Here is a 57,671-nt window from a genome sequence, read left to right as displayed (position 1 = left end):
ATAAAACTTATTATTGCTTTACAAAAATCGAGCATCTTATTTTCTTCTATAAAGTTTTTTGTGTACTCAAAAAGAAAGTTAAACAAAATAAATTCTGAAACAAAAGCTGAAAAACCTAAAAAAGTTGCTACATCTCCTTTTATGATGTTAGACAAATTTTTTAAGACAGACTTGTTATAGGATACATTAGATACTTTCCAGCAGTAGAGAGAAAATATAAAAATTACTAAAGAAACTAAAAAGTTATAAATTAACTTATTACTATCTACGAAATATAAATTAAGTAAAAAAGAAAAGAAGACTATAATTAGTAAAATTTCTTCTTTGTATTTACTCATTATTTTCATCTTAACACACCATAACCTATTCCTTTCTAAAATTTACTTCTTACCTCATTTAAGTTAATTGGGATTTTTATGTAAGTTGTATTTTTACTATCGTAATGGTATAGGGTTATATCTTTAAAGTGTGCTATTGCCATTCCCAAGCTTAGGGATATGGGAACCGGAATTGAATAAAAAAGGTGAATTTTGTCTTTAATCGTATTTATGTAAGTATAAAGCTCTCTACTAATGGTTAAAAACTCTTCTAATGGTATGTTTCCACCATAAATTGTGTTTATAACACAGGTAGATTTAACGTGTGGAAGATTTTTCTCAATGTAGGATTTGGCAGAATTTACAGGGTTGTGAGATGCTATATTTAAAATTAATGCTATCTCTTGGTCTGTATTGCAACTTTCAGGCTGTATTATACTGTACTCTTTAACATTTTCTTTTATTACTCTTGGGTCTTTTGACATATCTATGGCTTTACGATATTCACCTTGATAGTGCAGTATAACTACTTTTTTCCTCGCACCTATCAAAGATCCTACTAAAAATCCTAAAGATGCCACAGACAAAGATATGTATAAAATTGAATTTCTTACTGAAAATAGTTTTTCTAATCTTTCTTCAAATTGTTTTAATATGTTTAGAAGTTCTTCTCTGTTTGAAAAGTCTATGGATGGAGTGATTATATATAAATCTTCTTCTGAGAGGTTATAGAATTTTATAAGGTTTTTTATGGTAAAGTAAGGACAATCTTGTTTTATAAGTGTTTCTATTTGGTGTAAGCTTTCTTTTATGTTGTTGTCTGTGTTTCTATTTAGGAGTATTACAGGTATTTGGGAGCTGTTTAGCCAAAATTCTAATTCTTCTAAAGTTGAGATATCATCCGGAGTTATGAGGTTTTTTTCGTTTGCTTTAGTTATTTTTTCTTTTTCATTTACATGGTTTACAGGTAGTATTTTTCCTGAAGATGATACTTTTCCTGTAAATGCAAGATTTTTTAAGATATTTTTATCTTTTGCTATTAAGCCTGCTACTATTGAAAATTGATAACTATCTCCTGTAAAGTAATTGCTAAATATTACAAAAAAGTCTTTATTTGCAACTGCTTTTATTGTTTGTAAATCTACAAATTTATTAAATGTGAATGTTTTTGAAGTTCCTTCTACGATTAAGGCTTTGTAAAGATGGGCTTCTTCTTCGTCAGGAAGATAAACAGGGAAGTATACTTCAAAAGCTTGTTTTCCTTTTACAAATATTTCATAAATTTCGTCTTCTGATAGGTTTAGTTTTTCTGATAAAAGTTTATAATCTAAAAACTCTGGGTGGTGGACTAAAAGACTGTAAAGATGAAATTTTAAAGGTGTTATGTAAGGGCTGTCTTCCATATTAAATATGCTATATAAATCTGCTAACCATTCTTTTTTAATGTTTCCATCTTTAATTAGATTGAGGATAACCGGATAAAATCTTTCTAAATCTTCTAAAAACTGCTTGACCATTATTCCTCCACTACCACTTTTATACTTTTTGCTAACTTTTCTAAATCTATATTTTTAGGGTTTTCAAATTTTAAAGTTATTACCGTATCATCTAACACATTTTCAAAAATTTTTTCTCCTTCTAAAAATACGGAAACTTTTTTATTTATAAACTCTTGTGAAACTATGATGTTTATGTACTGTGGTTCTCTGTAGATTACAAAGTTTTCTCCCAGTGCTGTATTTTTCTCTGTAGAAGCTACGGCTGTATATCTGTAATTTTCTTCTCTTTCTGGTGATAAAGGAATGATGTTGTACTCTTCTTTTTCTAACTCGTCTATTATGTTAAAAATTCTAAGATGGTAGGGTTTTATGACCTCAAGTTCTTTTTCTTTAAACTTTTCTACCCACACATTTTCATAAATATAAAAAAGTCCTCTTTCAATGTTTGATTTTAATTTTTCCTCTGTTGATAATTCTCTATATTCTTTTATTTTTTCAACATTGTCTATTATATCGATTTTTTTAAACCTTTTTATTTCATCGTCTTTAAGGTAAAAATTCAAGTCTGTTTCTATAATAAATGTTCCTATCTCGTTTCTGTAAACGATATCCCTGATAGTTCCTAATTCCCAAAAATGCGAGATTTTAAGCACTTCAAAGTATTTATCTGTAATCTTATCAATAATAACAAACATTACACGTTTTTTATTGAGTAAACCAAGATAAACTCCCCCGATTATTGGTTCTTCTTCTCCTCTGAATTCTTCAAAAGGTTCTTCTTTTAAACTTTCCTCGTACAATCTGTAGATAATCTCTCTAATATCTTTTTTCATTATTATTACCCCTTGTAGTTCTTACATATCTGTGTGTAAAAAGTGTTAAAAGCTTCTTCAAAGCCTTCTTGTGAATAACCGTATTCTTGGGCTATAGAAGAAAGCTTCTTTTTTAATCTCTCAATCCTTTTATAAAAAGCATCTTCTGATATGTCTTTAAAAAAGTTTTCTTTTATGTAGCTTTGTAGTTGTTCTTCACTTATTAGGTAGCATAAAAGTTGTTTTTCCGTGTCTTTTAGTTCTTCTATTAACTTATTGTATATGTCTTCTGCTTCTATTTTTACTAACACGTCGTATTCCTTAGCTTGAGTAGTTTCTAAAACTCTTTCAAATGTGTCTTCTTTTTCATCTTCTTCTTGATTATAATAAACAGAATTTTGAAACATTTCTGACTTGTAAATTTTTTTTGTTATTTCTGTTTTTAAGAAGTTTTCTATTGCTATTGATATATAAGATACAAGTCCATCTGTAGATTGTGAAAATTTTTCGGCTATTTCTTTTCTTTTTGGTATTAGTTTGTATGTTATGAAGTCATTGAGTAAATCATCTTTGTCTTGGTATAAGATTTGATAAGATTGTTTTGATATTTGAGTGTAAAACATTTTTTTTATGTGATTTAGTCCTTCTTCGTCAAAGTTTATTAAAAAATTGTATATTTTATCTGCAGAATTCAATTTGTTTTCCCTCCAAAGTTTTCACATTTTCCACAAAGTTTAGCTTCACGATTACTTTTTAAATCTTTAAATATTTTTTCATTGATATAAAATCTGTCTCTATTATCTCTAACGAAAATATAAGCTTCTTTTTTTATCTTGATGTTAGCACAAAATCCATCTCCTTCAAACTTACAGTTTTCTAAGCTTATTCTCTTTCTATATTTTCCTGTTTTTAAATTATAAGAAGGAGTGGTTGAGAGTGCGATGAATTTTATTACATCTTGGTTTTTATCGATTATTATTATGGGTCTTGATTTTCGTTCAGAATCGTCTTGATTGTAAAGCTTGATATTGGTTTTTAAGTAGAATGCTTTTGTTTTTACTGCGTAAACTTGACCTTTTTTGATTTGTTCCCCTTGAACTGGCAAAGCTACTGCCAAAATTTCACCCAAATTAAAACCCATTTTTTTCCTCTTTTTGTCTTTCTTTAAAAGATTTTAGCACAGTTTAGACAAAAAAGAGAAACAGAGATGAAAATTCCCTCATAATCGGGAGAAAAACCAAATAAAGGATTTATTCACACAACAGATTTTAAATCACTTCAATTCCCTCATAGTCGGGAGAAAAACAGTGCTTTGGTTGGACTTATTGCAATCAGAAAAGCAATGTTTCAATTCCCTCATAGTCGGGAGAAAAACGAAGACAAATCTCTTTCTTCTGATAGTGCATCTGAGTTTCAATTCCCTCATAGTCGGGAGAAAAACCGGGTCTTTCTTTCATCTTTTTGCGTGATGCTGTCAAATTTCAATTCCCTCATAGTCGGGAGAAAAACTGGGGGACAATTCCCCCACTTCATCGTTTACAACCCTGTTTCAATTCCCTCATAGTCGGGAGAAAAACGGGAGTGTATATAGGAAAGCTAAATGGGAAAAATAGTTTCAATTCCCTCATAGTCGGGAGAAAAACTTTTGATTCTGGACTTGAAAAACTTTATTTAGAGTAGTTTCAATTCCCTCATAGTCGGGAGAAAAACGTCCCAAAAAAAATTTAAATAGGAGGTGTGTTATGGGTTTCAATTCCCTCATAGTCGGGAGAAAAACTCACTTTAGATTTGACAAATCTAAAAAAGTGATGTAGGTTTCAATTCCCTCATAGTCGGGAGAAAAACCCTTCTTTTAGCCTATTCGGTTGTCAAGGTTCAAATCCTTTATTATCAACTGTTAGATATTATAATACACTTTTCCAAAAAATGCAACCGGATGTATGAGTTCTATACATCGTGAACACCTTCACCTAAAAATTTTATCATACTCCATAAACAATGTCTGCTGGTCTTTTGTATCCTAAAGAATGATGTGGCCTTATAAAATTGTACTTCCTTACATACTTCCTTAACTTCTTATTCATCTCCTCTAATGTGTAATCTAATCCCTCTATCAACCATAACTCCTCTTCTATTGTCCTTATCAATCTTTCTACAACACCATTAGTCTTTGGACTCCTTGGATAGCTAAAGTAATGCTCCACTCCTATATCCGTTAAATACTTGTTAAACTCCCCTAAAAACTCACTCCCGTTATCTGTTTGTACCCTCTTTATCTCAAATTCAAAATACTCATTTAACTCAATATAAAATTCTTTTGTTTTCTTTGAATTTTTACTTTCATATACCCGTGCAAAACAAAATCTGCTATACTTATCTATAGCTGTGAATTGGTAATATGTTGCACCTGCGATGTTCAGGTGTTTTACGTCTATTTGTACTACATCCCCTGGGGCTTGTGCTTGCAAGCCTCTTTTTGTCCTTTTCTTCTTTATACTCTTTTTTCTTTTGTTTTGTATTTTAATTGATTTTGTTCTCTCTATTAATCCTTCTTCTTTTAATACTTTATACACTGTAGATGGTGATACTTTTATGTTTTTTTCTTCTTGTAGATATGCCGATATTTTTTCTTTGCTCCAAGTTGGGTTTTGTTTCCTGACTTTTATTATTTGTTCTCTGTACTGATTTCTTATAGTTGGTTTTCTTGTGTTTTTTGGTGTTTTAGGTCTATCAAGAAGTCCTTCAAGTCCGTCTTTTTTGTATCTTTCAAACCATTTATAGAAGGTAGTTCTTGATATTCCGAAGTATCTGCAGGTTTTGGATATATTTTTTGTATCTTGGTAGTGCTGTATCCATTTTAGTCTTTTTTTGGCTTCTTTTGTTAAAGGAATGTCTTTAATCTTGTTTGATAGTTTTTTAGGAAAGAGTGTTGTCATATACATAGGGGTTCCTATAATACCTTTCATATAACCTACCTCCTGTTTTTGTTGAAATTATTTTAAAGGGGTAGGTGTTCACTGTGTATTGAAACTTATACACCGGAATGTATTTTTTCCTGTCGACCTTTGATCCTGCAAAAATCACTGGAGATCGACAGTGATTATTTTTCAATTACTTAACTCGATTAATCTCAATCAACCTATTCTAATTGAGACTCAAAAACTGCCATTTTCGATAGGACGACGACTGCAATTCGATTGCATTTTCTACAACTATCTGAATAGAAAGCTTTGGGATTTTTACCTCAATTATTCCTTCTAAGTGATATTAGAGTTATAATATTCCTTATGGAAAAGATTGAGTTGTCAGTAAGACCAAAATTTTTAGATGATTTTATTGGGCAAGATGAGGTAAAAAGACAACTTAAAGTATTTATAGAAGCTGCAAAGTTAAAAAACAAACCTCTTGACCATGTTATTCTCTCTGGACCTCCCGGACTTGGTAAAACAACCCTTGCATCAGTAATAGCTAATGAGATGGGAAGTAATATAAAGATAACCTCAGCTCCTGTTTTAGAGAAAAAAGGCGATTTAATAGGACTTCTTACTTCTTTAAAAGATAATGATATTCTATTTATAGATGAGATTCATAGACTATCTCCAAGTCTGGAAGAGATACTTTACTCTGCTATGGAAGATTTTAAGGTTGATGTTATACTTGGAGGAGGGTCTGGAAGGAAAGGAAGGTCTGCAAAAGCAATTAGACTTGACCTTGCAAAATTTACACTTATAGGTGCAACTACAAGGGTTGGTATGCTTTCATCTCCTTTGATGTCAAGGTTTGGAATAGTTTTAAACCTTGATTTTTACGATGAAGACTCTCTATCAAAAATAATCTTAAGAACTGCCACTATCAACAATATCCCAATCACACAAGAAGGAGCTTTAGAGATTGCAAAACACTCAAAAGGAACTCCAAGAATTGCCAATAAACTTTTAAGCAGAGTTTACGATTACGCTGTTATCCATGGAAATAAAGTTATTGATAAAGAAGTTGCAAATCAGGCTTTGAGATTTTTATCAATTCAGGAGCTGGGAATAGACAGTTTAAGTCTAAAGTATTTAAAAACTCTTGTTATCCAGTTTAACGGTGGACCTGTAGGATTAAACACAATCTCTTTTGCCATATCAGAAGATAAAAGAACAATAGAAGAAGTTATAGAGCCCTACCTACTAAAAATAGGTTTTATCAAAAGAACAGCAAAAGGAAGAGTAGCACTAAAACCAGCCTTTGAGTTTTTAAATTTAGATGATAATACTTAACTCGTCAGAGATTGGCAAACCAGTTAGTGGAACATTTTTATACAGGAAAAACAGGTTTGTTGGTGTTTGTCTGTTAGATGGTAAAGAAGTTAGCTTTCATATATCTGATACAGGAAGATTAAAAGAGATCCTTACACAAGGAAGGGAAATTTTACTTTTAAAAAGTAAACAACATAATAAACTTCCCTATAAACTCCTTGCTGCAAAGATGGAAGAAGGTTTTGTTTTAATTAACACTTCTCTCCACTCAAAAATAGGTAAAAAAATTATACAGATGGGACTACTTGGCTTTAAACCAAGTAAAATAAAGTCTGAGATAGTTTATAAAGATAGTAGGTTAGATTTTTTAGTTGATGATAAATTGTACATAGAGCTAAAAGGATGTAATCTTTTGGTAGATAACCGTTGTCTTTTTCCAGATGCTCCTACAACAAGAGGTTTAAAACATTTAAAACATCTTATAGAGATAAAAAAAGAGGGTTTTGAAGCTGCCATTATGATTTTATCTTTAAGGGAGTGTGATACTTTCCTTCCTAACTATAACACAGACCCAAACTTTTCTAAAATTTTTGAAACTGCTTTAAAAGAAGGTGTAAAATTTTACGGTTTTAAAGTAAAGTTTGATAATAACTTTAACATAGTTTACAACGGAGAGTTAGAGGTTGATAAGCAGTTATGGAAATAACTAAAGAGATATTCTACATAATGAATATTATAGGTATAGTGGCCTTTGCTATGACAGGGTCGTTAAAGGCAATAAAGGAAGGCTTAGACTTACTTGGTATAACAGTTTTAGGTGTAATGACTGCACTTGGAGGTGGTATAACCAGAGATTTACTTATAAACACTGTTCCAAACGCTTTAAAGTCTTTAACAGATATGAGTGTAGCCCTGCTTGGGGTATGGCTTGCAATAATAATTTACAAAGTAGCAAAAGGAGATATAGGAAATAAATACTACATACTTATACCAGATGCCATAGGTTTGTCAGCTTTTACAACAACCGGAGCTCTCATAGCTTACAACGCAGACGTTTCATTTTTTGGTATCGTTATACTTGCAACCTTAACAGGAGTAGGAGGAGGAATAATAAGCGACCTTCTACTTGGAAAAGTCCCATCAGTTTTAAGAGATGACTTTTATGCAAGCTGTAGTATAATTGGCTCAATAGGTTTTTATATAACAATAACCCTAACCCAAGACCTTACAGTATCTGCAATAGTGTGTAGTTTAATGGTGTTAATGATAAGGATAGTAGCTATACTATACAACTGGAGACTTCCTAAGTTTCAATGAAGTTAAAAACTTTGTTTGAGATGGTAGTTAATATATTAAAAAAAGCAGATATTGAAAACCCTCAACTTGAAGCTCTTATAATACTCCAAGAAATCCTTAAAATTCCAAAACATAAAATCTTCACAGACCCAGATTTAGAAATAAAAGATTATCAAGAAGCTATTAATGTAGCATTACAAAGGTCAAAAAAAGTTCCCCTTGGGTATCTAATAAAAAAGAAAGAGTTTTTTGGACTTGAGTTTTACATAGAAGAAGGAGTTTTAATCCCTCGCCCGGAAACAGAAGTGTTAGTTGAGAAAGTGTTGCACCAGTTAGAAAACTTAAAAAATCCATTAGGTCTTGAGGTAGGAGTAGGGAGTGGTTGTATATCTGTATCTTTACTGTATAACAAAAAAGATTTAAAAATGTATGCTTTAGATATATCAGAAAAAGCCTTAAAAATAACAAAGATAAACGCAGAAAAGTACGATCTTTTAGACAGACTTACTTTGATAAAATTTGATGTTATGAAAGATGATGTAAAAGACTTAAACTTAGACAGACTTGATTTTGTAGTTTCAAACCCTCCTTACATATCAGAAGATGAGTATGAAAGTCTTCCAGAAGAGGTAAAAAAAGAACCAAAAGAAGCTCTAATATCAGGTAAAGTTGGGACAGAATTTTACGAAAAGATAGTAGAAAAATTTAAAAATTATTTAAAAGAATACGGATTTTTTGCCTTTGAGATAGGAATAAATCAAGCAGAAAAGGTAAAAAGCATCTTAGAAAGAAATGGCTTTAAAAATATAAAAATCTACAAAGACCTTGCAGGAATAGATAGAGTTTTAATTGCAAGTAAAATATAATATTTGAGGTAAGAAAGATGATAAAGGAAGAGATAAAGTTGAAAGAGGCTTTAATAGTTGAAGGAGGATGTAGGTTAGAAGGTGTTTTAGAGGTATCGGGAGCAAAAAATGCAGCTCTTCCAAACATGGCTGCAACGATACTAACAGATGAAGAAGTTATAATAGAAAACCTTCCAAATCTATTAGATATACAAACAATGGAAAAATTACTGACAAACATTGGAGTTGCAGTAAATCACATAAAAGATAAAACTTATAGTTTTAAAGCAAACAACATAACCTCCCTAACAGCTCCTTACGACCTTGTGAGTAAAATGAGAGCTTCTATACTTATTCTTGGACCTATGCTTACAAGGTTTGGATATGCTGAAGTTGCCCTTCCCGGAGGATGTTCTATAGGAACTCGCCCAGTTGACCTTCACTTAAAAGCCTTGGAGAAGATGGGAGCTGAAATTACCTTAGAGCACGGTTATATAAAAGCCTACGCACCAAGAGGATTAAAAGGTGCCCATATATTCTTTGACAAGATAACAGTTACAGGAACAGAAAATATAATGATGGCTGCAGTTTTAGCAGAAGGAAAGACCATTATAGAAAATGCTGCTTTAGAGCCAGAAGTGGTTGATTTGGCAGTGATGTTAAAAAAGATGGGAGCAAACATAAAAGGAGAAGGTACCCACAGAATAGAGATAGAAGGAGTTAAATCCTTAAAAGGAACTTACCACACTGTTATCCCAGATAGAATAGAAGCTGGAACTTTTGCAGTTTTATCCGCTTTAACTGATGGAAAGATAATTATAAAGAACTATCCAAGCTACTATCTTGAGTATGTTGATGAGATTTTAGAAAAAATAGGTGTATCTGTAGTTAAAATCTCAGATAACGAAGTTGTTATAAAAAGGAAAGATACACTTAAACCTGTAAATATAGAGACAAAAGAGTATCCACTTTTCCCTACAGACCTACAAGCCCAGTTTATGACTTTACTTTGCTTTGCTGATGGAGTATCAGAAATAACCGAAAATATCTTTGAAAATAGATTTATGCATGTACCAGAGTTAAACAGACTTGGAGCTAATATAGATATAAAAGGCAAAACAGCCATAGTAAAACCTGTTAAAAAATTCAGTGGAGCCCATGTGAAAGCCACAGACTTAAGAGCAAGTGCTGCAATGGTAATAGCCGGATTAGTTGCAGAAGGAGAGACAACTATCCACAGTATCTACCACTTAGACAGGGGATACGAACATATAGATGAAAAACTAAAATCAATAGGTGCAAAAATAAGAAGAGAGGTTATAGAAGAATAGGAAGAAAGAAGGTATTTTTTAAAATAACACTGATTTGTATATTAATAAGCCTTTCTCTTACAGCTGTTTATCTATTTTTAGATAAGTACTTTCCTTCTTCTGAGCTTGACCTTTCTTTTATTGGGCTTTTTGGACTTACGATTTTTTTACCTTTTTTTATCTTTAAACCTTCTTACATAAAAAACTGTTCTTCAACGATTTTCTTTATTGGGCTTTTAGTGTACCTACCTATGATAGTTATAAAATTTGATATAATTAATTTACTAATAATTTTACTTTACATTAACTTTATCAGTTATATTCTGTGTAGCAGGTTAAGGAGGCGACTTGAAGAAAGAAGTTAGAGAAAAAATAGTAGAAATCCTAAAAAAAGAAGAACTTTTTTACCCTGAGATAGAGGACAAGATAAAGGTTGAACCTCCAAAAGAAGAGAGTTTTGGAGATTTAGCAACAAACGTAGCATTTTTACTTACTAAACATCTAAAACAAAAACCCCAAGACATAGCAGAAAAGATTAAATCACTACTTGAAAAAGACCCAACATTTAGTAAAGTGGAAGTTTTAAACGGTTTTATTAACCTGTTTTTATCAGATAGTTATTACCACAGTGTTGTTAAAAAGGCAGTGGAAGAAGGAGATAGTTTCGGAGAAAATAAAGAAAAAAATAGAGGAAAGATAAACATAGAGTATGTAAGTGCAAATCCAACAGGTCCCCTTCACTTGGGACACGGTAGAGGAGCTGTAGTGGGAAACCTTCTGTCAAATATGTACTCTTACATAGGTTATAAAGTAGAAAGGGAGTTTTATATAAACGATGCAGGCAACCAGATAAAAAAGTTAGGTCAATCAGTTTACGCAAGGTTTAGACAGATAGAAGAACCAGACTTCCCATTCCCTGAAGACGGCTACCATGGAGAGTATATAAAAGATATTGCAAAGGAGATTTATCACTACGAAAGAGAAAAAATTTTAAGTATGTTATCAGAAGAAGATGCAGTAGAGTTTTGTGCAGAGTATGCAAAAAACTACCTTTTAGATAAAATAAAAGAAGACCTAAAACTGATAAATGTTGACTTTGATATATGGACAAGTGAAAAAAGTCTGTATCAACATGGTAAAGTAGACCAAGCCTTAAAATTTTTAGAAGAAAAAGGAATGATTTATGAAAAAGATGGAGCTTTATGGTTAAAAACATCACTTTACGGAGATGAGAAAGATAGAGTTATAAAAAAGTCTGATGGAAGTTATACCTATTTTGCAGCAGATATTGCATACCACTACGACAAGTATGAAAGAGGGTACGACTTTATTATAAACGTTTGGGGAGCTGACCACCACGGATACTTCCCAAGATTAAAAGCTGCAGTAATGGCTTTTGGAGTAAGAGAAGACTGGATAAACGTTGTTTTTATTCAACTTGTTAAACTGTTTAAAAACGGTGAAGAAGTTAAGATGTCAAAAAGGTCTGGAGATTTTATAACTTTAAGAGAGTTAGTTGAAGAAGTTGGAAAGGATGCTGTTATATACTTTTTTGCATCAAAAGACCCTAATACTCATCTAAACTTTGATATAGATGTTGCCCTTGCAAAATCCAACGAAAACCCCGTTTACTATGTTCAGTACGCCCACGCAAGAATATCAAGTGTATTTAGAGAGGCAAAAGAAAGATTTAACTTTGACCCTGAAAAAGATTTTGAAGCTGATTTATCTTTACTTACTCAAGAAGAAGAAAAAAGTATAATGAAGTTTTTGTCAAACCTACCTCAAGAGATAGAAGAGGCAACATTAAAAAAAGAACCTCACAAGATAACATCTCTTACTTACGAACTTGCTTCAAAGTTGCACAAGTACTACTATCAACATAAATTTTTAATAGAAACTGACGAAAAGTTAATGAAAGCAAGGTTATACCTTTTAAAAGCCATTAGAAATGCACTAAGAACTTTATTTAAACTTATGGGAATAACCCCTGTGGAGAGAATGTAATGGAAGACAGAGATTTAAAATCAGCTGTAAAACAGATAAAACAGAAAAAGAAAAAAGAAATATTAGAAAGACTTATAATCTTCCTATCTGGGCTGCTAATAACGTTAGTATTTATAGCCATAGGGTTAAACTTTTACTCCAAATCAAACCAAACCGTATCAGAACCTCAAGTAAAGGTAGCCACAGAGGCTGTAAAACCAACCACTCCACCCTCACCTCAAAATCTACAAACAACACCCCCCGTAGAACAACCTTCCCAGCCTATAGAACAACAAAATAAACCTTCTGAAACAGTCCAAACTCAACCAACCCAAGAGAAAAAACAAGTAGAAACACCACCTAAAAAAGAACAACCACCTCAACTAAAACAAGAGCCTACAGAACAAATTAAAGCAGTCCAAAAAGTAGAAAAAGAAAATAAAAAAGAAAATAAAGAAAATGTTAAACAGGAAGTAAAAACTTCTAACAAACCAACTGAGAATGTAGAAAAACAACCTAAAAAAGAAGAAAAACAAGTTGCAACATCAAAATCAGAAAGTCAAGTAAAACAAACTCCTAAAAAAGAAGAATCTACAGCCAAAGAAATAATAGATAAAATAAAATCTGGTTATTTCTCAATCCAAGTAGGAGCTTTCTCTACAAGGGAAAAAGCTGAAGTAGAAAAAGCAAAGTATACAAATGCTTACATAATAGAAGAAGGTGGATTACATAAAGTTTTAGTAGGTAAATTCCAAACAGAGAAAGAAGCAAGAGATTACCAAAAGGAAAGTGGTATAAAAGGGTTTATAAAAAGGTTAGGGTCTTGATAGAATACCTTATCCCTCCTCTTACAGGAGCTTTTATAGGTTATATAACCAACTGGCTTGCTATCAAAATGTTATTTAAACCTTACAACGAAGTAAGAATATTTGGAATAAAAATGCCATTTACTCCCGGATTAATTCCTAAAAGAAGAGACGAGATAGCAAAGTCTATAGCAAAAGTTATTCGCCAGCATCTTGTAAACCCTGAGAACCTCCATAGGCTCTTTATGGAAAGCTCATACAAAGAAGTTTTAGAAAACAAATTAAACACTGTAGTTGAAGAGATAGTAGATAAACTACTTATAAGCCTAAAAGAAGAGGTGGAAACAAAAGTAAAAATATCATTTTTGTCAGGCTACACAGATAAAATTCTTCAATCTCTATCTGATAAAGTAAAACCAATCATTATAGAAAAATCTCAACACTCAATAAAAGAAAACTTAGAAAAACATATAGAAGAAGAACTCCCCCAGCTTCTTGCATCGTTAGATGTTGAAAAAGTAATCTATGAAACTCTCTCTTCTATAGATATAAGACAACTTGAAGAGATAGTCTTAGGATTTTCCGAGAAACAGTTAAAACATATAACTTACTTAGGTGGAGTGATAGGCTTTTTTATAGGATTATTACAGATTTTTATTAATCATTGAAATTTTTTTTATTCACACTAAATTTAATAATTGCTTTATACTAAAAGGTGATTAGATGGCTATATCCCCAGATACGGTAGAAGAGGTAAACAGAGTAGCAAACGTTTACGATGTAATATCAGATTATTTAAATTTAAAAAGACAAGGTTCAGTTTACGTAGCACTCTGTCCTTTTCACAACGAAAAAACGCCATCATTTGTAGTATCTCCTACAAAGAACATCTTTAAATGTTTTGGATGTGGTATCAGTGGAAACGCTATAAAGTTTGTAATGGAGTATGAAAAAATCTCTTACTTTGATGCAGTTGTCAAACTAGCCCAAAAGTATAACATTCCTATTAAATACTTAGACAGTGAAAAAGAAAAGCTAAACAAAGGACTTTATCTTACAACAAGAATTATCACAGAGTTTTACAAAGAAAACCTTAAAAAATCACAAGTATGTAAAGACTACCTAAAAAATAGAGGAATACTATCAAGAACAATTGAAGAGTTTGAACTTGGTTATTCACCTGAAGACAATTCTATTTTGCAAAAGTACATCCAAGAGAAAAATGTACCTTTAGAAGATTTAGAGAAAATAGGTTTAATAACAAAAACAGACAGTTTATTTAAAGACAAATTTTCAGGAAGGCTTATTTTCCCAATAAAAGATGTAAAAGGAAACATAGTAGCCTTTGGAGGAAGATCTTTAGATAACACAAGACAACCTAAGTACTTAAACTCTCCAGAAACTGTTATCTATAAAAAAGGAAACACTTTATACGGTATATACCAATCCCTTGAACACTTAAAAGAAAAACAAAGTGTAGTGATAGTAGAAGGCTACATGGACTTAATTTCACTATATCAAATAGGAATAAAAAATGTTGTAGCAACGCTAGGAACAGCATTTACAAAAAATCAAGCAAAACTACTAAAAAAGTATGTAAAAGAAGCTGTGGTTATGTTCGACTCTGATGAAGCTGGAAAGAAGGCAGCAATAGAAGCTGCAAAGATACTACTTTCAGAAGGAATAACTGTAAGGTATGCATACTACAAAGAAGCAAAGGACCCTGATGAACTATCTAAACAAGGTCTATCCAAGGTTAAACAAGTTATTGAAAACTCAAAGGATATAATAATTTTCCTTTTAGAGAGACTAAAAAGTATTCAAGACTCAGATATAAAAACACAACTTAAAAGTTATCAAACAATTTACGACTATATAACAAAGATACTGGCTTATATAGAAGACCCTTCTCTTAGAAACAGTTATATAGAGATTGTAGCAAAGTATACAGGAAGAAGTTTTGCAAATGTTGAGTTAGATATAGAAAAAGTTAGAATACTAACCAAAAGAGAGAGAGGAAGTTTTAATTACAATTATACAGATGACGAAAGTACATCTATTAAACCTAAACTCAATATGAAAGAAGAGATAGTTTTAAAGTATATACTCGAGAATCCAGATTTTTTGCAAAAATATGACTTTTATGATATAATAAGTGTTTCTGAAAATTTAGGTTATTATGTACAACTTATTAACAGTGGGAATACGCAAGTTATTCAAGAATTATCTCAAATTTTAAATCAGCACAACATCTCAGCTACGGAAGAAACTGTTTTGAAAATACTAGAAGATTTTAGACAGGAGTGGATAAAAAAACAAAAATCCCTTGCTATATCAAACTTGTCAGAAAGAGATTTTATAGATATTTTCAACGAGATAAAAACTCTTAAAAGGAGGCGATGATATATGATTAACCTTCAAGAAAGAGATGACGTAAGAACTCTTATCAACCTCGCAAGGGAGAAAGGGTACGTCACCTACTCCGAGATAAGCACCTATGTAGATGAGGAGTTTTTCTCATCAGATGAACACATAGAAAGCCTCATTGAGTACCTAAACGAGTTAAACATAGACGTAAGAGACGATGAAAAAATTAAAGAAGAAGACGATGATATCTATCTTGGAATAGATTTTGATGATGATGTTTGGTCAAAAGCAGATGACCCAGTTAAGTTATACTTAAGAGAGATGGGAAAAATTCCATTGTTAAAGAGAGAAGAAGAGATTAAGTATGCAATGGAGATTGAAAGGGGAAGAAAAAAAGTATTTAGAGGTTTACTCAGAACATCCTTCCTTACAGAGAGATTGTTAGATGAGTGGGCAAAAGTTGTAGATGGAAAGTTAAGGGTACAAGATTTATTAAACGTAGAAGAAACGGAAGAAAAGGTAGATGAGCTATCAGATGGAGAAAGTTTAGAGCTTGAAAATAATGAAAACTACGACAAAATAACTTCTGACTTTATCAAAAAAGGTTTAGAACTTGCTAAACTCTACAGAGATTTACTTGAAAAAGAGAAAATTTACCTTGAAACAAAAACATTAGAAGCAAAAAGAGAGTTTGTATGGCAACATGCCAAGTTAAACAAGTTTATAAAAAGTTTAAACATAAAGTTTACTAAGTTAGACAAAATAGCAGATGAGCTAAAAGAGTTATACACAAAGTTAAGAAAAAATGAGAAAGATTACGAAAAGAGAATAAAGATAATCTCAAAAATTCATCCAGATTTAGACTTAATGCTATCAACTGAGTATGAAAAATACCCAGAAATCCTAAAAAAACTTGAAAGTAATGGATTTTCTTACGGTAGATACGAAATACTAAGAACAGAAACATTAAGACTTAAAAACGAGATAGAAGATATAAAAGCAAAAATAGGAACAATCCCAGAAGAGTTTGACCATGTACTAGATATAATACAGCAGGGAAGAAATGAAATAAACAACGTAAAACAGATACTTGTTAAAGCTAACTTAAGACTTGTTGTATCTATCGCTAAAAAGTACACAAACAGAGGATTACAGTTTTTAGACCTTATTCAAGAAGGAAATATAGGACTTATGAAAGCAGTTGATAAGTACGATTACAAAAGAGGATTTAAATTTTCTACTTACGCAACATGGTGGATTAGACAAGCCATCACAAGAGCAATAGCAGACCAAGCAAGAACAATCAGAATTCCAGTACACATGATAGAAACGATAAACAAACTAATAAGAGTAGCAAGGTCAATGGTACAAGAGCTTGGTAGAGAGCCTACCCCTGAAGAAATAGCAAAAAAAGTAGGAATGCCTGCAGAAAAAGTTAAGAAAATACTAAGGACATCACAAGAGCCTATATCTTTAGAAACACCTATCGGAACAGATGAGGAAACACACCTTGGAGACTTTATAGAAGACAAATCTGTCTTGTCCCCAGAAGCCCATATGCTTAAAAATGCCCTTAGAATGCAACTTGACGAAGTTTTATCTACACTCTCAGAAAGAGAAGAACAAGTTTTAAGATACAGATTTGGACTTGAAGACGATACAGAGCATACTTTAGAGCAAGTTGGTAAAAGATTTGGAGTAACAAGGGAAAGAATAAGACAGATAGAAGCAAAAGCACTTAGAAAACTAAGACACCCACACAGAGCAAAATACTTAAAACCATTTATAGAAGGAGATTAATAAATATCCCCCAGTTTTTGGGGGGTTATATAACAATGAAAAGCATAACAGTAAATAAAGCTGGTTTAGAAAAAATTAAACTAAAAAATCCTTGGATATACAACAAAGAGCTAAAGTCTATTCCATCTGATGTAAAAGAAGGAGACTTAGTCCGTATTTACTCACCTGACAAAAAGTTTTTAGGTATAGGATATGCAAATCTTAGGAGTAAGATTACCGTAAGGATACTTTCATTTGAAGATAGACCTATAGATAAAAACTTCTTTGTAGAAAAGGTAAACAAAGCCTTAGAAAAAAGAAAACAGCTACAAAATATTACAAACGCATACAGAGTTATTCACTCAGAAGCCGATGGACTGTCTGGTTTAATTGTAGATTACTACGATGGGTATCTTTCTCTTCAGATAAATACTGCAGGAATGGAAAGATTGAGAGATTTAATTGTCTCTACATTGATAGAAGTATTAAATCCAAAAGGTATATACGAAAAGTCAGATGAAAAGTCAAGGGAAAAAGAAGGACTGGAAACTGTAGAAAAATTAATCTACGGGAACATCCCAAATGAGATAGAGATATTTGAGTATGATGCAAAGTTTTTAGTAAACCTTACAGAGAGCCAGAAAACAGGTTTTTATTTAGACCAAAGAAAAAACAGAAAGGTAATTTACGATTACTGCCAAGAAGGATTTAAAGTTTTAGATTTGTTCTCTAACTCTGGTGGGTTTGGTATTCACTGTGGTATAAAAAAGGCAGATTTTGTAAAGTTTGTTGATATATCTTCAGCAGCTGTAAACCAAATAGAAAAGAATTTAAAAATAAACAACTTGAAAAATTATGAAATCATCAAAGAAGATGTTTTTGACTTTTTAAAACAAGAGGTAAAATCAGGAGATAAATACGACATTGTTATCTTAGACCCTCCACCTTTTGCAAAAACAAAAAACGAAGTAGAAGGAGCTCTAAGAGGTTTTAAATACCTTATACTAAACAGTTTAAAACTTTTAAATGAAAACGGGTATTTAGCTGTATTTAGCTGTTCTCACCATATTAGCCTACAAGATTTAATTGATACTACTATTCAAGCCTGTAAAGATACAGGTTCAGTTTTAGAGTTTAAAGAGTTTTTAATGCAAGATATAGACCATCCTTATATAATAAACATTCCAAACACTTTTTACTTAAAAGGCTTTTTAGCACAGAAGATTTAAGAAAAAACAAACTTAACCAGCTTGTAAAAAGTTCCTACTGTAAACCAGATATAAAAGATTCCGAGAATAGATGAAGAAATATCAAAAAGTTTAAAGTAATCAAGTCCAATAATAAAAATCAATAAAGGTATATAAAAGTATAGATTTACTAATACAAGCTTTTCATTAATAAGTTTATGAATAGGAGGAACTTCTTTTCCTTGTTTTGCTTTTTCTTGATAAAACCAGTTCCATAATATTCTTGGAAGAAGATGAATAATTGCTCCTGATAAAACCAAAAATCCAAAACCGTAAACCATTAAATCTACATGTAAAACAATTAAATCAAATCTATTGAAAAAGATTATTCCTAACATAGTCAATGTTCCAAGTAAAAACAAAAACCATCCTGATAAGAAATATTTAACTACCAAAGGCAAAACAATAACTTTTTTACCTTTAAATACAGAGTCATAAATAATGTAAAGATAAAACAAAACACAAAGAAGTAAAATAACTCCAGACAGTAGAATAAAATTGTAATTTAAAACAAAAAACGAGCTTAAAAATAGAAAAACAGCTACTTGATAAACATAGTAAAATTTATCTGCTAACTTTAGATTTAAAACTTGCATAGTTAGCATCGGAATCCAAGTAAATAAAACACCAATTATAAGGTTTGTCATAACCCCTAAAGTAAACGTATGAACAGAGAGCTGATAAGGTACAATTCCTTGAAAAATGCTTAAATTTAAAAAAATCACTGATAAAAACATATAAAAAATTCCTGTAAGAATAAATCTTATTGTAAGTGGTTTTACCATTTTTACACAGCTGATTATGTGAAAGATAAAAATTAAAAATGCTAAAAGTATAAAACCAGAAAAAGCTTTTAAGTTATCTACTAAAAAGAAAATATTTCCAAAAAGAGATAATAAAAAAACTATATAACTAACCCAAGGATATCTTAATTTTTGAGATTGAGAGTTAGGAACAATCTGATAAAGTCCACCTAAAACTGTATTAAAAATAAAACCAAAAACTAAAATAAAAGCTAAATTTTGAATATCATTTTTATAAAAAGTAGACAGAACAAGGTCTAAATAAGCAAGAATAAAAAAGAAAGGAGATATTTTTGATATGTGGAACATTCTACAGCCTTTTTATAGGTAATGGTGTTATTATGGCTTGAACTATCATATCTTCTACAGCTTCAAAACCATGAGGTTCGTTTGGGTCATATATCAGTGTCTCTCCTTCTGTTAAAATTTTTATGTTTTCTCTACTTCCGATATAAAATTTTCCACTTCCTTTTAAAACAGTTGTTATAACAGTAGATATAGATGTATGTAAGTCTATTATGCTACCAGATTTTAAATAAAATAAAACAACCCTAACTGTTTCATTTTCGTATATCTTCTCTACAACTGGTTTATCAGCAAATTTTGATTCTTCAATTTTAATCTCTAAAGCCATTTTATTACCTCACTAAAGTTTTATATTTTTTATTTTTCCTTGCTTTATATCGTTTACAATCTCGTAAAGCGTAGCATTAAATATTCCTTTTAAATGTTCTCTTTCAGGAACCCATTTATGATGTATAGCACACGGATTTAAATCAGAGCATTCTTCAAATCCTAAAACACACTTTTTAAAAAGATTGTCTCCATCTATAGCTACGATAATGTCTATTATTTTTATCTCGTTTATAGGTTTTTTAAAACTGATACCACCTTTAGGTCCTCTGTAAGATTCAAGGATACCTTCTTTTACCAATTTTTGAATGTTTTTTGCAAGGAAGAAAAAGGGAAGATTTAGAGCTTCTGATATTTCTTTTACAGATATATACTCTTTATCTTGATTTAAAGCTAAGTATATCAACGCTCTTATACAGTCTTTTACCGATTCAGATAACATACTAACCTCCAAATCTGAGTTTTGCAGCTAAAAATACAATTAAAATTCCTACTATAAGGTTAATAACACCTATAGCTCTTGTTAAGATTCTAAACTTTTCATTTAAGTGAGACCTTGGACCTAAATATAGATCGTGAATTAATGCCAAAATAAAAGTCAATAAAAATAGATGTACTTTATCGTGTAAAGTAGATGCGTAAGGAGAAGTTCTGTGAAACAAATCTGAAAAAGTTATTCCAAGGTTATGCATATTACCTATTCCAGTTATCAATAAAGCTGGCAGACCAATAAAAGTCCCAATAATAGAAAACCTTTTTCCCACTCTTTGAAAAGCCTCTACACTGTTTGGAAGAGACCTTACATAAGGAGATAAAACAAACATCATAAAAAGCATTCCACCTATCCATAACGTTGCTAAAAGAATGTGTATCGTTAAAATTATCTCTTTCATTTTCCTACCTCAATTTAAGATAATTTTATCTTAAATTTTCAAAAATTGCAACACAAGAGTAAAGTTAAAAGTTTTATAATATTAGATACTAAACTTGGAGGTTTAAAATGGACGTAAAACAGTATGCTGAAAGTATAGCAAAAAAAGCAAAAAAAACTACAAGACAGTTATCAAGTTTAACTACAGACATAAAAAATAAAGCACTTTTAAAAACAGCCCAGCTTTTAGACAAGAACAGACAACTTATTTTACAAGAAAACCAAAAAGATTTAGAAAACGCAGAAAAAAAAGGATACTCAAAAGCTCTTTTAGACAGGTTAGCCTTAAACGATAAAAGAATAGACCAAATGATACAAGTCTTAGAAGATGTGGCATCTCTTCCTGACCCAGTTGGAGAGATAATAAATATGTGGACTCGTCCAAACGGCTTAAAAGTTGGACAAATGAGAGTTCCTCTTGGAGTTATACTTATAATATACGAAGCAAGACCAAATGTAACAATAGAAGCTGCATCTTTATGTATGAAATCCTCAAACGCTGTAATACTCAAAGGTGGAAGCGAAACAATAAACTCAAACAGAATACTGGTAGACATTATAAAACAAGCTTGTAGAGAAACCTGTTTCCCTGAAGATGCTGTAATGTTTGTTGATACAACAGACAGGTCTGTAGTAAATGAACTACTAAAGTTAGAAGGTCTTATAGACGTTGCTATACCCAGAGGTGGAGAAAGTCTTATTAGAGCTGTTGCGGAAAATTCAAGGATTCCAGTTATAAAACATTACAAAGGTGTATGTAATCTTTATATAGATGATGAAGCTGACATGGAGAAAGCACTAAATATAGCATACAACGCAAAAGTTCAAAGACCTTCTGTGTGTAATGCAATAGAGAATTTAGTCGTAAACAAAAAGATAGCTGATAAGTTCCTACCTGAGATAGCTTACTACTATGGAAAAGCTGGAGTAGAGATGAGGTGTGATGAGTACAGCTACAACCTACTTATAAACCACCCAAAAGCAAAAGACACAGAGATAGTTCCAGCAAAAGAAGAAGATTACTACGAAGAGTTTTTAGACCTTATAATAGCTGTTAAAGTTGTTGAAGATTTAGACGAAGCTATAGACTTTATAGAAAAGTACGGCTCTCATCACTCTGATGCCATCGTTACAGAAAACTACACAAAAGGAATGAAGTTTATCCAGCAGGTTGATAGTGCTGCTGTCTATATAAACGCATCTACAAGGTTTACAGACGGAAACGAGTTTGGACTTGGAGCTGAGATGGGAATATCAACTGATAAAATCCATGCAAGAGGACCAATGGCATTAAAAGAACTAACTATACCAAAATTCATAGTCTTTGGAAATGGACAACTACGAGAAAACGTAGGCATACCAAAAGATGAAGAAGAGGTAAAAATAGATACTCAGGCTTGTAATCTTTAAAAATTGGACAATGTTATAATGTTTTGATAACAATATACGGAGGTAGCTTATGTTTGAGCTTTTAACAGAAAAGTTTTCTTCTGTTATTGATAAATTAAGAAAGGCTAAGAAGATAGATGAAAAAACTTTAGATGAAGCACTTAAAGATATAAGGACAGCATTACTGGAAGCAGACGTAAACGTTGACGTTGTAAAAAAGTTTATAGCAGATATAAAACAGAAAGTCTTAGGTCAAGAACTTATAAAAGGTCTATCAGCTGGAGAAACAGTAATAAAACTAATCTACGATGAAACGATAAACATATTAGGTGGAGAAGAACCACCTACCTTAGCCAAGCCAGATAAACCACCTGCAATAATAATGCTTGTAGGTCTTCAAGGTACAGGTAAAACAACAACAGCTGGTAAACTTGCAAAATACCTAAAATCAAAAGGCTACAGAGTAGGTGTAGCATCTACAGACGTAAGAAGACCGGCAGCTGCAAAACAACTCTGCACTTTAGCCCAGTCTATAGATGTACCTTGTTTTGTTGACGAACAAGAAAAAGATGCTTTAAAACTTACAGAAAAAGTTATAGAAGATGCAAAAAAGCAAGGTTTCTCTTACATAATCTTAGATACAGCTGGAAGATTACACATAGACCAAGAGTTAATGGAAGAGCTAAAACAGATTAAAGAAAAAGTTAAACCTGCAGAAGTCCTTTACGTTGCAGATGCTATGCAAGGTCAAGAGGCAATTACAACGGCAGAAGAGTTTCACAAAGCAGTTGGCTTAACAGGAGTGATACTTACTAAACTTGATGGTGATGCAAAAGGTGGTATTGCCCTCTCTGTAAGACAAGTCCTTGGTATACCTATAAAGTTTGTAGGAACTGGTGAGAAGATAGAGGACTTAGACCTATTTTATCCAGATAGAATAGCCCAAAGAATACTTGGACTTGGAGATATTCAAACACTTATAGAAAAAATGCAAGCTGCTATAGATGAAGACAAAGCAAAACAGATGGCAGAAAAAGTTATGAACGCAGAGTTTACCTTAGAGGACTTGAGGGAACAGATAAGAATGATTAGAAATCTTGGACCAATGGAACAGATACTAAAGATGATTCCGGGAATAGGTAGTCAGTTAAAAAATATAAAAGTAGATGAAAAACAGTTTATAAAGATAGAAGCCATAATAAACTCAATGACTCCGGAAGAAAGAATGAAACCACACATAATAAATGGTAGCAGAAAAAGAAGAATAGCCAAAGGTAGTGGAACAACTATTTTAGATGTAAACAAAGTTTTAAAACAGTACGAAGAGATGAAAAAGATGATGAAAAAGATGAAAAAAATGACAAAAAGCGGAGGATTTCCATTTAGACTACCTTTTTAAAAATACATTTATGTGATAGGAAGCAGTTTTCACACTTTGGCTTTTTTTGACAAAACTCTTTACAGTGTTTAACTATAAGAGCGTGAAACTCTTTATAGATTTCTAAATCTACAGGTAGTCTGCCAGTTATGAATTTTTGTAAATCAGAATAAGATATATTTTCAGCTGTAAACCCAAGGCGATAAAAGAGCCTTTTTGTGTAGTTATCTACAACAAAGTAAGGTTTATCTAAAGCATAAAGGAGGATACTTTCTGCAGTTTCTTGACCTATACCTTTTATTGAAAGTAAATCTTCCCTACCAATATCTTTTTTAGATAAAAATAATTTAGCCAAATCCTTTAAAGTTCTTGATTTTTGATTGTAAAATCCAGATGGTTTTATAAGGTTTTTTAGCTTTTCTATATCTATCTTATCTATACACTCAAAACTTAAACAATTTTCTTTTATAAGATTTTTTATAGATTTTTCTACATTATTCCAAGAAGTGTTTTGAGTTAAAATAGCGCCTATACTAATTTCTGCTACCTTATCCTGATTACCGTAAACTGGCCACCAATTTTGAAAGCCATAATAATCCAGTAAAACCTTATAAAGATTAAAAACTTCCATACTATTACCTTAGAAATTAGTTGTATTATAATATATGCTACTATGAAACCTTTTCTAAAATGGCCCGGAAATAAATATAGGATAGTTAAGCATATAAAAAAAGTTTTACCAGCTGGTAAAAGATTAGTAGAGCCTTTTGTTGGGTCAGGTTCTGTATTCCTGAATACGGATTATAAATCTTATCTGTTATGCGATATAAATCCTGATTTAATAAATCTCTATCAAACAGTTAAAACTTATAAATATGAATTTATAGACTATTGTAAAAGTTTCTTCAGCAAAGAAAATAACACTAAAGACAAATATTATCAACTTAGAGATTTGTTTAACAAAACAGATGATAAGGTTTTAAAATCTGCATTATTTGTATATTTAAACCGACACTGTTATAATGGCTTAGTTAGATATAACTCTAAGGGAGAGTTTAATACTCCTTTTGGTAGGTACGATAAACCTTATTTCCCTGAAAAAGAGATGAGATTTTTTATAGAAAAGTGTGAAAGATCAGAGGTAGAATTTAAGTGTCAAGATTTTAGAGAAACCTTTAAACAAGTAAAGAAAGGAGATGTAGTATACTGCGACCCACCATACATTCCTCTTTCTGATACAGCCAACTTTACTTCATACTCAAAGGAAGGCTTTAACATGGAAGATCAAAGAATATTAGGAAGCTTGGCAAGATACTACTCTAATAAAGGTATTCCTGTTATAATTAGTAATCATTACAATGAAGATTTAATAGAAATTTATAATACCTTAATAATACCTTTGAAAGTTAGGAGAAATATAAGCTGTAAAGATAGGAAAAAGGTTGACGAATTAATTGCGGTGTTCAAATGAGTGGAAATAAATTTAGAAATGCCGTAAAAGAATATATAGAAAATTGGAATAGAAATTACAATTTAGGTATAAAGATAAAGCTTGAGCAACCTTTAGGTTATAGATTTTTAAACAATTTAAGAATTATAGATATACTATTATACAGAAATAACAGATTCTTAGGTATTGAATGTAAATATCAAGGTGTTTCTGGAACTGCTTATCAAAAACTAATTTACACGTTAGAAGATTGCAAAACTACACCTATACCAACTATAATAGTTTTTGCTGGAAATGGAATTAAGGAAGATGTAAAGTCAAAATTGATCACATCTGGCTACGGAATAGAAGTTTTATATGAAGATGGATTAGTTAAAGAAAAAGGTTTTCCAGTTTTATTACAAAGAATAGCCATAGAACTTGGCATAGATTGGTTTGATATGGATATTTTCAATAAAAAAGGAGAGAGATATGAAAATAGTTGATTTAAGAGGAAGATACTATAAAGAGGTTGAAGAAGTACAGTATCTAATAAAAAGGTCTGATGTTGAAACGGATTTATACGAAGCTGCTGTTAAAGAAATAATAAAAAATGTTAAAGAAAGAGGAGATGAAGCTCTTGTTGAGTATACAGAAAAGTTTGATAAGATAAAGATAAATCCAGAGGATTTAATAATACCGTTTGAAGAGTTAGAAAAGGCCTACGATGAGATTGAAGAAGAAGTTAGATGGGCTTTTGAAGTAGCTTACGAGAGACTTTACGAGTTTCATGAACTTCAAAAGGAAAAATCTTTTTTTAAAGAAGAAGATGGAATAATTTTGGGACAGAAAGTTGTTCCCCTTGAAAAAGTAGGTCTTTACGTTCCGGGTGGTAAAGCTGCCTATCCTTCAAGTGTTTTGATGAATGCAGTACCTGCAAGAGTGGCAGGAGTAGAAGAGATTGTAATGTGTTCACCAAATCCTAACAAGTATACGTTGGCAGCTGCATTTATATGTGGAATAGATACAGTCTATAGAGTAGGAGGTGCTCAAGCTGTTGCAGCGATGGCCTATGGAACTGAGACTGTTAAGAAGGTAGACAAGATAGTTGGACCGGGGAATATATACGTTGCACTGGCAAAGAAAAACGTTTTTGGAGTGGTAGATATAGACATGATTGCAGGACCTTCTGAAATACTTGTGATAGCTGATGAAACTGCTAACTATAAATGGGTTGCAGCAGACCTTTTATCTCAAGCAGAACACGATGAACTTGCTGCATCTATCCTTATAACAACCTCAGAAGACCTTGCAAAAAATGTTAAAAATTACTTATACAACGAAATCTTAAAAGATTTTTCAAGAAAAGAGATAGCAGAAAAATCTTTAAATAACTACGGACATGCTTTTATAGTTGAAGATTTAGAAACGGCTTGTGAGCTTGCTAACTACCTTGCTCCAGAACATTTAGAGGTAGTCACAAACAATCCATTTGATTTAATAAATAAGATAAAACATGCAGGAGCAATATTCTTAGGACATTACTCAACTGAACCCCTTGGAGATTACATCCTTGGACCTAACCACGTTTTACCAACATCAAGGTCTGCAAGGTTTTCTTCTCCTCTTGGAGTTTACGACTTTGTAAAAAGAAGCTCAGTGATATACGTATCAAAAGAAGGTTTTGAGAGAGTTGCAAACCACGCAATAAACATGGCAAAATCAGAAGGCTTAGAAGCCCACGCTTTAAGCGTAAAAGTCAGAAAAGAAGATATTTAATAATATGAAATTAAGCACAATTAACAACGCTTACAAAACAGAAATAGATGATAAAATTTTTGCAAAAGCTATTAAAGAGATGACAGATATCCAAGATGAAAGAATAGAGATTTTATTTACAGAGATACCAACTAAAGAACTTTTTAAATGGATGATAGCTAATGATATATCAATAGAAAATTTAAAAGAGTATTATGAAAAGTATATAAAACCAAGAGGTTTAAAAAATCAACAGTTAGAGGATTTTTTTGAAATATGAAAGAGAAAGACTGGACATACCTGTTAAATCTGGCAATAGATGTGTTAGAAGAAGCGAATTTAAACATTAATGATTGGACTTTTGGTGGTGGAACTGCCCTTATGTTTTATTTTCATCATAGGAAAAGCAAAGATGTAGATATTTTTTTAGAAAATTCACAGCTACTTACAAGGCTTTCTCCAAGATTAAACGAAAAAGCAGAAGAAATAAGTAAAGAGTATGTAGAACAAGCAAACTTTATAAAGTTAAAATTAAACAATCAAGAAATAGATTTTATAGTTGCACCTAATTTAACAGGTTTAAAACCTAAAAAAGTAAAAATTAATTCAAAAGAAATTTTTATTGAACAACCAGAAGAAATAGTAGCAAAGAAGCTATTTTATAGGCCTGAAAGCTTAAAAATTAGAGATATAATTGACACTGTAGAAGTTTTCAAAAATTCTCCTAATCTTATGGATATACTAAAGAAAAATAAATTGTTAAATGAAGAAATTATAAAGAAAAGATTTGAATATCTAAAGAAGAAAGAAAAAGATTTAAACCTGTCAGATTTACAGTTAGAAAAACCTATAAACATTAAAGAAGTTTTTGATATATTTGAAAGTTTATTAAACAAAGACAGCTATCAAAAACATTCTAACTGATTTAAAAATTAATATTTTGGTACCGTTGGGTCTATCTCGTCAGACCAAGCAAGGATTCCCCCTTCTACGTTTTTTACCTTTGTAAAACCGTTTTGTAAAAGCCATAAAGTCACTTGGAGACTTCTGTTCCCACTTCTGCAAAGAACGTATATATCTTTATCTTTTGGAAGACTGTTTATAACACGAGGTAGACTCATAAGAGGAACAAGCATAGCCTCTTTTTCTTTTATTCTGGAAAAGTTATACTCTTGAGGCTCTCTAACATCTAAAAGTATAAAATCCTCTCCTTTATCTATTTTTTCTTTCAGCTCCTTTACCGATATATGTATCTTTTTGTAAGTCTCTTTATCTAAAAACATAATTCCTCCAAATTTTTTAAAATTATTAAAATATTCTAATACTTTTATAAAAAACAAAGTATGAAAAATCTCATCTATTTTGGTTATAATTATTGTGAGTACATACAGGGGGAATAAGATGAAAGCAGTTATAATGGCAGGAGGATTTGGAACAAGAATCCAACCTCTAACTAACAGCATACCCAAACCAATGCTTCCAGTATTAAACAAACCTATGATGGAACATATAATAAAAAAAGTAAAAGCTGTTGGCATTACAGAAATAGTAATTCTTCTTTACTTTAAACCAGAAGTTATTCAAAACTACTTTAAAGACGGCTCAGACTTTGGAATAAAAATAAATTATGTACTTCCAGATGATGATTACGGAACAGCCGGAGCTGTAAAGAAAGCAGCTAAATATCTTGACGAAAGATTTATAGTTATAAGTGGAGACTTGGTGACAGATTTTGATTTAAAAGAGATTATAGGATTTCACCAAGCTGTCGGTTCAAAGTTAACCATCACTTTAACATCGGTAGAAGATCCACTTCAGTTTGGAGTTGTTATAACAGACAAAGATGGAAAGATACTTAGATTTTTAGAAAAGCCGGGATGGGGAGAAGTCTTTAGTGATACTATAAACACAGGTATATACGTAATAGAACCAGAGATACTAAACTATATACCTGACAACCTTCCTTTTGACTTTAGTAAGGACCTTTTCCCTAAATTGATGAAAGAAGGTATAACTCTCTACGGATACAATGCAAAGGGCTACTGGAGAGACGTAGGAAACCCTGAAAGTTATAGAGAAGTAAACAAAGATATCTTATTAGATAAAGTTAAGTTAGATGTAGAAGGAGAAAGGATAAAAGTAAACGGTGGAGTTTTATACACAAAAACTAAAGACATTCCTAAAGACTTAACGGTAAACGGTAAAGTAGTCTTAGATGAAAATGTAAAGATAGGTAATAACTGCTACTTAGAGAACGTAGTTATAGGTAAAAATACCCACATAGGAGACAACGTTTATCTAAAAGACTGTGTTATATGGTGGGACTGTAAGATTGGAGATAACACAAAGTTAAACAACGCAGTTATCTGTAATAACGTAGAGATAGGTAAAAACGTAAGAGCTGAACATGGAGTAATTATAGCAGAAGGAACAGAGGTAAAAGATAACGTACATTTTGAGAAAGATGTGATAGTCTGGCCAAACAAACTTATAGAAGAAAGTGCAATTATAAGCAGCAACTTAATATGGGGAGATAAGTGGAGAGCTTCTATATTTGAAGGAGGAAAAGTTTCAGGAAGGACTAATATAGAGCTTTCCAACGAAATGGCAGCAAAGCTTGCAGCAAGTTTTGGGTCTATCTTACCAGCAGGTAAAACTATACTAATGTCAAGGGATTACCACAGAGCTTCAAGAATGCTTAAAAGGTCTTTCTTAGGAGGCCTTCTTGGAGCTGGTTTAGATGTAGTTGACTTAAAACTTATGCCTCTTCCTGTTATGAGGTACTTACTTTCAAAAAGTGATGCAGTTGCAGGAGTTCACTTTAGACAGTCTCCTGATAACCCTGCCATCACAGAGATACTGTTTTTTGACAGTGAAGGACTTGCCATAGATACAAACACAGAAAAATCTGTAGAAAGGATATTCTTTAGAGAAAACTTTAGAAGGGTAAACTACAACCAGATTGGAGAGATAAAAGATGACCCTATGGCTATAAAGTCTTACAAAGAAAAGTTCTTATCTTTAATAGATAAAGAGATTATCCAAAGTAGTAGATTCAAGATAATAGTTGACCTTTTAAACGGTTCTACTTCCATAGTCTACCCAGATATTATAAACACCTTTTCAATAGAGAATGTAATACTAAACGCATACTTTGATGAAAAGAAAATATCTCAAATATCAACCCTCCACGAAAAATCAGCTCAAGAGATATCAAAGATAGTAAAAGTCCTATCTATTGACTGTGGTTTTATAATGTATCCAAACGGTCAGAGAGTTGTAATCGTGTCTGATGAAGGAGAAATTCTATCCCACGAGACAGCTCTACTTTCTATTCTGTACCTTATAGATAGGACGGTAAGTAGACAAGTAAAAGTATACCTACCTGTTTACATTCCAGAGGTTATGGATGAGATGTTTGAAAACATCATTATAGAAAGAGGAAAGTTTATAGGTCTAAAGTCAAACTTCTTAAAAGATTACTACTTCTTTGCAAACCTTGAAGGAAACTACGCCTTTACAGATATGTCCTTTAGCTACGATGGAATGTTTACCTCTGTAAAACTTCTTGAGATGATGGGAAAAACCAAACTAAGACTCTCCCAAATTCAAAAACTCATTCCACCACACACGTTTATCCATAAAGTAGTTGCCTGCCCTTCTAACCTAAAAGGTAAGATGATGAGAAAGTTTACAGAAGAAGCCATAGGAAAAGAAGCTTCCTTTATTGACGGAGTAAAAATATTCATCGATAAAAGAACGTGGATACTGATGATTCCAGACCAGTACTCTGACAACCTTCACCTTTACGTAAACTCAGATGTAGAAGAAAAAGCCCAAGACTTACTAAATCAGTACATAGAAAAGATAGGAAAGTGGATAGAAGAAAATTAAAGCATAGATTTAAACTTATTAAGTTCTTTAGAGGAAAATGAGATGGTAGAAATAAAACAAGATTTAAAAAAACTCTATGAAAAAGATTACTACAACTGGCTGATAGAGAATATAAAACTTTTAAAAGAGAAGGACTTTGTTTACAAATGGGAAAACTATCCAAACCTTAGGTCAAAAATTTGGAGGATAAGCATCATAACCTCTCAAGATAAGATAAAAAGACTCCTTGAAGAAAATCCATCTTTAAAATCTAAAATAGAAAAATGTTTAGAAGACGCTTGGAAAGATGCTACCGGCTGGATAGCCCAAGAAACAGACAAAGATTTAGAAGACCTACCTTTAAAAAGTCCTTATAGTTTTGATGAGATAATGAGTTTTAACCCTAAAAAAGAAGATGTAGCAAAATGGCCTTACAACCTATGAAGAAGTTATACCTTTGCTTTTTGTGGCATATGCACCAGCCTTACTACAAAAATCCTTACACTCAAACCTTTGAAATGCCTTGGGTTTTTCTACACGCTATCAAAGATTACTACGAAATGCCTTGGCATGTTAGTAGATACGAAAAAATTAAGACTACTTTTAACCTTGTTCCATCTTTGATAAAGCAGTTAAAAGAGTACATTCAAGACCCTGACTCTTGCTATTTAATAAAAACTTTTAAAAAAGCTGTAGAATCTCTAACAGAAGAAGAAAAAAACTACGTTTTAGATATATCATTCAACGCAAACCTAAACACTATGATAAAACCTTTTGAAAGATACTATCAACTCTACCTAAAAAAACACTCCTCTACAGCAAAATTTACCCATCAAGAGCTTGCAGACTTACAAGTTCTGTTTCTACTGTCTTGGACTGGTAATTACTTAAGAGAAAACAACGAATTTGTAAAAAACTTGTCAAATAAGAAAGCAGGTTTTACCCATCAAGATAAAGTAGATTTAATAAACCAGCTTACACAATTTTTAAAAGAGATCATACCTTTTTATCAAAAACTACAAAGTGATAGAAAAATAGAAGTATCAACAACCCCATACTACCATCCTATTATTCCTCTTTTAATAGACTTAACTTCTGCAAAAGAATCTCTACCAAATATTATACTACCTAAAGTAAAAGTAAACTTTAAAGATGATGCAGAATTACAAGTCAAAAATGCTATATCCTTTTACCAAGAGATTTTTGAAAGTAAACCATCTGGTTTTTGGCCGTCAGAAAGTAGTATAAGTAATGATACATTAAAACTTTTTAGCCAGTATAATATTAAATGGACAGCTTCTGATGAAGATATACTATTTAACAGTTTAGGAAATAAAAACTTAGAGAACTTATACAAAGTTTATAAATACGAAGGAGTCTATCTATTTTTTAGAGATAAGTATCTTTCTGATGCAATAGGTTTTAGATACCAAAACTTAGATGAAAAGCAGGCTGTAAAAGATTTTATAACAAGGTTAAAGTACATACACGAAAAAGTAGATTTTAATCCGGTTGTTAGTGTTATTCTTGATGGAGAGAATGCTTGGGAGTTTTATAAGAACAATGGAAAAGACTTTTTTGATAGCCTTTACACAGAGTTATCAAATCAAGACTGGATTGAAGTTATCACTTTTTCACAAGTTTTAAAGAAAGATATAGTAGTTGAAAATCTAAACAGTGTAAAAGCAGGAAGCTGGATATACGGAAACTTTTCCACATGGATAGGCCACCCTGAGAAAAACACAGCTTGGGAGTATTTATCTCAGGCAAAACAAGTTTTAGAGTCTGAAAAAGAAAATGAAAACTACAAAAAAGCAAAAGAATACCTTCTTATCGCCCAAGGAAGTGATTGGTTTTGGTGGTACGGAGATGACCACTTTAACCATTACGCAGACAGGTTTGACCTTTTGTTTAGATTAAACTTACAAAAAGTCTACGAAAAACTTGGAAAAGATATCCCTACAAACCTTTTAAAACCTATAAAAAAACTGTATAAACAGCTTATTTTAAGACAACCTACAGGTTATATAAAACCAGTTATTGATGGCTATGTATCGAACTATTACGAATGGCTCCACAGTGGAGAGGTAGACTTGAAGTTTGACCTTTCATCAATGACCTTTGATACTATCTTAGAAAAACTTTACTATGGATACGATGAAGAAAACCTTTACCTAAGGTTAGATGGGAAAGTTGAAAGTATAACAGACAAAGGTTATAAGTTAAAAGTATCTATTTTAGCAACATGTGAAATGGACTTTACATTCCCACTTCAATCAACACTGTATGAAAACAATGGCTTAAAAGCCTGTAGTAAGAAAGTTATCGAGATAGCAATTCCTTTAAAACTTTTCAGCTGTAGAAACTTTGACCTGTCTTTTACAGTTTTAGAAAATGATAAAATAATAGAAAAACTACCAGTTTACAGTGTTTTAAACATTGATATATCCCAAGATTTTACTTATGACTGGATAGTGTAGAAGGAGAGAGGAGATGGTTAAACTTTTGTTTGGTATCCACTGCCATCAACCGATAGATAACTTTTATGAAGTGGTTGATGATGCCATTAACAAAGCCTACAAACCATTTTTAGAAGTGGTAAAGGACTACCCAGACTTTAAATTCTCAGTTCATTACTCAGGATGGCTTCTTGAGTACATAAAAAACAACGATAAAAGCCTTTTTAAACTTATGCAGGACCTATCTTACAACGGCCAGATAGAGTTTTTTAGTGGTGGTTTTTACGAGCCTATCCTTGCAGTAATACCGTCAGATGACAGAAAATACCAGATAGAAAAACTAAACAACTTTATAAAAGAAAACTTTGGACAAACTCCAAAAGGACTGTGGCTTACAGAGAGGGTTTGGGACAGTAGTATAGTTACTGACTTAGTAGAGTGTGGAATAGAGTATGTAATAGTTGATGATTACCACTTTTTATCAACAGGATTTAAAAAAGAAGCTCTCTACGGATACTACACAACAGAGAGTAATGGCTACAAAATAAACCTATTTCCAATAGATAAAAACCTAAGATACTTAATACCTTTTAAGCCTGTAGAAAAGATTTTAGAGTACTTAAACTCAATCTCAAAATACGGTGTAAACCCGGCAGGTATAATATTTGACGATGGAGAAAAGTTTGGTGTATGGCCTAAAACTTACTGGTGGGTTTATCAAGAAAGATGGTTAAACCAGTTTTTAGAAGTTATCACATCTCAAAAAGATGTAAAACCTTATCACTACAGAGATTACCTAAAGGAAGAAAAACCTATAGGTTTTGCATATCTTCCAATTACATCTTACCACGAGATGGGAGAGTGGAGCCTATTCCCAGAAGATTTCCAAGAGTTTGAAGAGTTAAAAGAGTTTTTAGAAAAAAATGGACTACAGAACCACTTTGAAAAGTTTGTAAAAGGCAATATTTGGCACAACTTTTTAGTCAAGTACCCAGAGAGCAACCGTATCCACAAAAGAGTATTAGACCTTTCTACAACTGGAAGACCATACAAGAAAAACAAAGAATTTTTAGAAAACCTTTTAAAATCTCAATGTAATGACGTTTTATGGCATGGGATATTTGGTGGTTTATACCTACCAAACCTTAGAAACAACACATACAAATACATAATAAAAGCCGATAAAGAACTTGAAAAGCTATCAAAACCCCCAAAAATCCAAGTAAAGGACTTAGACCTTGACGGTTATGAAGAAGTAAAAATAACAACTCAAAAAATGATACTAATCTTTGACTCAAAAGAGTCCGGACAGCTTACAGAACTATCCTTAAAAGACAAAGAGTTTAACTTCCAAAACACACTAACAAGAAGAAAAGAAGGCTACCACAAAAACCTGCTAACCCCAAAACAAGACACACCTTCCGAAGAAGGAATAACAACCATACACAACGCCCAGTTAGAAATAGACCCACAGCACATAAAAGACCTTCTAATATACGACTGGTACACAAAAAACTCATTTATAGACCACATCACAGATGACAGCTTCAACTTAGAAACTTTTTATAGATGTAGTTTTAGAGAGTACTCAGACTTTACAAACCAGCCATTTAACCTTGAGTATGCAAAAGATGAGATAGTCTTTAAAAGAAAAGGAGGAGTGTACAAAGATAAAAAGTACAACACAATCCTCATAAAAACCTACAAAGTAGAAGAAAGCAAAATAACAGCTCTCCTGCAGCTCCAGACAGACTACAAAGACATTTTAAAATATGTTTGTGAGTTTAACTTTCACTTTGCAAACCTTCCACACCATCTAACCCAGCCTATATACCACGGCAAATCTATAACCTTTAAACTAAAAGATAACTACACTCAAAAAACAATAATTTTTAACTTTAATAAAGAGTTAGACATATTTACCTACCCTATAAACACCGTTAGCCAGTCAGAAAAATCTGTAGACATCACAAATCAAGGCTTAAGTATAGGATTTTTAACAGATTTTCAAGAAGAGTTAAACCTAAAAATAACTTTAGAGATAGTAGACCTATGAAAAAAGCTATATTTATTCCGGCTCGTAGAGGCTCTACAAGGTTAAAAGATAAGCTACTTTTACCCGTAAAAGACAAACCTGTTATAGCTTGGACTGTGGAAAATGCTTTAAAGGTTGGTTATCCTGTTGTAGTTGTGTGTGATGATTTAGAGTTTAAAAATGTCTTAAAAGACTATCCAGTAGAAGTGATACTAACACCTTCAGACTTAAAAAGTGGCTCAGACAGAGTAGCCTTTGCGTTAAAAGATTTAGACTATGACACTGTTGTAAACCTACAAGGAGATGAACCTACAGTAGACCCACAAGATATAAAAAAAATATTCCAAGCACTTGAAAAAGACAAAGTTGCTACCTTATCCTACCCTATAGAAAAAGAAGAAGACTACATAAACCCAAACATAGTTAAAGTCGTGATAGACAAAGACAATTACGCCCTTTACTTCTCAAGAAGTCCTATTCCATTTTACAGAGATATAGACTTTTCAAAAATGCTAAACATACTAAAACCTCAAAAACATATAGGTATATACGGCTATAGAAAAGAAGTTTTGTTGGACTTTTCATTTAAACTCAGCCCTTCAACTATAGAAGAGGTAGAAAAGTTAGAACAGCTCAGACTACTTTATAACGGCTACAAAATCAAAGTAATCCAAGCATCAAAAGACACCCTCGGTATAGACACAAAAGAAGACTACGAGAGATTCTGTCAACTAATTTAAACTTTTCACGATTTTTATACAAAAAAGGTTTAAATTAGTATTAAAAATCAAATATACCAAGAGGTTGTTTAAAAATGAGAAAATTGAAATTTTTATTAATTTTACTCCTATTATACAACTTAAATGTAAGAAGTGCTAATATGTCAGATTACTGCTACGTTCCACCTTTCTTAGCTTCGAGTATACCACCACTTGTTATGCTTGTATCTGGAAAAGACCACAAATTGTATTATGAAGCTTATAATGATGCTTCTGACTTGGATGAAGATGGAAAACTTGATGTAGGATATAAACACTCCATAGACTACTACGGATATTTTGATCCTTATAAATGTTATAAATACCAAAATTCAAGATTTGAGCCTATTAGAAAAACAAATAACAAGTACTGTGGTGGGAGTGGTGAATGGAGCGGTAATTTCTTAAACTGGTTAACTATGGCAAGGATAGATGTTTTAAGAAAAGTCCTTTATGGTGGCTACAGATTAACAGACTCTGCTTCAGAAACGGTATTAGAAGCCACCTTTATTCCGCAGGATGCTCACAGCTGGGGAAAGGAATACAGCGGAACAGATACAAATCTATTAACCCCCTTTAATCCACCCTCTTCGAACAATCGCCACCTTTTCTGTATAACAAGTACCTCTAATGGAGACACCAGAAAAATAAGAGTGTTACAAAATAAGTCAAATCGTATTTGGGAGTGGGCATCTAAAGAGAGACCTGTCTGTGATAACAGTTTGGGAACTCCTTCTGAATACTATATAAGGGTAAAAGTTTGCGACCCATCGGTAGGTCTTGAGCCAAATTGTAAGAGATACCCTGGTGGTGGGGGAACCTATAAACCTATCGGTCTACTTCAGAAGTATGGGGAGGGTGATGGCTCAAAATGGTGTTCCAAAACCTTAAAACCCTGTCAAACTAACAATGATTGTGGATCAAATGAAGGATTGTGTGTAGACAAAGGGCAGATGTACTTTGGACTTATAACAGGTTCTTATGAAAAGAACATGAGCGGAGGTGTTCTTAGAAAGAATATATGGTCGATTGTTGATGAAACAAACGCTAATACCGGAATTTTTCAATCCTCGGAAAATACACCCGGAAATATTATACTTACATTTGATAGACTGAAGATTGTTGATTTTAACTATAATAATTATTCCTACGCAGGTGGTTGGGTTACAACCCGTCCTATGATTGAAGGAGAATTCAAAAACTGGGGAAATCCTGTTGGAGAAATGCTTTATGAAGCACTTAGATATTTTGCTGGAAAAACCAGTCCTACCTCAAGTTTTACATATTCAGGAAATCAAGATGGAGGTATTAACTTACCTAAGCCCAACTGGGGAAAGTTTACCGCAGGTGGTAATTCTTACAAACTTTACGATATCTTTCCCATATGCGCAAAGCCATTTGTTATAACTCTTAGCGACATTAACAACAGCTACGACTCGGATAGCGTTCCCGGTTCATCTTTTAACTCATTTAGTGGTGACCTTTCTATGCTCAATGTCTCTGCTCTTGCAGATACCATCTCCTCAGTTGAAGGTATTTCAGGAAATTACTTTATTGGACAATCCTCATCTTTCTATGATTTTATATGCTCCGCTAAGAGCATGTCTTCCCTTGCAACTATTAGAGGTCTGTGTCCAGAAGAACCCACCAAGCAAGGTAGTTTCTATGTAGCATCTCTTGCTTACTATGGAAACAAAAAGAGCGGAGGATGGAGAGATAACTTCTCGGGCGCAAAACCTTCTCCTATAAAAACTTTTTCTGTAGCCTTAGCTTCACCTATTCCAGATATAGCGGTAAAAATAGGGGGTAAATTAGTCAGAATTAACCCTCTTGGAAAATCTGTAAGTGGTTGTTTAAATGTGTATTCTTCTTGCGCGCAAAAATGTTCATTAACCTACTCTGGAGGCAAATTAAATATAACAAATTGCCAATCTAACGCATACTGTCCAACCAATCAAATTGTTGATTTTTACGTAGATACAGTAAACTATGACTCTGATGGTAATTTAACATACGCCAAGTTTAGAATCAACTTTGAGGATGTGGAACAGGGTGGAGACCATGATATGGATGCAATCGTAGAGTATGAAATTCAACCTGTAGGGGCAAATCAAATAAAAGTAAAATTAACCTCTTCTTATGCTGCAGGATGTATAGACCAGGTATTAGGTTTTAACATTTCTGGAACCACTGAGGATGGCACATGGCTAGTGGTAAAAGATAAAGATGCCAACACTGATGGAGACACTCCAGCTGTAGTAGGTGGAATGCCTTTAACATGGGAAAGAACCTTTACAGTTACAGGTTCTACAGCTGGACAGCTTAAACCACCTCTGTGGTATGCTGCCAAATGGGGAGGTTTTAATGATATAAACGGCAACGAAATACCAGATCTTCCTCAAGAATGGGACAAAGACGGGGATGGAAAGCCGGATACATATTTTTATGTCGTAAATCCTCTTAAACTGGAAAGAGAGTTAGAAAAAGCATTTACAGAAATACTTAAGCGTGCTTCCTCCGGTTCAACTGTTGCTACATTATCAACAAAAACTTCCATTTCTTCCTTAATGATTCAACCTTTCTTCTTTTCTTCTTATACAGACTCTGCAGGAAGAGATATAAACTGGATTGGTTTTTCAAGATCCTATTGGGTAGACCCTAAAAACGATAACAGAGAGGATACAAACTCAAACAAAGTTTTAAACCTTGATTTTGACAAAATTTTCCAAATATATTTTGATACAAACAATAACCAGACTAAAGCTGCAATTCTTACAGATACCTCTACATGTACTTCAACAGGAACAAAAGATTTAGTAAATTTAATTCCAGTATTTGATAGTGGCTGTTGGCTTGGAAACTGTAATCCATCTGACAGAAGAATTTATTATTATACAGGATCACAGTTAAAGGATTTCACTACTTCAAACTATCCCGATCTTAAAAATATTTGGGATTTAGTCGATGATAATTCTTCTAACAGCTCAATAAACGATTCAACCACACAATGTATCATAAGATTTTTAAGAGGTGAAGATTTGTCTTCCGATTCAACCTGTTCATCTAATGATTACGTAAAAAGAAACATGAAAATAAAAATTTCTGATATATGTCCTGGATTGACGGGAGATAAAATTTGGAAATTAGGAGATACCATCACTTCAACACCAGCTGTTGTATCAAACGAAAAATTAAATAATTACGACTATAGATATCAAGATTCAACTTACTACAGTTATGTAAACTCGGACGATTATAAAAATAGACCAAGTATTCTTATTCAAGGTGCAAATGATGGAATGCTCCACTTCTTTAGAATGGGAACTATCATAGACCAATCTACAACAGATCCAGATAATCCTGTTAAACTTCAAAACTCTCCAACTGATTCCGGCACTAACTTAATTGCTAAGGAAGAATTTGCTTTTATACCTAAAAATGCTGTACCTTACTTATTGTGGTATGGAAGAAAAGACTACTGCCATATTCCTACCTTAGACAGTAGAGTAATAGTTTTTGATGCTTCAATAAATGGAAATCCTAATGACTATAAAACTTTTAATTCTTGGAGAACTATTGTAATTGGTACAATGGGATTTGGAGGAAAAGCCTTAACCGCAGGTAACACAACATATAGTTCATCTATATTTGCTCTTGATATTACAGACTGGCTAAAAAATCCTTCAGCTTCGGTACCAACAGTTTTATGGGAAATAACCCTTCCTGATAATACTCTAGTATTATCTTATCCATCTATAATAAGATTAGGTGATGCTAACAAAAACGGAAACTGGTATGTAGTGGTAGGAACAGGACCCAATAATCCAAAACCTGACTCAAATTCAAAATTTGTTAATAATCCTAAAATATACTTTTTTGATTTAAAAACTGGAAATAAGGTTAATGAAATCAGTATACCTTTACCAAATAACACTGTAGCAGCAGTTGGTGATACTTTTCCAGTTGACGTTGATAATGACTATTCAGATGACACTATATACTTTGGACTCTATGGATTAAAGAATCAAGGAAATGTGTGGAATAATTGGGGACAATTTTACAGATTAGTTATAAAAAACGGTCTTTCATCAGCATCACTTTCTAACGCTGTAAATATGGAAACATTTAATAATAATAACCAAACACCACCTATCACAGCTGCACCCAACTTTACAAAAGATGAAAATGGAAATCTCTGGGTATTCTTTGGCACAGGAAGATATCTAACAGAAGATGATAAAACGTTAAGTTATAAAAATTACTTTATAGGTTTTAAAGATCCCTGCTGGAATGGAAGTTGTAGCACAACCTTTACTAAGTCAGATTTTACAGATACTACAAATGAGAACATTCAAGCTACTATAGTAGAAGTTAAAAAAGTTTGTATATGTGATTCATCAGGGTGTAGTAATAGAGATGTAGTTTACTCTGCTAAAGGAAACACTCCAGCGGAAGTTGATAAAGGATGGTATAAGGAATTAACTAATGAAGGAGTTATATCACAAAGTTTAGTATTTGGAAGTATAATAGACTTCATGACATTTATACCGCCAAATGATATTTGTGCTTACGAAGGAAATTCCAAACTTTACGCACTATACTATAAATCCGGAACTGCTTATCCTAACCCAGCAATACTATCACCAAATGCCGTAACAGGAACAATATCTGTAGGTCAAACAGTTACTGTAAATCCTTCTATAAATTTAGGTGTTGGTATTCCACCCAGAGGAAATCCGTTCCAAGTATCAGTAAGTCAAAATTCTCCAAACACATACAAAAAGTTTATCCAAATATCCTCCGGAGTGGTTGTTAGACAATCACAACAACCTATTACCAGCAAACCAGGGTTTATACTATGGATAGAAAAGTAAGAGGATATAATATTTTTGAAATTTTAGTTGTATTGGTAATAATAGGTATTCTAATGGCTGTAGTTATAAGACCTATATTAGTATTTGTTGCAAATCAAAGATTAAATCAGGCTGTTAATATGATTGTCTCTGATATAAATACTGCCAAAGTTTATTCTTTATCAAAATCAAATCCAGCAGGTATCTTTGGAGATGCAAATGGAAGTACCTACAATTTATTTATAAATATAGATAATAATTGCAGCTTTAACCAAGGAACGGATCAAGTTATAAGGACTGTAACTTTACCATCAGGGATAACTATTAGTGCAGATTTTTTCTTTCTCTTTGATAGAAAAGGTTATCCAAGAAATGCAAGCTGTGGCCTTGGTATGGGTTCTATAGTTTTAAAAAATAACTTTGACATATACAAAACAATTTGTGTAGACAGATTTGGTAGAGTAAGAGTTGAAAATGGGAGTATAACATGCAATTAAGAAGTGTTAAAGGTTTTACTATAATAGAACTTTTAATAGCATCTATTATTATTTTATTAGTTTCTATTGGTTTTTTAAGAGGAATACTATTTTACATTCAGTATTCAACATCTCAAAAAATGAAAGATATGGCTTCACAAACTAACAGTAATTTTGTTAAATATTTTGATTCTTTACCTTATAATTTGATACAACCCACAAGTTATTATGATAACTGGGGTTTTTCATCTTGTGATGTATATAATCCTTCTGGAAGTATTACAGAAAACTGCACTTTCACAAACGAAGATTCTGATGGTGATTCAATTCCAGATTTTTATGATCCTTATAACGGGTCTAATGAAAAATTTTCAAACCCTTTGTCAAATTTAGGCAGTTGGTTAACTATTTACCCAAATTCTGATGGAAGTTGCAATATGTCAAAGCTAAATCAACCTTTACCAAATATTCCTAATTGTATAGTCTCATTTAAAAATGATATATCTATAGCAAATTTTAGAATATATACAGCTGTTACTATTGCAAGAGTTGCGACAACATCATTAGAATCCGGGAAAGCAATAGGAGTGATAACGTGGTACTTTGACCCTATTACAAAAAAATATAAATCCATACAAACTGTACTTTTTAAGGAGAATAACCAATGAAAAAAGGTTATACAATAATCGAGCTTTTGGTGGTTATCGCTTTATCTCTGATTATTGGAGCAGGTTTTTATACATTTTATACAACTGTTGTAAGGGAAAACATAACTAAAAGTTCATTAGCAAAAAAAGAGCAAGATGTTTTTATTTTTGCAGATCAAATTATAAAAGATTTCCAATCCATAGGTTTTGGAGTAGATTATGACAGATTAAAGATAAAGAATGGTGTGGGCTGTGATTTATCAGCTGACAATCCTGTCCTAAGTAAATGCAGTAACAATAATAATGATACAATTTCTTTTTTATCTTTGACATCAACAGATCAAGTTAATTCTGGATGTTGGGGGTTTATAGATATAAATGGAATAATTAAGATATATAATTCTTATGATACTTTAGGAAGACTTTGTTCAAGCGTAGCTGGAAATTACTTAATATTAAGTATATCAAAAAAATTGATTAACTCATCTTATAACTATGACCCAAACAATCCCAATACTAATTATAAAAACAGTTATGCATTTTATGTTGGAAATAGTAGTTACCCAGATGGATTTAAAGTAAAATATTATTTAGATAGTTTAAATTTGCTAAAAGAATGTGCACCAGGGACTTACAATTTACAGAAAAGTTCCACAACAACCTCTCCTATAATTTCTTGTGTATTAAATTTTCAGGTTAAATATATAGGTATAGATAATAACTTTTATGACACATTTACTTTAGATACTGATCCTTATCAAAATTTAAAAAAATTACAGGGATTAAAACTATGTATGATTGTTCAAGTTGGCGGCAGACAGTCTACTCCTGAAAATCCAAGAAATTACACATCTAATCAAGGATGTACACCTTTTGATTTTTCAACTAATCCAAATTGGAGGTATTACAGATGGGTTATTATAGAACAAATAATTCCATTAAAAAATATACATTAAAAAAGAGAGAGAAAGGTGCAACGTTAATATTTGCCCTTGCTACTGCTATTGTTGTTTTAATAGTTTTAGGTGGAATTTATTATATGATGACAAAAGTATTTAGAATATCTGAAGATATAAAAGTATATAAAAGTACAAGAGAAGCTACTGCATCTGGAGTAAATTATGCAGCTACACTTATAAATCAAAATAAATTTAATCTTCAATTAGGGAGTTGTGCTCAAAATCCTATAAAAATAAAGTTTAAACTCTCTAACGATCCAAATTTGTATGAAACAGTTGTATCAGTATGTTTTATAGGATACGAAATACCACCTGGATATGAAGTTACAGGTGTAGCCTATACTAAACCTATTTCAGGAGGTAAGGGGGAAGTTTACTCAATTACAGCTATATCTACAGGACCAAACAACACAAAATCAATCATTGAAGCTTCCTATAAAAAATAGTTCGTGAAAAAATTGTGAATACATATTGACAAATTGTATAAGTTTCAATACACAGTGAACACCTACCCCTTTAAAATAATTTCAACAAAAACAGGAGGTAGGTTATATGAAAGGTATTATAGGAACCCCTATGTATATGACAACACTCTTTCCTAAAAAACTATCAAACAAGATTAAAGACATTCCTTTAACAAAAGAAGCCAAAAAAAGACTAAAATGGATACAGCACTACCAAGATACAAAAAATATATCCAAAACCTGCAGATACTTCGGAATATCAAGAACTACCTTCTATAAATGGTTTGAAAGATACAAAAAAGACGGACTTGAAGGACTTCTTGATAGACCTAAAACACCAAAAAACACAAGAAAACCAACTATAAGAAATCAGTACAGAGAACAAATAATAAAAGTCAGGAAACAAAACCCAACTTGGAGCAAAGAAAAAATATCGGCATATCTACAAGAAGAAAAAAACATAAAAGTATCACCATCTACAGTGTATAAAGTATTAAAAGAAGAAGGATTAATAGAGAGAACAAAATCAATTAAAATACAAAACAAAAGAAAAAAGAGTATAAAGAAGAAAAGGACAAAAAGAGGCTTGCAAGCACAAGCCCCAGGGGATGTAGTACAAATAGACGTAAAACACCTGAACATCGCAGGTGCAACATATTACCAATTCACAGCTATAGATAAGTATAGCAGATTTTGTTTTGCACGGGTATATGAAAGTAAAAATTCAAAGAAAACAAAAGAATTTTATATTGAGTTAAATGAGTATTTTGAATTTGAGATAAAGAGGGTACAAACAGATAACGGGAGTGAGTTTTTAGGGGAGTTTAACAAGTATTTAACGGATATAGGAGTGGAGCATTACTTTAGCTATCCAAGGAGTCCAAAGACTAATGGTGTTGTAGAAAGATTGATAAGGACAATAGAAGAGGAGTTATGGTTGATAGAGGGATTAGATTACACATTAGAGGAGATGAATAAGAAGTTAAGGAAGTATGTAAGGAAGTACAATTTTATAAGGCCACATCATTCTTTAGGATACAAAAGACCAGCAGACATTGTTTATGGAGTATGATAAAATTTTTAGGTGAAGGTGTTCACGATGTATAGAACTCATACACAAATAAAAAAATTCACTGTATATTATTTAATGTAAATTAATTTTTTAGGAGGTAGTAGATATGTTAAACACAGTCAGAAGTAACAACAAGGGTTTCACCCTCATTGAGCTCCTCATCGTTATCGCAATCATCGCAATTCTTGCATCCATTGCCATTCCCCAGTACATGAAGTATCAGCAAAAGGCAAAGGTTTCTTCCTATGCAGAACCTTTAGCACGAGCTTGCTTGATGGACTTAGCTGCATACTGTGTAGAAAACCCACCAACAGATACAGGCCAGATAACCATCGATCAAACTAATGGTAAAAATTGTGCATCTCCAGTAAATACACCTGGGGGGCAGGTTACTATAAGTGTAGCAAATATAAACTGTCAGGATAGTGGATCTTTAACTGGCGGAACTGTTACTGCAGCTTTATCAGGCGTTTCAGATTATAAAGCTGTATGTACTGCTAAACCTGAAGGATTTAAGTGTACGGTTCAATAATAATCTAAGTATCTTAGGCAGGCTCTTGGCCTGCCTTTTGAGGTAATCAAAATGAAAGCAGAAGAAGGCTTCAGTTTGATAGAACTAATAATTGTGATAGTGATAATCTCAATACTTGCAAGTATTGCACTACCTAGCTATATGAAGTATAAAAATAAATCTAAAGTAACCTCCTATGCTTTGCCTATTGTAAAGGCCTGTGCTTACGATGCAGCAGGTGAATGTCAAGAGAGAAATATAAATTCAACTACGACAATAGATGTATCTACATTAAAAAATTGTCAAAATACCATAGTTCCAAACAGTAGCCTTCAAATAAATATTTCTGGGACTATAACCTGTGATACTAATGGCTATGTTTCTAATGGAACTATTACAGGAAATTTAAACGGTATAACAGATTATACAGCAAAATGTTTTTTTAATAATAAAGGAGTAATATGTACCGTAGAGTAATAAATGTAAACATATTGCTTGCACTTATTATAATCTTATATGTATTTTCATTGTTTCCTGTGTTTTCTACAGGTGATGGTGGAGGGTTAGTAGTAGCAAGCCATCTACTTGGAATAGCCCATCCCCCCGGATACCCTTTTTATATTGAGTTATCAAAACTTTTCTCCCTATTACCTGTAGCAAACATTGGAATAAGAATTGGTTTACTTACAGTTATATTTTCAGCTTTATCTCTTTATTTACTTTACTTGATTGTTACGGATTTAACAAACAAACCTATATATGGATTGATTAGTGTGTCCTTTTTAGCTGTTTCTTACTCTTTTTATTATAATTCGGTTGTTATAAAGTTTTATACTTTAAATTTATTTTTTATCTTATTACTTACTTATTTAGGTATAAAAGTCCTAAAAAGTGACAACTTAGACAAAAGATTAGTCTATCTATCCGCATTTTTACTGGGTATAGGATCTTCTATTCATCATACACTTCTGATAATGTTTTTACCTTTGTTTATCGTAGGTTTGTATTACTGTAGACAGTTTGTTAGACTTATTCCACTGTCTTTTTTATTTTTTATTATTGGTTTTTTTGTTAATTTACATTTATACATACGAAGTATAAAAGATACTTTCTCTGCAGCTCATAAAGCTGATACTCTTGAAAGGTTTATAGCAATGATTCTTAGAAAGTTTTACGGAGAAAGTTCTTCTATTGATGCAACAAAAGGTGTAGTTAGTACTATTGACTCTTACATATACACATTAAAAAATCTATTCTATCTTTTTAGTGTCAATTTTTCGTATGCTTTTGTATTTTTAGCATTTATTGGTGCTTACTTACTTTACAAAAGTAATAAGAAATTATTCTTATTTTTGTTTACTTCGTTCTTTTTATATTCTGTTATACTAGGCAAAATAACTTTGAGTAGTGAAGTTTTGGACTTAGCAACTGTTTATGTGTCTGGAAATCAGTACTTTTTACCTGCATTATCTTTTCTCATCGTTTTTTGCTGCTACTTTTTATATAAATTTTTTGAGTTTTTAAAAGAAAGGGGTTTTAATTTTGTTTATAGTGTAATTTTACCAGTACTTGTTGTTTTTCCTTTTACATTTTTGTTTTCCCGATTTGTAGAAACCAATCACTTTAACAACTGGGTTCCTTACTACCACGCAAAAGATTTACTATCATACAGTCCTGTTGCATCTTTGGTTAGTACTTATGGGGATAATCATACATTTGAACTTTGGTATCTAAAGCTTGTTGGTAGATACAGAGATGATGTTTGTCATATAACATCACACTACTATAATAGTATTGAATGGAGAGTGGAAGGTTGTAAACCTAAAGAAATTTATAAACCTTTAATTCCTGAATTTTTTGCAGGAAATTTAAATGAAATTATGAATAAAAAAATATTTATATCAACTGTTGCACTTGCACCTACTCATCCACTGTATAATTTTGTAGAAATAAAACCTTTCTTATTTACATTTTTTTATGTAAATAAAAATGATACTACACCGCCTCAGTGGTATAATAGAATAAATATAGAAAAGGCAAAATTTCTATCAACAGATGTCTGTCTTAATCATAATGTAGATGATCCGTTTACTTTAGAGATGTGTAATTTCTTTTCAAATGCATATTTAGTTTTAGCAAGTAGTATTGTTCCGACATTTAAACTCAATGAGATCGATGTTGATGCATCTATCTCTTATGGTAAATTTTTAGCACCTTTTAGACTTAAAATATACTTATCTCCACAGAATCAATCATTTATAGAAATTTATAAAGCTTTGAGAGCGTATAATAATCCAAAACAATCTTATCTTTTACCGGAGGAGTAAGTGAGTAAAAGAGTTATCTTTTTTATATTAATTGTAGCTTTACTTTCATTAACTTTAAGAAGTTTATACACACAAAATAAGTTTATAAGCTTAGCAAAAAATCAAGCAGGTTTAGAAAAAATTAAATCTTTAGAAAAAGCTATTCTCTTTTACGTCCCTTTTAGTCCCTTTAATGAAATTGCAATTAATGAATTAAAAAAGGAATGTCAATCATTTTCTAAAAATGATGAAAAATTATACTGTTATGAAACTATTAGGTCAAGTCTCTTACAAATAAAAAATGTATACCAGCCATATAAAGAAACGTTAGATGAAATAATTCCAATAATTGCATCCTTGAGGGCCAAAGAGATGATAAATTGGGAATTTAACAATTATAAAGAAGAAGATTTTAATAAACTATATGAAAGTCAACTTAAATTGTTAAAATATGACAACACACCATCTACTTTTTGGAGCTTTATTGTAGGTTTTTCTTTAATAGGATGGATATCGTCTATAATATTTTTAATCTGGAAAGGATTAGGTGAGAATATAGATGCTGTTAATATTTTTAGCAGTTTAATAGCATTTCTTGCATTTTTTAGTCTATGGATTTTAGGATTGTATATGGCATGAAGGTGTTAATCTTAAATAGAAGGTGTATTAAGCATCCTGAAAAAGGTGGTGCTGAGGTATATACTATGGAAATTGCTAAAGGTTTAGTAGAGAAAGGGTTCCAAGTTGAATGGTTTTCCTCAAAACCCAAAAATCTAAAAGAAAAGGAAACAATAAATGGGATAAATTTTATAAGAAAGGGAAATGAAATTACAACTCATTTATATGGTTTTTTATACGCTCTAAAAAAGGACAAGAGTTGGATTATAATTGATGAGTTTAATGGAATAGGTTTTTTTACTTTTCCTTTAAAAAATTCTATACTTTTAATTCATCAACTGTATAAAGAATTTTGGACTGCTGAATTAGGTTTGATCGGAAATATATTTAAATTTATAGAAACTATCTTATTAAGGTTGTATAAAAATAAATTAACTATTACCGTTTCTAACTCTACTTATCAAGATTTGATAAAATTAGGTTTTAATAATATTTCTATAATAGAAAACGGTTTAAATATATCTCCTTTAGAAAGGAAACCAGAAAAAGAAAAAGTTTTAACTTTAGTTTACTTAGGCAGATTAAAAAAAACAAAAAATCCAGAAGATGCCATAAAAGCCTATATCTTAGTTAAACGAAGAATAAAAAACGCTAAAATGTTTGTTATAGGGGAAGGTCCTTTACTTAGTTATCTTAAAAATAAATATACGGATTTTCAGGATATCACATTTACAGGATATTTAGATGCATCAGAAAAGTATAAAATCTTAGAAAAATCTCATTTTATACTTATTCCAAGTATAAGAGAAGGTTGGGGACAAGTTGTAATAGAAGCAAACGTTTTTGGAACTCCAGCAATAGGTTATAATGCTCCTGGTCTTAAAGATAGTATAAAAAATGGAGATACAGGTTTCTTAGTTTCCAATTATAAAGAAATGGCAGATACGATATTAAAAGTTTGGGAAAGTAAAGATTTGTATGAAGAACTCTCCAAAAATTGTATCGAATGGGCAAAAAACTTCTCATGGGAAAAAACAAGACAAAAGTTTTTAAATTTATTGAAGGCTCTGAGATGAAATATTTAGTTGTTTTACCTACATACAATGAAGCTGAAAATATAAGGAAGGTTTTGGACAGTTTAATGAACTATGAAAATATTCATGTTTTAGTAATAGATGATAACTCTCAAGACGGGACTGCAGAAATCGTTAAGACATATCCCGAATTTAATAATAAGGTTTTTTTGATACAACGTCCATATAAAATGGGATTAGGTACAGCGTATGTAACAGGATTTAAATGGGGTCTGGAAAGAGGTTATGATATTTTCTTTGAAATGGATGCAGATTTATCCCACGACCCAAAAGATATACCAAGATTTATAGAAAAAATGAAAGAAGGTTATGACGTAGTAATAGGTTCTCGTTATATAAACAATACTATCAGTGTAGTGGGATGGGATTTTAAAAGATTACTTATTTCTAAATTCGGCAACTGGTATGCTACAACTATTTTAGGCTTAAAACAGTTTTCAGATATTACCAGTGGATATAGAGCATACCGAAGGACTTGTTTAGAAAAGATTGATTTAGATAAGATTAAATCAAATGGATATGCATTTCAGATAGAGATGGCTTACAAACTCTATAAAAGAGGTTGTAAAATAACAGAAATTCCTATTATTTTCTATGAAAGAAACGGCGGCTCCTCAAAAATGAGTAGAAAAATAGCCTTGGAAGCAGCTATTATTGTATGGAGGTTAAAGTTTGGAAAAGCATAAAGGCTATCAGAGATTATTAGAGGAAGGCGAAAAATCGACAAAAGAAAAATTAATTTTTAAAATAAGTTCTAAATACAAATTTTTAGAAAGAAAATATTGGGAGTTATCGAGACTAGGTTTATATGGTTTAAAAGATATTCCTAATATAAAGACAGCTTCAAAAATTTTAGATATAGGTTGTGGTTCAGGATCAAGTTTTGTTTATATAAAAAATTTTTTAAATCCTAACGCGGACTTTCTGGGAGTAGACTTACATAAAAATCAAGAACTTCCGGATTTCGTGAGTTTTAAAGTTTGTGACATAGATAAAGATGCATTACCTTACGAAGATGGATCAATAGATTTAGTAATCTCAATTTATGTATTGGAACATTTGTACAACCCAGGCAATCTGTTTTCTGAAGCTTATAGAGTTTTAAAAAAAGGTGGATATTTTTACTGCGTAACTGAGTACTACACCAGTTTGTTTTGTCCAGATAAATATAATTTTTATCAAGATCCTACTCATGTTAGACCTTGGACTAAAAGAGCAATTAAATCATTGGGAGAGATGAAAGGATTTGATAATATAAAAGTTAAAAGAGTTAGACCTATAGAATACTTGGGAATAATACCTTTTATACCATTATTAGAGGTTTTTAAAATTGCTGATGCATCATTTACTTTTTATCAATTTTTATTTGGAAGTACAGTAATTTTTGTAGGGAAAAAGACCAATGAGTAAAGTTGTACTTTTAACTTTAAATTGGAACAACTGGGAAGATAGTAAAAATTTTTTAGATAGTGTTTTTTTTCTTGATTATAAAAACTACGATATAATTTTTATTGATAACGGATCAAATGATAATTCTGTAGATAGCTTGATTTCTTTCTTAACAAATAAAAATTTAAATTATAAAATAATAGATGAAAATAACACAATAGAAAATATAGGTGAAAACTCTCGATTTTATATAATAAAAAACGATGAAAATTTAGGTTATACTGGTGGATTTAATAAAGGATTAGAATTTATTTTAAACAATGCAAGAGATTATGAGTTTATCTGGATATTAAACAACGATACAATCCTTAATAAATCATCTTTGGGGAACTTGGTTAAATGTTATTATGAAGCCATAAGCAAAAACATAAAAGTTGGAGCTATAGGGTCTAAAATATTGTATCCTAACGGAGAACTACAAATGCTGGGAGGATGTACTTTATATCAAATTAGAGGCACAGCAGGAAGAATAAATAAAGTAAACGACTATTACTGGGTTAGAAATGGATTTTTATTTACAAAAAAACATTATCCATATTTTCTACCATTTGTGTTTTTTTCCTATTTTTTTAAATACACGATTGTTCGCAAATTAAAAAATCTACCGTTTAATTTTGATGCTTATGTTAGAGGAGTAAAAGATTTTTTTGACTAATAAATTTGGTGAAATAAAGTGAAAATACTTCATCTTATCTACGATCATATAAATAATCCCTGGGTTGGTGGTGGTGGAGCTGTAAGATGCCATGAACTCAATAGAAGGTTGGCAGAGAAAGGTCATAACATAACGATAATATCAGGTAGATATCCAAATGCTAAGGATTATGCGGAAGGAAATTTAAAGTTTAAATTTTTAGGAACTGACAAGAGTTATAAATTGAGTGTTTTTTCTTATGCATTTGAATCGATTAAATATCTAAAAAATCATGCTAAAGATTATGACATTATAGTTGAGGATTTTGCTCCTTGGAACCCAGTTTTTTCATTTCTATTCCATAAAGAAACAGTACTACAATTGCATCAAAGAGAAGGATTACAGATTTTAAAAAGATATGGTTTTTTTGGTTTGCCTTTCTATTTAATAGAAAAGATTTATCCTCGTATTTACAAAAATATTATTTGTGTTTCTGAAATTTCTCTTAACAAGTTTAAATTAAAAGGAAAAATCATTCCAAATGGCGTAGATGAAAAAATTATAGAAAAAGATATAAATATAGGTAATTATATTGGATTCATTGGAAGAATAGATATATTCACCAAGGGCTTAGACTTACTTTTAGAAGCTTTCAAAGACATAAAATTTCCTCTTAAAATAGCAGGTAAAGGAAAAGATGAAATAAAACTTAAAAATTTAATAACTGAAAAAGGATTAAATAACAATGTTGAAATTCTCGGATTTTTAACTGGTCAAGAAAAAGTTAATTTTATAAGAAATGCAAAATTTATAGTTATGCCTTCAAGATACGAAGCTCAGAGTATTGTTACTTTGGAGGCTGCTGCTATGGGAAAACCTCTTATTGTTAGTGATATTCCAGAGCTGTCTTATGTTGTGGAAAATGGTTTTGGGTTAAGTTTTAAAAGGGAGGATCCAGAAGATTTAAAAGATAAGATAATAACTTTGTGGAAAAATGAAGAGATGATTTTACAGATGGGTAAAAATGCAGTAGAATACGCAAAAAATTTAACATGGGATAAACTTTCTACTGAATATGAAAAATTTTTAATAGAAACCTTAAACAATGATTAGACACTTCTTTTATCTATCAGTAATGTTTTTCTATATTAACGGTATTGGATATGTTTTTCACTTTATAATTAGTAGGAAGTTGGGTCCTGAAGGTTATGGAGAATTTATGGTTTTATATTCATTTATGTTGACTGTAGGTTTTTTTTCAAATACATATCCAACAATCGCAATAAAGAATATTCTTGAAAATAAAGAAGAAAAGTTAGGAGTCCTGAGATTTTTAAGAATAGTAGCTTTTATAACAGGGCTTTTATTTTTTATTGTGCTTTCTTTATTATCTCCCTATTTAAAAGATTTTTTACATGTTAGTAGTAGTTTTTCTATTATTATCATTGCTTTAGTCTCTTTTTTAATTTTTTTAGAAAATGTAGAAAAGGGTTATTTACAAGTTGAAAATAGATTTGGTATGTATTCTTTTTTAAATGGATTAGAACTTACTTTGAGACTTTTATTTGCAATAATTTTTGTTGAGATTGGTTTTTGGATAAATGGAGCTTTATCTTCTACCGTATTCTCTATGTTTTTTAGTTTAATCCTACTTATGTATATAAACAAAAATCTCTTTGGTGAAATAAAAAAACTTCCTTTTAAAAGGATAATAAAATCTTTTTTCTTAGTAAGTCCATCAGGATTTTTCGTGTATGCTGATGATATATTTATAAAGCGTGTTTTTGATCCCATAACAGCAGGGTATTTTGCTTCTGCATCAATCTTAGGAAAAGCTTATATATGGTTTATCTTAACTTTATTCTCTATAATTTTTGTAAAAGTTTCAGAAAAAAAAGAAAAAGCGTTTAAATATGTAAAATATTTTTTTATATTTATAATCTTTACTTTTGGAGTTATACAAATACTTCTTTCACTTGTAGGAGAAAAAGTGTTTTTATTACTTTTTGGTGATAAATATTCTCAGGCTTATGAAATACTACCGCTTTATATTTTTTCTATACTACCTCTTTTAATAAATTTAGTTATCTACTATGTCAATATATCTTTAGAAAAAGCTTTTGTTAGTGTATATCTACATTTGATACTTTATTATTGTGGTTTTGTTTTTATAAAATTTGCTTCTGTAATAGATTACCTTACTTATATTTTTATCATTAATGCTGTGTTTTTAATATTTAATCTTTTTCTCTTTTTAAAGAAATTCCAAGATGCTCATAAGCAGAGTATACAGCAATAATTATAAATATCACTAAAAATAAACCAAAATATTTAAAGATTAGAAGATAAGATTCTAATAAGAAATAAGCTATTATCAAAAGTAGCATTAAAAAGATAATATTTTTCTCCCCTTTATCAATTTTAATATTCAATAACCTTCCTAAAATGGTTGTTTTAGAGAGTTTAACAATTCCAGAGATAAGAATATAACTGATAAAAATTTTTATTAGTATTACAACGAAAATAGTAACTTTATTAAGTACAGGTGTTGAACTTATTAAATCGTAAAGTTCAATTTTTCTTGAAATAATGTTAACAATTGACAAAATTAAAAATGCATCAAATAAAAGTAAAGCCAGTAATCCTGTAGGTTCCTTTACTGAATCGCCATTTAAAACGGATTGATTTTCTTGAACACGATCTATAATCTCTATATCAGCAAAATCTTTTATTTCGTCTTGAATATCTTTAAAAAATCTTTCATCCAATTTAAACTCAAAAAAGCCCTTTTCTTTTAAAGAGGTAAATAAATTTTTGGTATCAACATTATATTTTTTTAGAATATTCAATACTTCTCCAGTTTTATCTTTAGATTTTATGTAAAGTCTTAATACAACAACACTCATTACAACCCCCCAAAATCCTATAGGTCTTGCTAATATTATATCAGTATAAATAATTTTTTTCTTTTAGAGACTTTTTAGAAATTTCATTATAATACATATTAAAATTTAATATGTGTTTTTTAATATAATAAACATTATATTACACGATAGAGAGAAAAAATCAACCTATAATTTGATATAATACTTTAAAAAGCAAAGGTAGAGATATGAAAAAACTACCAATAGGAATATCAAGCTTAGAAAAGTTAAGAAGAGAAAATTGCTATTATGTTGATAAAACCCATTTTGTAGAAAAACTTGTAAACAAAGGAAATCAATTTTTCTTAAGTAGACCCAGAAGATTTGGAAAGTCTCTCTTTGTTGATACTCTAAAACAAGCTTTTTTAGGTAATAAGCAGCTATTTGAAGGATTGTATTTAGAAAATAACTGGGATTGGAGTAAAAAATATCCCGTTATACACATAGATTTTGGTGGTAGAAATATAAAAGATATTACCATCCTTAAAAAATGGATTATAGAACAACTTAAAGAACATCTTAACTTTTACAGTATAGAGATAGAAGAGGAAGAAGATTACGGCTTTTTATTCAGAAGTATAATTTTAAAGCTATACCAAGAGTATAAAAACCCTGTTGTAGTCCTTGTAGATGAGTACGATAAACCAATCCTTGATAATATAGAAAACACAGAAAAAGCTATAGAAATAAGAGAAATTTTAAAAGATTTTTACAGCGTTTTAAAAGCTTCTGACCAGTATTTAAAATTTGTATTTTTAACAGGAGTATCACGATTTTCAAAAGTATCTATATTTAGCGGTTTAAATCAGCTTCAAGATATTACCCTTTCTCCTACCTTTGCAACTATATGTGGATATACCCAATCAGAACTTGAAACAGTGTTTAAAGATAGGTTAGAAGGAGTAAACTTAGAAGAACTAAAATATTGGTATAACGGCTATAATTGGCTTGGTGAAAAGGTTTACAATCCTTTTGATGTTTTATTGTTTTTAAGTGAGAAAATATTTAGACCTTACTGGTTTGAGACTGGAACTCCTACATTTTTGATGAAGCTTATTTTAAATAACAAAGTATTTTTACCAAAGCTTGAAGAAATAAAAGCAAACGATGAGATACTTGCCAACCTTGATGTAGACTTTTTGAAGATTGAGAATTTACTCTTTCAAACAGGTTATCTAACCATAAGAGAAACTAAAAAATTAGGATTAAGGACTATCTACATCCTCACTTATCCAAACTTTGAAGTAAAATCAAGTTTTAACAACTTTTTCCTATCAGATATACTTCCATCAGTATCAGACAAGGAAGATGCTCAAAACAGTATAGTAGAAGCTATAGAAGAGAACGATTTAGAAAAGATAAAAACAGCCCTACACAGCTTCTTTGCAAGTATACCAAACGATTGGTATAGGAAGAATGATTTAGACAGCTATGAGGGATTTTACGCATCTGTGGTATATGCACTATTTACCGGAAGTGGGTTAAACACAAAAGCAGAAGATACAACAAACATAGGGAAGATAGATTTAACAGTATTTTATCAAGATAGAGCTTATATAGTAGAGTTTAAGGTAGTAGAGAAAGAAGCTGAAAAGAGAGCTTTAAATCAGATAAAAGAGAAGAAGTATTATGAAAAGTATATAGGCAGCTACAAAGAGATTTATTTGGTAGGGATAGAGTTTAGTAAGGAAAAGAGGAATATAGTTTATTTTGAGTATGAGAAAGTAGAAAGTTTATAGTAAACTAAACATAACTACTGCCTTTTTAAAAGCTCATTTATGAATAAAGCATAAATCTTTTTAAAGTTGAATAAAGCTGTATCTTTGATAGATTCTTTTAAAACTTTTTCATAAAGTACATCTAAATCTTGTTTCTTTACTTTTTTTGTTTTAGCTACTGCCAAAGCATCTTCTATATCTTGTGTTGTTCCTCTTCTCAGTTTCATAATAATATAATCTTCTGGGCTTAAAATTTTGATTGTAAGTAAATCACTCTGATAAACTATTTGACTTCTTTCTCTATAACCAGATGGCATAGAGATAACACTCCAACCTGACACATTTTCACTTAAATCACTTTCAAAACCTTTAGATTTTAAATAAAAGTAAAGATCTTCTATATTACCTTGTTGTATTTCTGCATCCAAGTCGTAAGTAAACCGAAATTCTACATCATAAAAAGGTAATGCTAAAGCTCCAACCAGTATAAGCTCTAATGGTTCTTTTTTTTCTATTACAAACTGCTTTAGTAATTCTAAAATTTTTTCTTTGTCATTCAATACTTCTTAAAACCTCAAAAATTTTTCTTACTTCTACATCTGATAGCTTTTCGTTAACTTTTGGTAGAGGCTTTTCTCTTTTTATAAGGTAAGAATAGTTGTTGTAGATTATACAGGCTTTTTTGTATATCTCTTCGGGAATATTAAACTCTTCCCAATCTACAGATCCATTAACAGCTATTTCGTAAGGTAGCAAGTTAATTCCAGCTCTGCTTGATAGCAGCTCTTCCAATGTTGCTTTTTCTTTTCCGTATAAAGTTTTTAACTTTAATGTTATTTCTCTTTCCATAAACAGTAATATAATGAATGTTTAAAATATTTTCAACACATAAAAAATCTTGTCAGAAAGTTAAATTAGAAGTAGTTTTATATTAGTAAAAGGCTGTAAAGAGGACTAAAATGTTAGATTATTATGTATTACTATTTTTTATTCTAATGTTTGTTGGAAATTTGTTTTTAGCACTATACAAATATTTTTCTGAATCAAGTCAGTATGAAGCAGAAGAGATATACAATAAACTTATCAACAATGATAACATCAACAACAGCCTTAAGCATAATAACTACTCTATTTTAAACTACGACGATGATACCAACTATTGCACAGACCCAAGATACAGCTTCTTAGGTTGTAATATTTTCCATCACGATGATGATTTTTCGTCTGATTTTTCATACAATAGTAGTGATATTTGTACTAACCCGGCTTACAGTTTCTTAGATTGTAATATCTTTCATGATGATAGTTTTTCAAGTAGCTGGAATGATAGTTTTAGCAGCTGGGATAGTTATAGTAGCTGGGATGATAGTTTTAATAGTTCAAGTAGCTGGGATTAAACAATCTTTATATAGATATTTCCTCTTTCTCCGGATTTACTTATATAACCTTCACCTTTTACTTTTATAATTGATTGTTTTGTAAAGTTTGGAGGAACTTTTATTTGAAGTATCTCGTTTAAAGGGTTTTTTATACGGATGTATTCATAACTGGAAATATCTTCATCTATCTTCAAGTTTAAAATTAAATCTTTACCGGACTTTTCAAAAAAGCCTGTGTCTAATTTAAATCTAACTATTAAATCTCCGTTTTTGCCACCGTTTAAACCACAGTTTCCTTTTCCCTCTATCCTAATTTTATCTCCTGTTTCAACACCTATAGGCACATTAAAAGTAGCTTGGTCTTTTGTTTTTATATAACCAAAACCTTTACAGGTTTTACAAGGATTTTTTACTACAAACCCTTTTCCAAAACATTTAAAACATATTACCTTACCTATTTTTGTTTGGATTCTGCTCTCTCCATCACATTTATCACACTTTACTATCTGGCTGTAAGAGGTTATAGAGCTTCCCTCACACTCTGGGCATAAAACTTTTCTTTCGTAAGATATAGTTTTTTCTTTACCTAATATACCATCTTGAAGTGAGACTGCTA

57 protein-coding genes, 1 pseudogene and 1 CRISPR repeat array (2 of these 59 running past the window's edge) are annotated in these 57,671 nt (G+C 31.3%); of the genes and pseudogenes, 42 read left to right on the top strand and 16 right to left on the bottom strand.

The features are described from left to right. The 6 genes from SULAZ_RS05120 to SULAZ_RS05095 all read right to left on the bottom strand — a co-directional run. Positions 1-347, bottom strand: the 5' portion of a protein-coding gene (locus SULAZ_RS05120) for a hypothetical protein (RefSeq protein WP_012674194.1). 580 nt of this gene lie to the left of the window's left edge; the window shows 347 of its 927 coding nt (coding positions 1-347); it begins with the start codon at positions 345-347; its stop codon lies beyond the left edge, outside the window. A 26-nt stretch (positions 348-373) separates the two neighbouring features. Continuing rightward, entirely contained in the window at positions 374-1,834 is a 1,461-nt protein-coding gene (locus SULAZ_RS05115; RefSeq protein ID WP_012673583.1) for an SAVED domain-containing protein, read from the bottom strand. After that, positions 1,834-2,649 (bottom strand): hypothetical protein, encoded by an 816-nt coding sequence (locus SULAZ_RS05110; protein ID WP_012674510.1) that lies wholly within the window; start codon positions 2,647-2,649, stop codon positions 1,834-1,836. Before SULAZ_RS05110 ends, SULAZ_RS05115 begins: the two co-directional genes overlap by 1 nt. Positions 2,650-2,654: 5 nt before the next feature. Continuing rightward, positions 2,655-3,323 (bottom strand): hypothetical protein, encoded by a 669-nt coding sequence (locus SULAZ_RS05105; RefSeq protein WP_012675077.1) that lies wholly within the window; start codon positions 3,321-3,323, stop codon positions 2,655-2,657. After that, entirely contained in the window at positions 3,320-3,769 is a 450-nt protein-coding gene (locus tag SULAZ_RS05100; RefSeq protein WP_012674300.1) for a hypothetical protein, read from the bottom strand. Before SULAZ_RS05100 ends, SULAZ_RS05105 begins: the two co-directional genes overlap by 4 nt. A 66-nt stretch (positions 3,770-3,835) precedes the next feature. Next, positions 3,836-4,473: a CRISPR direct-repeat array (repeat unit 31 nt; unit sequence GTTTCAATTCCCTCATAGTCGGGAGAAAAAC). Between the two features lie 137 nt (positions 4,474-4,610). After that, positions 4,611-5,594 (bottom strand): IS481 family transposase, encoded by a 984-nt coding sequence (locus SULAZ_RS05095; RefSeq protein WP_012673450.1) that lies wholly within the window; start codon positions 5,592-5,594, stop codon positions 4,611-4,613. A gap of 321 nt (positions 5,595-5,915) precedes the next feature. Here SULAZ_RS05095 and ruvB point away from each other — a divergent pair, with 321 nt between their 5' ends. The 11 genes from ruvB (at position 5,916) to SULAZ_RS05040 (ending at position 18,487) form a co-directional block, all read left to right on the top strand. Further along, a complete protein-coding gene (gene ruvB, locus SULAZ_RS05090; protein WP_012673471.1) occupies positions 5,916-6,890 on the top strand; it encodes a Holliday junction branch migration DNA helicase RuvB in 975 nt (324 codons plus the stop codon). Further along, positions 6,877-7,575: a DNA/RNA nuclease SfsA gene (sfsA, locus tag SULAZ_RS05085; RefSeq protein ID WP_012674579.1), complete on the top strand. Its 699-nt coding sequence runs from the start codon at positions 6,877-6,879 to the stop codon at positions 7,573-7,575. The genes ruvB and sfsA overlap by 14 nt, the downstream gene beginning before the upstream one ends. Next, positions 7,566-8,186: a trimeric intracellular cation channel family protein gene (locus SULAZ_RS05080; protein WP_012674913.1), complete on the top strand. Its 621-nt coding sequence runs from the start codon at positions 7,566-7,568 to the stop codon at positions 8,184-8,186. The genes sfsA and SULAZ_RS05080 overlap by 10 nt, the downstream gene beginning before the upstream one ends. After that, a complete protein-coding gene (prmC, locus tag SULAZ_RS05075) occupies positions 8,183-9,031 on the top strand; it encodes a peptide chain release factor N(5)-glutamine methyltransferase (RefSeq protein ID WP_012674634.1) in 849 nt (282 codons plus the stop codon). Before SULAZ_RS05080 ends, prmC begins: the two co-directional genes overlap by 4 nt. Positions 9,032-9,048: 17 nt before the next feature. Next, positions 9,049-10,341, top strand: a complete 1,293-nt coding sequence (murA, locus tag SULAZ_RS05070; protein WP_012675104.1) for a UDP-N-acetylglucosamine 1-carboxyvinyltransferase — start codon at positions 9,049-9,051, stop codon at positions 10,339-10,341. 327 nt (positions 10,342-10,668) lie between these two features. Continuing rightward, the gene (gene argS / locus SULAZ_RS05065; RefSeq protein ID WP_012673913.1) at positions 10,669-12,327 is read left to right on the top strand and encodes an arginine--tRNA ligase; all 1,659 of its coding nucleotides are present in this window, start codon (positions 10,669-10,671) and stop codon (positions 12,325-12,327) included. Next, positions 12,327-13,133 (top strand): SPOR domain-containing protein, encoded by an 807-nt coding sequence (locus SULAZ_RS05060; protein WP_012674399.1) that lies wholly within the window; start codon positions 12,327-12,329, stop codon positions 13,131-13,133. Before argS ends, SULAZ_RS05060 begins: the two co-directional genes overlap by 1 nt. Next, the gene (locus SULAZ_RS05055; RefSeq protein ID WP_012674080.1) at positions 13,130-13,780 is read left to right on the top strand and encodes a DUF445 domain-containing protein; all 651 of its coding nucleotides are present in this window, start codon (positions 13,130-13,132) and stop codon (positions 13,778-13,780) included. The genes SULAZ_RS05060 and SULAZ_RS05055 overlap by 4 nt, the downstream gene beginning before the upstream one ends. Before the next feature lie 55 nt (positions 13,781-13,835). After that, complete coding sequence (gene dnaG / locus SULAZ_RS05050) at positions 13,836-15,515, top strand: DNA primase (RefSeq protein WP_012674571.1); 1,680 nt, start codon at positions 13,836-13,838, stop codon at positions 15,513-15,515. Between the two features lie 3 nt (positions 15,516-15,518). Then, on the top strand, positions 15,519-17,279 hold the full coding sequence (rpoD, locus tag SULAZ_RS05045; RefSeq protein ID WP_012674757.1) for an RNA polymerase sigma factor RpoD: 1,761 nt from the start codon (positions 15,519-15,521) through the stop codon (positions 17,277-17,279). 35 nt (positions 17,280-17,314) lie between these two features. After that, positions 17,315-18,487, top strand: a complete 1,173-nt coding sequence (locus SULAZ_RS05040; RefSeq protein WP_012674753.1) for a class I SAM-dependent rRNA methyltransferase — start codon at positions 17,315-17,317, stop codon at positions 18,485-18,487. Here the strand turns inward: SULAZ_RS05040 and SULAZ_RS05035 are convergent. From SULAZ_RS05035 to SULAZ_RS05020, 4 genes are read right to left on the bottom strand one after another with little or no spacing between them, the layout of a single operon-like run. Next, complete coding sequence (locus tag SULAZ_RS05035) at positions 18,484-19,617, bottom strand: hypothetical protein (RefSeq protein ID WP_012673971.1); 1,134 nt, start codon at positions 19,615-19,617, stop codon at positions 18,484-18,486. The two genes, SULAZ_RS05040 and SULAZ_RS05035, sit on opposite strands and share 4 nt — an antisense overlap. Before the next feature lies 1 nt (position 19,618). Then, a complete protein-coding gene (locus SULAZ_RS05030) occupies positions 19,619-19,942 on the bottom strand; it encodes a cupin domain-containing protein (RefSeq protein ID WP_012674711.1) in 324 nt (107 codons plus the stop codon). A 12-nt stretch (positions 19,943-19,954) separates the two neighbouring features. Next, the gene (locus SULAZ_RS05025) at positions 19,955-20,383 is read right to left on the bottom strand and encodes an RrF2 family transcriptional regulator (protein WP_012673587.1); all 429 of its coding nucleotides are present in this window, start codon (positions 20,381-20,383) and stop codon (positions 19,955-19,957) included. Position 20,384: 1 nt separating this feature from the next. Next, positions 20,385-20,834, bottom strand: coding sequence for a CopD family protein (locus SULAZ_RS05020; RefSeq protein ID WP_012674281.1), 450 nt, complete (start codon positions 20,832-20,834; stop codon positions 20,385-20,387). A 107-nt stretch (positions 20,835-20,941) separates the two neighbouring features. Between SULAZ_RS05020 and SULAZ_RS05015 the strand changes: the two genes are divergently transcribed. Both SULAZ_RS05015 and ffh read left to right on the top strand, forming a co-directional pair. Continuing rightward, a complete protein-coding gene (locus SULAZ_RS05015; RefSeq protein ID WP_012674179.1) occupies positions 20,942-22,282 on the top strand; it encodes a glutamate-5-semialdehyde dehydrogenase in 1,341 nt (446 codons plus the stop codon). 49 nt (positions 22,283-22,331) lie between these two features. Continuing rightward, positions 22,332-23,660, top strand: a complete 1,329-nt coding sequence (gene ffh, locus SULAZ_RS05010) for a signal recognition particle protein (protein ID WP_012674065.1) — start codon at positions 22,332-22,334, stop codon at positions 23,658-23,660. Here the strand turns inward: ffh and SULAZ_RS05005 are convergent. Continuing rightward, the gene (locus SULAZ_RS05005) at positions 23,644-24,270 is read right to left on the bottom strand and encodes an endonuclease III domain-containing protein (protein WP_012674961.1); all 627 of its coding nucleotides are present in this window, start codon (positions 24,268-24,270) and stop codon (positions 23,644-23,646) included. The genes ffh and SULAZ_RS05005 overlap by 17 nt on opposite strands. A 42-nt stretch (positions 24,271-24,312) precedes the next feature. Between SULAZ_RS05005 and SULAZ_RS05000 the strand changes: the two genes are divergently transcribed. Genes SULAZ_RS05000 through SULAZ_RS04980 form a run of 5 tightly spaced genes read left to right on the top strand, consistent with a single transcriptional unit; the run spans position 24,313 to position 27,750 of the window. Next, positions 24,313-25,110 carry a Dam family site-specific DNA-(adenine-N6)-methyltransferase gene (locus SULAZ_RS05000; protein ID WP_012675033.1) on the top strand — a complete coding sequence of 266 codons (798 nt, stop codon included), beginning with the start codon at positions 24,313-24,315 and terminating at the stop codon, positions 25,108-25,110. Continuing rightward, positions 25,107-25,574: a PD-(D/E)XK nuclease superfamily protein gene (locus SULAZ_RS04995; RefSeq protein ID WP_012673686.1), complete on the top strand. Its 468-nt coding sequence runs from the start codon at positions 25,107-25,109 to the stop codon at positions 25,572-25,574. Before SULAZ_RS05000 ends, SULAZ_RS04995 begins: the two co-directional genes overlap by 4 nt. Then, positions 25,561-26,847: a histidinol dehydrogenase gene (hisD, locus tag SULAZ_RS04990; protein ID WP_012674840.1), complete on the top strand. Its 1,287-nt coding sequence runs from the start codon at positions 25,561-25,563 to the stop codon at positions 26,845-26,847. The genes SULAZ_RS04995 and hisD overlap by 14 nt, the downstream gene beginning before the upstream one ends. Before the next feature lie 4 nt (positions 26,848-26,851). Continuing rightward, a complete protein-coding gene (locus tag SULAZ_RS04985) occupies positions 26,852-27,106 on the top strand; it encodes a hypothetical protein (protein WP_012674254.1) in 255 nt (84 codons plus the stop codon). Continuing rightward, positions 27,103-27,750, top strand: a complete 648-nt coding sequence (locus SULAZ_RS04980) for a nucleotidyl transferase AbiEii/AbiGii toxin family protein (RefSeq protein WP_012675046.1) — start codon at positions 27,103-27,105, stop codon at positions 27,748-27,750. The genes SULAZ_RS04985 and SULAZ_RS04980 overlap by 4 nt, the downstream gene beginning before the upstream one ends. An 8-nt stretch (positions 27,751-27,758) precedes the next feature. On the opposite strand, the gene SULAZ_RS04975 is transcribed toward SULAZ_RS04980, so the two are convergent. Then, complete coding sequence (locus SULAZ_RS04975) at positions 27,759-28,109, bottom strand: rhodanese-like domain-containing protein (RefSeq protein WP_012674473.1); 351 nt, start codon at positions 28,107-28,109, stop codon at positions 27,759-27,761. A gap of 118 nt (positions 28,110-28,227) precedes the next feature. Here SULAZ_RS04975 and SULAZ_RS04970 point away from each other — a divergent pair, with 118 nt between their 5' ends. The 22 genes and pseudogenes from SULAZ_RS04970 (at position 28,228) to SULAZ_RS04870 (ending at position 53,333) form a co-directional block, all read left to right on the top strand. Beyond that, on the top strand, positions 28,228-30,720 hold the full coding sequence (locus SULAZ_RS04970) for a sugar phosphate nucleotidyltransferase (protein ID WP_012673541.1): 2,493 nt from the start codon (positions 28,228-28,230) through the stop codon (positions 30,718-30,720). A gap of 42 nt (positions 30,721-30,762) precedes the next feature. Beyond that, complete coding sequence (locus tag SULAZ_RS04965) at positions 30,763-31,143, top strand: DUF29 domain-containing protein (RefSeq protein WP_012674701.1); 381 nt, start codon at positions 30,763-30,765, stop codon at positions 31,141-31,143. Beyond that, the gene (locus tag SULAZ_RS04960; RefSeq protein ID WP_041676059.1) at positions 31,140-33,179 is read left to right on the top strand and encodes a glycoside hydrolase family 57 protein; all 2,040 of its coding nucleotides are present in this window, start codon (positions 31,140-31,142) and stop codon (positions 33,177-33,179) included. Before SULAZ_RS04965 ends, SULAZ_RS04960 begins: the two co-directional genes overlap by 4 nt. A 13-nt stretch (positions 33,180-33,192) precedes the next feature. Continuing rightward, positions 33,193-35,214, top strand: coding sequence for an alpha-amylase/4-alpha-glucanotransferase domain-containing protein (locus SULAZ_RS04955; RefSeq protein WP_012674570.1), 2,022 nt, complete (start codon positions 33,193-33,195; stop codon positions 35,212-35,214). Beyond that, positions 35,211-35,933, top strand: a complete 723-nt coding sequence (kdsB, locus tag SULAZ_RS04950) for a 3-deoxy-manno-octulosonate cytidylyltransferase (protein WP_012673824.1) — start codon at positions 35,211-35,213, stop codon at positions 35,931-35,933. The genes SULAZ_RS04955 and kdsB overlap by 4 nt, the downstream gene beginning before the upstream one ends. Before the next feature lie 74 nt (positions 35,934-36,007). Then, positions 36,008-40,825, top strand: coding sequence for a pilus assembly protein (locus tag SULAZ_RS08705; RefSeq protein ID WP_012674101.1), 4,818 nt, complete (start codon positions 36,008-36,010; stop codon positions 40,823-40,825). Then, complete coding sequence (locus SULAZ_RS04940; RefSeq protein WP_012675097.1) at positions 40,810-41,301, top strand: pilus assembly FimT family protein; 492 nt, start codon at positions 40,810-40,812, stop codon at positions 41,299-41,301. Before SULAZ_RS08705 ends, SULAZ_RS04940 begins: the two co-directional genes overlap by 16 nt. Then, the gene (locus SULAZ_RS04935) at positions 41,292-41,948 is read left to right on the top strand and encodes a hypothetical protein (RefSeq protein ID WP_012674081.1); all 657 of its coding nucleotides are present in this window, start codon (positions 41,292-41,294) and stop codon (positions 41,946-41,948) included. Before SULAZ_RS04940 ends, SULAZ_RS04935 begins: the two co-directional genes overlap by 10 nt. Beyond that, entirely contained in the window at positions 41,945-42,883 is a 939-nt protein-coding gene (locus SULAZ_RS04930) for a PilW family protein (protein ID WP_012674870.1), read from the top strand. The genes SULAZ_RS04935 and SULAZ_RS04930 overlap by 4 nt, the downstream gene beginning before the upstream one ends. Next, positions 42,838-43,332, top strand: a complete 495-nt coding sequence (locus SULAZ_RS04925) for a hypothetical protein (RefSeq protein ID WP_012673956.1) — start codon at positions 42,838-42,840, stop codon at positions 43,330-43,332. The genes SULAZ_RS04930 and SULAZ_RS04925 overlap by 46 nt, the downstream gene beginning before the upstream one ends. Before the next feature lie 106 nt (positions 43,333-43,438). Further along, entirely contained in the window at positions 43,439-44,422 is a 984-nt protein-coding gene (locus SULAZ_RS04920) for an IS481 family transposase (protein ID WP_012673450.1), read from the top strand. 106 nt (positions 44,423-44,528) lie between these two features. Beyond that, positions 44,529-44,594 (top strand): annotated as a pseudogene (locus SULAZ_RS09330) (prepilin-type N-terminal cleavage/methylation domain-containing protein); the annotation flags it as partial. 102 nt (positions 44,595-44,696) lie between these two features. Continuing rightward, on the top strand, positions 44,697-44,954 hold the full coding sequence (locus SULAZ_RS09325) for a hypothetical protein (protein ID WP_228357504.1): 258 nt from the start codon (positions 44,697-44,699) through the stop codon (positions 44,952-44,954). A gap of 51 nt (positions 44,955-45,005) precedes the next feature. Further along, positions 45,006-45,410, top strand: coding sequence for a prepilin-type N-terminal cleavage/methylation domain-containing protein (locus SULAZ_RS09225; RefSeq protein ID WP_012674144.1), 405 nt, complete (start codon positions 45,006-45,008; stop codon positions 45,408-45,410). Next, positions 45,395-47,260: a protein O-mannosyl-transferase family gene (locus SULAZ_RS04905; protein ID WP_012674315.1), complete on the top strand. Its 1,866-nt coding sequence runs from the start codon at positions 45,395-45,397 to the stop codon at positions 47,258-47,260. The genes SULAZ_RS09225 and SULAZ_RS04905 overlap by 16 nt, the downstream gene beginning before the upstream one ends. Beyond that, positions 47,261-47,878 (top strand): hypothetical protein, encoded by a 618-nt coding sequence (locus tag SULAZ_RS04900; RefSeq protein WP_012674165.1) that lies wholly within the window; start codon positions 47,261-47,263, stop codon positions 47,876-47,878. Next, positions 47,851-48,933, top strand: coding sequence for a glycosyltransferase family 4 protein (locus tag SULAZ_RS04895; protein ID WP_012674272.1), 1,083 nt, complete (start codon positions 47,851-47,853; stop codon positions 48,931-48,933). Before SULAZ_RS04900 ends, SULAZ_RS04895 begins: the two co-directional genes overlap by 28 nt. Further along, positions 48,930-49,637: a polyprenol monophosphomannose synthase gene (locus SULAZ_RS04890; RefSeq protein WP_012674754.1), complete on the top strand. Its 708-nt coding sequence runs from the start codon at positions 48,930-48,932 to the stop codon at positions 49,635-49,637. Before SULAZ_RS04895 ends, SULAZ_RS04890 begins: the two co-directional genes overlap by 4 nt. Then, positions 49,624-50,361 carry a class I SAM-dependent methyltransferase gene (locus tag SULAZ_RS04885; protein ID WP_012675051.1) on the top strand — a complete coding sequence of 246 codons (738 nt, stop codon included), beginning with the start codon at positions 49,624-49,626 and terminating at the stop codon, positions 50,359-50,361. Before SULAZ_RS04890 ends, SULAZ_RS04885 begins: the two co-directional genes overlap by 14 nt. Beyond that, positions 50,354-51,055 (top strand): glycosyltransferase family 2 protein, encoded by a 702-nt coding sequence (locus SULAZ_RS04880; protein WP_012673935.1) that lies wholly within the window; start codon positions 50,354-50,356, stop codon positions 51,053-51,055. Before SULAZ_RS04885 ends, SULAZ_RS04880 begins: the two co-directional genes overlap by 8 nt. Before the next feature lie 18 nt (positions 51,056-51,073). Beyond that, positions 51,074-52,147, top strand: a complete 1,074-nt coding sequence (locus SULAZ_RS04875; RefSeq protein WP_012674883.1) for a glycosyltransferase family 4 protein — start codon at positions 51,074-51,076, stop codon at positions 52,145-52,147. After that, a complete protein-coding gene (locus tag SULAZ_RS04870) occupies positions 52,140-53,333 on the top strand; it encodes a lipopolysaccharide biosynthesis protein (protein ID WP_041675840.1) in 1,194 nt (397 codons plus the stop codon). Before SULAZ_RS04875 ends, SULAZ_RS04870 begins: the two co-directional genes overlap by 8 nt. Here SULAZ_RS04870 and SULAZ_RS04865 read toward each other — a convergent pair. Continuing rightward, positions 53,272-53,940 carry a hypothetical protein gene (locus SULAZ_RS04865; RefSeq protein WP_041675838.1) on the bottom strand — a complete coding sequence of 223 codons (669 nt, stop codon included), beginning with the start codon at positions 53,938-53,940 and terminating at the stop codon, positions 53,272-53,274. The genes SULAZ_RS04870 and SULAZ_RS04865 overlap by 62 nt on opposite strands. 206 nt (positions 53,941-54,146) lie before the next feature. Here SULAZ_RS04865 and SULAZ_RS04860 point away from each other — a divergent pair, with 206 nt between their 5' ends. Continuing rightward, positions 54,147-55,697: an ATP-binding protein gene (locus tag SULAZ_RS04860; protein ID WP_012674561.1), complete on the top strand. Its 1,551-nt coding sequence runs from the start codon at positions 54,147-54,149 to the stop codon at positions 55,695-55,697. Between the two features lie 14 nt (positions 55,698-55,711). Here the strand turns inward: SULAZ_RS04860 and SULAZ_RS04855 are convergent, their stop codons facing one another. Together SULAZ_RS04855 and SULAZ_RS04850 are read right to left on the bottom strand one after the other, a co-directional pair. Continuing rightward, on the bottom strand, positions 55,712-56,236 hold the full coding sequence (locus SULAZ_RS04855; protein ID WP_012673855.1) for a nucleotidyltransferase: 525 nt from the start codon (positions 56,234-56,236) through the stop codon (positions 55,712-55,714). Continuing rightward, positions 56,229-56,525, bottom strand: coding sequence for a hypothetical protein (locus SULAZ_RS04850; RefSeq protein WP_012674408.1), 297 nt, complete (start codon positions 56,523-56,525; stop codon positions 56,229-56,231). The genes SULAZ_RS04855 and SULAZ_RS04850 overlap by 8 nt, the downstream gene beginning before the upstream one ends. Before the next feature lie 110 nt (positions 56,526-56,635). Between SULAZ_RS04850 and SULAZ_RS04845 the strand changes: the two genes are divergently transcribed. Further along, the gene (locus SULAZ_RS04845; protein ID WP_012674383.1) at positions 56,636-57,073 is read left to right on the top strand and encodes a hypothetical protein; all 438 of its coding nucleotides are present in this window, start codon (positions 56,636-56,638) and stop codon (positions 57,071-57,073) included. Here SULAZ_RS04845 and SULAZ_RS04840 read toward each other — a convergent pair. Then, positions 57,070-57,671, bottom strand: partial view of a DnaJ C-terminal domain-containing protein gene (locus SULAZ_RS04840; RefSeq protein ID WP_012674105.1) — the 3' portion only. It continues 289 nt past the right edge of the window; 602 of the gene's 891 nt are visible here — the last part of the coding sequence; its start codon lies off the right edge, out of view — the gene reads right to left on this strand; its stop codon occupies positions 57,070-57,072. The two genes, SULAZ_RS04845 and SULAZ_RS04840, sit on opposite strands and share 4 nt — an antisense overlap.

Source organism: Sulfurihydrogenibium azorense Az-Fu1 (assembly GCF_000021545.1).
Taxonomy (GTDB): domain Bacteria; phylum Aquificota; class Aquificia; order Aquificales; family Hydrogenothermaceae; genus Sulfurihydrogenibium; species Sulfurihydrogenibium azorense.
This window is presented reverse-complemented; position numbering and strand designations above follow the sequence as displayed.

Bases quoted from the DNA above. Each gene is read 5' to 3' on its own strand.
- SULAZ_RS05115 (WP_012673583.1), bottom strand. From the start codon at position 1,834: ATGGTCAAGCAGTTTTTAGAAGATTTAGAAAGATTTTATCCGGTTATC.
- SULAZ_RS05110 (WP_012674510.1), bottom strand. From the start codon at position 2,649: ATGAAAAAAGATATTAGAGAGATTATCTACAGATTGTACGAGGAAAGT.
- SULAZ_RS05100 (WP_012674300.1), bottom strand. From the start codon at position 3,769: ATGGGTTTTAATTTGGGTGAAATTTTGGCAGTAGCTTTGCCAGTTCAA.
- SULAZ_RS05095 (WP_012673450.1), bottom strand. From the start codon at position 5,594: ATGAAAGGTATTATAGGAACCCCTATGTATATGACAACACTCTTTCCT.
- ruvB (WP_012673471.1), top strand. From the start codon at position 5,916: ATGGAAAAGATTGAGTTGTCAGTAAGACCAAAATTTTTAGATGATTTT.
- sfsA (WP_012674579.1), top strand. From the start codon at position 6,877: ATGATAATACTTAACTCGTCAGAGATTGGCAAACCAGTTAGTGGAACA.
- SULAZ_RS05080 (WP_012674913.1), top strand. From the start codon at position 7,566: ATGGAAATAACTAAAGAGATATTCTACATAATGAATATTATAGGTATA.
- prmC (WP_012674634.1), top strand. From the start codon at position 8,183: ATGAAGTTAAAAACTTTGTTTGAGATGGTAGTTAATATATTAAAAAAA.
- murA (WP_012675104.1), top strand. From the start codon at position 9,049: ATGATAAAGGAAGAGATAAAGTTGAAAGAGGCTTTAATAGTTGAAGGA.
- SULAZ_RS05060 (WP_012674399.1), top strand. From the start codon at position 12,327: ATGGAAGACAGAGATTTAAAATCAGCTGTAAAACAGATAAAACAGAAA.
- dnaG (WP_012674571.1), top strand. From the start codon at position 13,836: ATGGCTATATCCCCAGATACGGTAGAAGAGGTAAACAGAGTAGCAAAC.
- rpoD (WP_012674757.1), top strand. From the start codon at position 15,519: ATGATTAACCTTCAAGAAAGAGATGACGTAAGAACTCTTATCAACCTC.
- SULAZ_RS05040 (WP_012674753.1), top strand. From the start codon at position 17,315: ATGAAAAGCATAACAGTAAATAAAGCTGGTTTAGAAAAAATTAAACTA.
- SULAZ_RS05035 (WP_012673971.1), bottom strand. From the start codon at position 19,617: ATGTTCCACATATCAAAAATATCTCCTTTCTTTTTTATTCTTGCTTAT.
- SULAZ_RS05030 (WP_012674711.1), bottom strand. From the start codon at position 19,942: ATGGCTTTAGAGATTAAAATTGAAGAATCAAAATTTGCTGATAAACCA.
- SULAZ_RS05025 (WP_012673587.1), bottom strand. From the start codon at position 20,383: ATGTTATCTGAATCGGTAAAAGACTGTATAAGAGCGTTGATATACTTA.
- SULAZ_RS05020 (WP_012674281.1), bottom strand. From the start codon at position 20,834: ATGAAAGAGATAATTTTAACGATACACATTCTTTTAGCAACGTTATGG.
- SULAZ_RS05015 (WP_012674179.1), top strand. From the start codon at position 20,942: ATGGACGTAAAACAGTATGCTGAAAGTATAGCAAAAAAAGCAAAAAAA.
- ffh (WP_012674065.1), top strand. From the start codon at position 22,332: ATGTTTGAGCTTTTAACAGAAAAGTTTTCTTCTGTTATTGATAAATTA.
- SULAZ_RS05005 (WP_012674961.1), bottom strand. From the start codon at position 24,270: ATGGAAGTTTTTAATCTTTATAAGGTTTTACTGGATTATTATGGCTTT.
- SULAZ_RS05000 (WP_012675033.1), top strand. From the start codon at position 24,313: ATGAAACCTTTTCTAAAATGGCCCGGAAATAAATATAGGATAGTTAAG.
- SULAZ_RS04995 (WP_012673686.1), top strand. From the start codon at position 25,107: ATGAGTGGAAATAAATTTAGAAATGCCGTAAAAGAATATATAGAAAAT.
- hisD (WP_012674840.1), top strand. From the start codon at position 25,561: ATGAAAATAGTTGATTTAAGAGGAAGATACTATAAAGAGGTTGAAGAA.
- SULAZ_RS04985 (WP_012674254.1), top strand. From the start codon at position 26,852: ATGAAATTAAGCACAATTAACAACGCTTACAAAACAGAAATAGATGAT.
- SULAZ_RS04980 (WP_012675046.1), top strand. From the start codon at position 27,103: ATGAAAGAGAAAGACTGGACATACCTGTTAAATCTGGCAATAGATGTG.
- SULAZ_RS04975 (WP_012674473.1), bottom strand. From the start codon at position 28,109: ATGTTTTTAGATAAAGAGACTTACAAAAAGATACATATATCGGTAAAG.
- SULAZ_RS04970 (WP_012673541.1), top strand. From the start codon at position 28,228: ATGAAAGCAGTTATAATGGCAGGAGGATTTGGAACAAGAATCCAACCT.
- SULAZ_RS04965 (WP_012674701.1), top strand. From the start codon at position 30,763: ATGGTAGAAATAAAACAAGATTTAAAAAAACTCTATGAAAAAGATTAC.
- SULAZ_RS04960 (WP_041676059.1), top strand. From the start codon at position 31,140: ATGAAGAAGTTATACCTTTGCTTTTTGTGGCATATGCACCAGCCTTAC.
- SULAZ_RS04955 (WP_012674570.1), top strand. From the start codon at position 33,193: ATGGTTAAACTTTTGTTTGGTATCCACTGCCATCAACCGATAGATAAC.
- kdsB (WP_012673824.1), top strand. From the start codon at position 35,211: ATGAAAAAAGCTATATTTATTCCGGCTCGTAGAGGCTCTACAAGGTTA.
- SULAZ_RS08705 (WP_012674101.1), top strand. From the start codon at position 36,008: ATGAGAAAATTGAAATTTTTATTAATTTTACTCCTATTATACAACTTA.
- SULAZ_RS04940 (WP_012675097.1), top strand. From the start codon at position 40,810: ATGGATAGAAAAGTAAGAGGATATAATATTTTTGAAATTTTAGTTGTA.
- SULAZ_RS04935 (WP_012674081.1), top strand. From the start codon at position 41,292: ATGCAATTAAGAAGTGTTAAAGGTTTTACTATAATAGAACTTTTAATA.
- SULAZ_RS04930 (WP_012674870.1), top strand. From the start codon at position 41,945: ATGAAAAAAGGTTATACAATAATCGAGCTTTTGGTGGTTATCGCTTTA.
- SULAZ_RS04925 (WP_012673956.1), top strand. From the start codon at position 42,838: ATGGGTTATTATAGAACAAATAATTCCATTAAAAAATATACATTAAAA.
- SULAZ_RS04920 (WP_012673450.1), top strand. From the start codon at position 43,439: ATGAAAGGTATTATAGGAACCCCTATGTATATGACAACACTCTTTCCT.
- SULAZ_RS09325 (WP_228357504.1), top strand. From the start codon at position 44,697: ATGGACTTAGCTGCATACTGTGTAGAAAACCCACCAACAGATACAGGC.
- SULAZ_RS09225 (WP_012674144.1), top strand. From the start codon at position 45,006: ATGAAAGCAGAAGAAGGCTTCAGTTTGATAGAACTAATAATTGTGATA.
- SULAZ_RS04905 (WP_012674315.1), top strand. From the start codon at position 45,395: ATGTACCGTAGAGTAATAAATGTAAACATATTGCTTGCACTTATTATA.
- SULAZ_RS04895 (WP_012674272.1), top strand. From the start codon at position 47,851: ATGGATTTTAGGATTGTATATGGCATGAAGGTGTTAATCTTAAATAGA.
- SULAZ_RS04890 (WP_012674754.1), top strand. From the start codon at position 48,930: ATGAAATATTTAGTTGTTTTACCTACATACAATGAAGCTGAAAATATA.
- SULAZ_RS04880 (WP_012673935.1), top strand. From the start codon at position 50,354: ATGAGTAAAGTTGTACTTTTAACTTTAAATTGGAACAACTGGGAAGAT.
- SULAZ_RS04870 (WP_041675840.1), top strand. From the start codon at position 52,140: ATGATTAGACACTTCTTTTATCTATCAGTAATGTTTTTCTATATTAAC.
- SULAZ_RS04865 (WP_041675838.1), bottom strand. From the start codon at position 53,940: ATGAGTGTTGTTGTATTAAGACTTTACATAAAATCTAAAGATAAAACT.
- SULAZ_RS04860 (WP_012674561.1), top strand. From the start codon at position 54,147: ATGAAAAAACTACCAATAGGAATATCAAGCTTAGAAAAGTTAAGAAGA.
- SULAZ_RS04850 (WP_012674408.1), bottom strand. From the start codon at position 56,525: ATGGAAAGAGAAATAACATTAAAGTTAAAAACTTTATACGGAAAAGAA.
- SULAZ_RS04845 (WP_012674383.1), top strand. From the start codon at position 56,636: ATGTTAGATTATTATGTATTACTATTTTTTATTCTAATGTTTGTTGGA.